The sequence below is a fragment of the Cyanobium sp. ATX 6E8 genome (assembly GCF_024346335.1).
In the GTDB taxonomy this organism is placed as follows: domain Bacteria; phylum Cyanobacteriota; class Cyanobacteriia; order PCC-6307; family Cyanobiaceae; genus Cyanobium_A.
The window spans coordinates 55,503-110,657 of sequence record NZ_JAGQCT010000005.1; the positions used below are offsets into that span (position 1 = coordinate 55,503).

At 67.5% G+C, this 55,155-nt stretch carries 56 protein-coding genes, 1 tRNA gene and 1 riboswitch (2 of these 58 running past the window's edge); of the genes, 38 read left to right on the forward strand and 19 right to left on the reverse strand.

The genetic code is table 11. The features are described from left to right. The 3 genes in view from KBY70_RS06145 to KBY70_RS06155 are tightly spaced (each overlapping or abutting the next) and all read left to right on the forward strand, a layout consistent with a single transcriptional unit that may run on beyond the window. A protein-coding gene (locus KBY70_RS06145; RefSeq protein ID WP_254987813.1) for a glycosyltransferase crosses the window boundary here: on the forward strand, positions 1–559 show its 3' portion. The gene continues 521 nt to the left of window position 1, outside the view; only the last 559 of its 1,080 coding nucleotides appear in the window; the start codon falls outside the window, past its left edge; it ends in the stop codon at positions 557–559. After that, positions 559–1,788: an exo-alpha-sialidase gene (locus KBY70_RS06150; protein WP_254987814.1), complete on the forward strand. Its 1,230-nt coding sequence runs from the start codon at positions 559–561 to the stop codon at positions 1,786–1,788. Before KBY70_RS06145 ends, KBY70_RS06150 begins: the two co-directional genes overlap by 1 nt. Beyond that, the gene (locus KBY70_RS06155; protein WP_254987816.1) at positions 1,788–2,696 is read left to right on the forward strand and encodes a hypothetical protein; all 909 of its coding nucleotides are present in this window, start codon (positions 1,788–1,790) and stop codon (positions 2,694–2,696) included. The genes KBY70_RS06150 and KBY70_RS06155 overlap by 1 nt, the downstream gene beginning before the upstream one ends. Positions 2,697–2,845: 149 nt before the next feature. On the opposite strand, the gene KBY70_RS06160 is transcribed toward KBY70_RS06155, so the two are convergent. Continuing rightward, positions 2,846–3,646, reverse strand: coding sequence for a sulfotransferase (locus KBY70_RS06160; RefSeq protein ID WP_254987817.1), 801 nt, complete (start codon positions 3,644–3,646; stop codon positions 2,846–2,848). Positions 3,647–3,705: 59 nt separating this feature from the next. Between KBY70_RS06160 and KBY70_RS14475 the strand changes: the two genes are divergently transcribed. Genes KBY70_RS14475 through KBY70_RS06190 form a run of 6 tightly spaced genes read left to right on the forward strand, consistent with a single transcriptional unit; the run spans position 3,706 to position 11,310 of the window. After that, complete coding sequence (locus KBY70_RS14475) at positions 3,706–6,207, forward strand: glycosyltransferase (protein WP_254987818.1); 2,502 nt, start codon at positions 3,706–3,708, stop codon at positions 6,205–6,207. After that, positions 6,180–7,418: a hypothetical protein gene (locus tag KBY70_RS06170; RefSeq protein WP_254987885.1), complete on the forward strand. Its 1,239-nt coding sequence runs from the start codon at positions 6,180–6,182 to the stop codon at positions 7,416–7,418. Before KBY70_RS14475 ends, KBY70_RS06170 begins: the two co-directional genes overlap by 28 nt. Next, positions 7,415–8,575, forward strand: a complete 1,161-nt coding sequence (locus KBY70_RS06175) for a glycosyltransferase family 4 protein (RefSeq protein ID WP_254987819.1) — start codon at positions 7,415–7,417, stop codon at positions 8,573–8,575. The genes KBY70_RS06170 and KBY70_RS06175 overlap by 4 nt, the downstream gene beginning before the upstream one ends. Positions 8,576–8,607: 32 nt before the next feature. Then, positions 8,608–9,378: an ABC transporter ATP-binding protein gene (locus KBY70_RS06180; protein WP_254987820.1), complete on the forward strand. Its 771-nt coding sequence runs from the start codon at positions 8,608–8,610 to the stop codon at positions 9,376–9,378. 38 nt (positions 9,379–9,416) lie between these two features. Continuing rightward, positions 9,417–10,193, forward strand: coding sequence for an ABC transporter permease (locus tag KBY70_RS06185; RefSeq protein WP_254987822.1), 777 nt, complete (start codon positions 9,417–9,419; stop codon positions 10,191–10,193). A gap of 13 nt (positions 10,194–10,206) precedes the next feature. Further along, entirely contained in the window at positions 10,207–11,310 is a 1,104-nt protein-coding gene (locus tag KBY70_RS06190) for a glycosyltransferase family 4 protein (RefSeq protein WP_254987823.1), read from the forward strand. On the opposite strand, the gene KBY70_RS06195 is transcribed toward KBY70_RS06190, so the two are convergent. Both KBY70_RS06195 and KBY70_RS06200 read right to left on the reverse strand, forming a co-directional pair. Then, positions 11,271–12,824, reverse strand: a complete 1,554-nt coding sequence (locus KBY70_RS06195; protein WP_254987881.1) for a glycosyltransferase — start codon at positions 12,822–12,824, stop codon at positions 11,271–11,273. The two genes, KBY70_RS06190 and KBY70_RS06195, sit on opposite strands and share 40 nt — an antisense overlap. Before the next feature lie 32 nt (positions 12,825–12,856). Next, positions 12,857–13,885, reverse strand: a complete 1,029-nt coding sequence (locus tag KBY70_RS06200) for a hypothetical protein (protein ID WP_254987824.1) — start codon at positions 13,883–13,885, stop codon at positions 12,857–12,859. A gap of 41 nt (positions 13,886–13,926) precedes the next feature. On the opposite strand from KBY70_RS06200, the gene secA reads away from it, so the two are divergent. Next, positions 13,927–16,713, forward strand: coding sequence for a preprotein translocase subunit SecA (gene secA / locus KBY70_RS06205; RefSeq protein WP_254987825.1), 2,787 nt, complete (start codon positions 13,927–13,929; stop codon positions 16,711–16,713). A gap of 250 nt (positions 16,714–16,963) precedes the next feature. On the opposite strand, the gene KBY70_RS06210 is transcribed toward secA, so the two are convergent. After that, positions 16,964–17,374 (reverse strand): type II toxin-antitoxin system VapC family toxin, encoded by a 411-nt coding sequence (locus KBY70_RS06210; RefSeq protein WP_254987826.1) that lies wholly within the window; start codon positions 17,372–17,374, stop codon positions 16,964–16,966. Next, on the reverse strand, positions 17,371–17,673 hold the full coding sequence (locus KBY70_RS06215) for a hypothetical protein (RefSeq protein WP_254987827.1): 303 nt from the start codon (positions 17,671–17,673) through the stop codon (positions 17,371–17,373). The genes KBY70_RS06210 and KBY70_RS06215 overlap by 4 nt, the downstream gene beginning before the upstream one ends. A 159-nt stretch (positions 17,674–17,832) precedes the next feature. Here KBY70_RS06215 and KBY70_RS06220 point away from each other — a divergent pair, with 159 nt between their 5' ends. Then, a complete protein-coding gene (locus KBY70_RS06220; protein WP_254987828.1) occupies positions 17,833–18,102 on the forward strand; it encodes a type II toxin-antitoxin system VapB family antitoxin in 270 nt (89 codons plus the stop codon). 30 nt (positions 18,103–18,132) lie between these two features. Next, entirely contained in the window at positions 18,133–18,522 is a 390-nt protein-coding gene (locus KBY70_RS06225) for a type II toxin-antitoxin system VapC family toxin (RefSeq protein ID WP_254987829.1), read from the forward strand. A gap of 21 nt (positions 18,523–18,543) precedes the next feature. On the opposite strand, the gene cysE is transcribed toward KBY70_RS06225, so the two are convergent. Further along, positions 18,544–19,302, reverse strand: coding sequence for a serine O-acetyltransferase (gene cysE / locus KBY70_RS06230; protein WP_409996026.1), 759 nt, complete (start codon positions 19,300–19,302; stop codon positions 18,544–18,546). 83 nt (positions 19,303–19,385) lie between these two features. Between cysE and KBY70_RS06235 the strand changes: the two genes are divergently transcribed. Continuing rightward, positions 19,386–19,457: transfer RNA gene (locus tag KBY70_RS06235), tRNA-Gly, on the forward strand. Between the two features lie 24 nt (positions 19,458–19,481). Here KBY70_RS06235 and KBY70_RS06240 read toward each other — a convergent pair. Then, positions 19,482–20,471 carry a GntR family transcriptional regulator gene (locus KBY70_RS06240; RefSeq protein WP_094559217.1) on the reverse strand — a complete coding sequence of 330 codons (990 nt, stop codon included), beginning with the start codon at positions 20,469–20,471 and terminating at the stop codon, positions 19,482–19,484. Between the two features lie 217 nt (positions 20,472–20,688). Here KBY70_RS06240 and KBY70_RS06245 point away from each other — a divergent pair, with 217 nt between their 5' ends. After that, positions 20,689–21,459, forward strand: coding sequence for a dienelactone hydrolase family protein (locus tag KBY70_RS06245; RefSeq protein WP_254987831.1), 771 nt, complete (start codon positions 20,689–20,691; stop codon positions 21,457–21,459). Positions 21,460–21,489: 30 nt separating this feature from the next. Here KBY70_RS06245 and infC read toward each other — a convergent pair whose 3' ends face one another. Both infC and miaA read right to left on the reverse strand, forming a co-directional pair. Next, the gene (gene infC / locus KBY70_RS06250) at positions 21,490–22,086 is read right to left on the reverse strand and encodes a translation initiation factor IF-3 (RefSeq protein WP_094559024.1); all 597 of its coding nucleotides are present in this window, start codon (positions 22,084–22,086) and stop codon (positions 21,490–21,492) included. Positions 22,087–22,121: 35 nt separating this feature from the next. Beyond that, positions 22,122–23,057, reverse strand: a complete 936-nt coding sequence (gene miaA, locus KBY70_RS06255) for a tRNA (adenosine(37)-N6)-dimethylallyltransferase MiaA (RefSeq protein ID WP_254987832.1) — start codon at positions 23,055–23,057, stop codon at positions 22,122–22,124. A gap of 140 nt (positions 23,058–23,197) precedes the next feature. Between miaA and gyrB the strand changes: the two genes are divergently transcribed. Together gyrB and KBY70_RS06265 are read left to right on the forward strand one after the other, a co-directional pair. Continuing rightward, positions 23,198–25,168 (forward strand): DNA topoisomerase (ATP-hydrolyzing) subunit B, encoded by a 1,971-nt coding sequence (gene gyrB / locus KBY70_RS06260; protein ID WP_254987833.1) that lies wholly within the window; start codon positions 23,198–23,200, stop codon positions 25,166–25,168. Between the two features lie 13 nt (positions 25,169–25,181). Then, entirely contained in the window at positions 25,182–25,490 is a 309-nt protein-coding gene (locus KBY70_RS06265; RefSeq protein WP_094559027.1) for an SH3 domain-containing protein, read from the forward strand. On the opposite strand, the gene KBY70_RS06270 is transcribed toward KBY70_RS06265, so the two are convergent. Beyond that, a complete protein-coding gene (locus tag KBY70_RS06270) occupies positions 25,487–25,960 on the reverse strand; it encodes a glutathione peroxidase (RefSeq protein ID WP_254987834.1) in 474 nt (157 codons plus the stop codon). The two genes, KBY70_RS06265 and KBY70_RS06270, sit on opposite strands and share 4 nt — an antisense overlap. A gap of 70 nt (positions 25,961–26,030) precedes the next feature. Here KBY70_RS06270 and mgtE point away from each other — a divergent pair, with 70 nt between their 5' ends. The 6 genes from mgtE (at position 26,031) to KBY70_RS06300 (ending at position 31,523) form a co-directional block, all read left to right on the forward strand. Next, a complete protein-coding gene (mgtE, locus tag KBY70_RS06275) occupies positions 26,031–27,413 on the forward strand; it encodes a magnesium transporter (protein WP_254987835.1) in 1,383 nt (460 codons plus the stop codon). Between the two features lie 90 nt (positions 27,414–27,503). After that, complete coding sequence (locus KBY70_RS06280; RefSeq protein ID WP_315859698.1) at positions 27,504–28,511, forward strand: RpoD/SigA family RNA polymerase sigma factor; 1,008 nt, start codon at positions 27,504–27,506, stop codon at positions 28,509–28,511. Between the two features lie 86 nt (positions 28,512–28,597). Beyond that, complete coding sequence (locus tag KBY70_RS06285; RefSeq protein WP_254987836.1) at positions 28,598–28,963, forward strand: nucleotidyltransferase domain-containing protein; 366 nt, start codon at positions 28,598–28,600, stop codon at positions 28,961–28,963. Then, the gene (locus KBY70_RS06290) at positions 28,956–29,339 is read left to right on the forward strand and encodes a HEPN domain-containing protein (protein ID WP_158217013.1); all 384 of its coding nucleotides are present in this window, start codon (positions 28,956–28,958) and stop codon (positions 29,337–29,339) included. Before KBY70_RS06285 ends, KBY70_RS06290 begins: the two co-directional genes overlap by 8 nt. Next, on the forward strand, positions 29,332–30,426 hold the full coding sequence (mutT, locus tag KBY70_RS06295; RefSeq protein WP_254987837.1) for an 8-oxo-dGTP diphosphatase MutT: 1,095 nt from the start codon (positions 29,332–29,334) through the stop codon (positions 30,424–30,426). The genes KBY70_RS06290 and mutT overlap by 8 nt, the downstream gene beginning before the upstream one ends. A 101-nt stretch (positions 30,427–30,527) precedes the next feature. Next, on the forward strand, positions 30,528–31,523 hold the full coding sequence (locus KBY70_RS06300; RefSeq protein WP_409996027.1) for a carbohydrate kinase family protein: 996 nt from the start codon (positions 30,528–30,530) through the stop codon (positions 31,521–31,523). Between the two features lie 12 nt (positions 31,524–31,535). Here KBY70_RS06300 and tsaE read toward each other — a convergent pair whose 3' ends face one another. Then, positions 31,536–32,024 carry a tRNA (adenosine(37)-N6)-threonylcarbamoyltransferase complex ATPase subunit type 1 TsaE gene (tsaE, locus tag KBY70_RS06305; protein WP_261355997.1) on the reverse strand — a complete coding sequence of 163 codons (489 nt, stop codon included), beginning with the start codon at positions 32,022–32,024 and terminating at the stop codon, positions 31,536–31,538. Between the two features lie 131 nt (positions 32,025–32,155). Here tsaE and ahcY point away from each other — a divergent pair, with 131 nt between their 5' ends. Next, a complete protein-coding gene (gene ahcY, locus KBY70_RS06310; protein WP_254987841.1) occupies positions 32,156–33,583 on the forward strand; it encodes an adenosylhomocysteinase in 1,428 nt (475 codons plus the stop codon). 199 nt (positions 33,584–33,782) lie between these two features. Here the strand turns inward: ahcY and KBY70_RS06315 are convergent, their stop codons facing one another. After that, positions 33,783–34,154, reverse strand: a complete 372-nt coding sequence (locus tag KBY70_RS06315) for a single-stranded DNA-binding protein (RefSeq protein ID WP_254987843.1) — start codon at positions 34,152–34,154, stop codon at positions 33,783–33,785. A 128-nt stretch (positions 34,155–34,282) separates the two neighbouring features. Between KBY70_RS06315 and KBY70_RS06320 the strand changes: the two genes are divergently transcribed. From KBY70_RS06320 to KBY70_RS06350, 7 genes are all read left to right on the forward strand, one after another. Beyond that, entirely contained in the window at positions 34,283–35,329 is a 1,047-nt protein-coding gene (locus KBY70_RS06320) for a rod shape-determining protein (RefSeq protein WP_094559037.1), read from the forward strand. Positions 35,330–35,334: 5 nt separating this feature from the next. Continuing rightward, positions 35,335–36,075: a rod shape-determining protein MreC gene (gene mreC / locus KBY70_RS06325; RefSeq protein ID WP_254987844.1), complete on the forward strand. Its 741-nt coding sequence runs from the start codon at positions 35,335–35,337 to the stop codon at positions 36,073–36,075. Next, positions 36,072–36,584, forward strand: coding sequence for a rod shape-determining protein MreD (locus KBY70_RS06330; protein WP_254987845.1), 513 nt, complete (start codon positions 36,072–36,074; stop codon positions 36,582–36,584). Before mreC ends, KBY70_RS06330 begins: the two co-directional genes overlap by 4 nt. A gap of 4 nt (positions 36,585–36,588) precedes the next feature. Continuing rightward, complete coding sequence (locus KBY70_RS06335; RefSeq protein ID WP_254987846.1) at positions 36,589–37,953, forward strand: ABC transporter substrate-binding protein; 1,365 nt, start codon at positions 36,589–36,591, stop codon at positions 37,951–37,953. Positions 37,954–38,191: 238 nt separating this feature from the next. After that, on the forward strand, positions 38,192–38,959 hold the full coding sequence (gene rpaB, locus KBY70_RS06340; RefSeq protein WP_254987882.1) for a response regulator transcription factor RpaB: 768 nt from the start codon (positions 38,192–38,194) through the stop codon (positions 38,957–38,959). A gap of 90 nt (positions 38,960–39,049) precedes the next feature. Beyond that, positions 39,050–40,558, forward strand: a complete 1,509-nt coding sequence (gene lysS, locus KBY70_RS06345; protein ID WP_254987847.1) for a lysine--tRNA ligase — start codon at positions 39,050–39,052, stop codon at positions 40,556–40,558. Positions 40,559–40,602: 44 nt separating this feature from the next. After that, positions 40,603–40,866, forward strand: a complete 264-nt coding sequence (locus KBY70_RS06350) for a hypothetical protein (RefSeq protein ID WP_094559041.1) — start codon at positions 40,603–40,605, stop codon at positions 40,864–40,866. Between the two features lie 230 nt (positions 40,867–41,096). On the opposite strand, the gene KBY70_RS06355 is transcribed toward KBY70_RS06350, so the two are convergent. From KBY70_RS06355 to egtB, 4 genes are read right to left on the reverse strand one after another with little or no spacing between them, the layout of a single operon-like run. Then, positions 41,097–41,567 (reverse strand): hercynine metabolism protein, encoded by a 471-nt coding sequence (locus KBY70_RS06355; RefSeq protein WP_254987848.1) that lies wholly within the window; start codon positions 41,565–41,567, stop codon positions 41,097–41,099. Then, positions 41,564–41,824, reverse strand: a complete 261-nt coding sequence (locus tag KBY70_RS06360) for a hercynine metabolism small protein (RefSeq protein ID WP_254987849.1) — start codon at positions 41,822–41,824, stop codon at positions 41,564–41,566. Before KBY70_RS06360 ends, KBY70_RS06355 begins: the two co-directional genes overlap by 4 nt. A 17-nt stretch (positions 41,825–41,841) precedes the next feature. Beyond that, complete coding sequence (gene egtD, locus KBY70_RS06365; RefSeq protein ID WP_254987850.1) at positions 41,842–42,813, reverse strand: L-histidine N(alpha)-methyltransferase; 972 nt, start codon at positions 42,811–42,813, stop codon at positions 41,842–41,844. Next, on the reverse strand, positions 42,810–44,033 hold the full coding sequence (egtB, locus tag KBY70_RS06370; protein WP_254987851.1) for an ergothioneine biosynthesis protein EgtB: 1,224 nt from the start codon (positions 44,031–44,033) through the stop codon (positions 42,810–42,812). Before egtB ends, egtD begins: the two co-directional genes overlap by 4 nt. Positions 44,034–44,114: 81 nt before the next feature. Here egtB and KBY70_RS06375 point away from each other — a divergent pair, with 81 nt between their 5' ends. Further along, positions 44,115–45,119 (forward strand): cysteine synthase A, encoded by a 1,005-nt coding sequence (locus KBY70_RS06375; RefSeq protein WP_094559045.1) that lies wholly within the window; start codon positions 44,115–44,117, stop codon positions 45,117–45,119. Then, entirely contained in the window at positions 45,119–47,122 is a 2,004-nt protein-coding gene (locus KBY70_RS14400; protein ID WP_094559046.1) for a serine/threonine protein kinase, read from the forward strand. The genes KBY70_RS06375 and KBY70_RS14400 overlap by 1 nt, the downstream gene beginning before the upstream one ends. 126 nt (positions 47,123–47,248) lie before the next feature. Here the strand turns inward: KBY70_RS14400 and smpB are convergent, their stop codons facing one another. Further along, positions 47,249–47,746: an SsrA-binding protein SmpB gene (gene smpB / locus KBY70_RS06385; protein ID WP_254987852.1), complete on the reverse strand. Its 498-nt coding sequence runs from the start codon at positions 47,744–47,746 to the stop codon at positions 47,249–47,251. Positions 47,747–47,808: 62 nt separating this feature from the next. Here smpB and ruvB point away from each other — a divergent pair, with 62 nt between their 5' ends. From ruvB to thiC, 6 genes are all read left to right on the forward strand, one after another. Beyond that, entirely contained in the window at positions 47,809–48,888 is a 1,080-nt protein-coding gene (ruvB, locus tag KBY70_RS06390; protein WP_254987853.1) for a Holliday junction branch migration DNA helicase RuvB, read from the forward strand. A gap of 30 nt (positions 48,889–48,918) precedes the next feature. After that, on the forward strand, positions 48,919–49,674 hold the full coding sequence (locus tag KBY70_RS06395; protein WP_094559049.1) for a tetratricopeptide repeat protein: 756 nt from the start codon (positions 48,919–48,921) through the stop codon (positions 49,672–49,674). A 45-nt stretch (positions 49,675–49,719) separates the two neighbouring features. After that, the gene (locus KBY70_RS06400; protein WP_254987854.1) at positions 49,720–50,952 is read left to right on the forward strand and encodes an amidohydrolase; all 1,233 of its coding nucleotides are present in this window, start codon (positions 49,720–49,722) and stop codon (positions 50,950–50,952) included. Beyond that, a complete protein-coding gene (locus KBY70_RS06405; protein ID WP_254987855.1) occupies positions 50,949–51,167 on the forward strand; it encodes a DUF3188 domain-containing protein in 219 nt (72 codons plus the stop codon). The genes KBY70_RS06400 and KBY70_RS06405 overlap by 4 nt, the downstream gene beginning before the upstream one ends. Then, a complete protein-coding gene (locus KBY70_RS06410) occupies positions 51,164–51,754 on the forward strand; it encodes a HEAT repeat domain-containing protein (protein WP_254987857.1) in 591 nt (196 codons plus the stop codon). Before KBY70_RS06405 ends, KBY70_RS06410 begins: the two co-directional genes overlap by 4 nt. Positions 51,755–51,892: 138 nt before the next feature. After that, a riboswitch (TPP riboswitch) is annotated at positions 51,893–52,010 on the forward strand. A gap of 62 nt (positions 52,011–52,072) precedes the next feature. After that, positions 52,073–53,473, forward strand: coding sequence for a phosphomethylpyrimidine synthase ThiC (gene thiC, locus KBY70_RS06415; protein ID WP_254987858.1), 1,401 nt, complete (start codon positions 52,073–52,075; stop codon positions 53,471–53,473). 30 nt (positions 53,474–53,503) lie between these two features. On the opposite strand, the gene KBY70_RS06420 is transcribed toward thiC, so the two are convergent. Further along, complete coding sequence (locus tag KBY70_RS06420) at positions 53,504–53,884, reverse strand: clan AA aspartic protease (protein ID WP_254987859.1); 381 nt, start codon at positions 53,882–53,884, stop codon at positions 53,504–53,506. Positions 53,885–54,004: 120 nt separating this feature from the next. After that, on the reverse strand, positions 54,005–55,155 hold the 3' portion of the coding sequence (gene tkt / locus KBY70_RS06425) for a transketolase (RefSeq protein ID WP_254987860.1). It continues 856 nt past the right edge of the window; the window shows 1,151 of its 2,007 coding nt (coding positions 857–2,007); its start codon lies beyond the right edge, outside the window; it ends in the stop codon at positions 54,005–54,007.

Here is a 55,155-nt window from a genome sequence, read left to right on the forward strand (position 1 = left end):
TCGCCCCGGCGGCGGCCCCAAGCGGCGTCAGATCGCCTACATGCCCCGCAAAAACGGCCGTGATGCGGCAGTGGTGGCGGCCCTGCTCCAGGCCCAGCCCTGGTGGCCCGGCTGGCAGCTGGTGCCGATCCACAAGCAGCCCCAGGCCGAGGTCGCCCGCATCCTGCAGGAGAGCCTCGTGTTTCTGGCCTTTGGCCATCCCGAGGGCTTTGGTTTGCCCCTGGCGGAAGCGCTGGCCTGTGGTTGCGCCCTGGTGGGGTATTCGGGCCTCGGCGGCCGCGAGCTGCTGGCCCTTGGTGCCGAGCACGGCGTGGCCTTGGAGGTCGCCTACGGCGATTGGTTTGGCTTTGTGGAGGCCGTGGCGGCCTTCAATCGCTCGCTGCAGAACCATCAGCCCGAGGTGCTGGCCGCCCTGCTGAGCAGCTCCAAGGCGGTGCGCAGCCGCTACAGCCCCTACGCCCTGCAGGCCAGCGTGGCCGCCGCTCTGCCCCAGTGGGAGGCCCGTTTGCGGGATCGGCTTCCTGCTGATCTCATGGGTGGCGTCGCGTTCGCTGGCTGATGTTTTCACCTGCCACCAGTGCCCTGGATCTCGCCACGGAGGCCGCCTGGGGCCGGCTGGTGCGCACGCCGCTCGATCCCGGTGTGTGGGCCCTGCTGGAGCCCGCCGGCCCCCAAAACCACGCCCCCCAGCTCTGCTGGCTGGGGCCGGAGCTCCTGGCCTGTGTGTGGATGGCCGGCGGCCAGGAGGGCACCGCCGGCATGGGGATTTACTTGTCGCTCCTGGCCGCCGGCTCCGGCAGCTGGAGTGAGCCCCAGCTGGTGTCGCAGGATCCCGAGCGCTCCGAGCAGAATCCGCTGCTCTATGTGGCCGGCGGCCGGCTGCACCTGGTGCACACCGCCCAGCGCTCCCGCTCCCTCGATGAGCCCTTCTGGGAGGCGGGCAGCAGCTTTTCGATGCAGTGGACCGCCCAGCTGCGCCACCAGAGCCTGCCCCTGGAGGGCCTTGATCCTGCGGATCCAGCCAGCTGGGGCCCAGATGCCTGGAGCCGCGCCAGCGATTTGATCGATGAGCCCGCCTTCTGCCGTCACCCGCCCCTGCAGCGCCCCGATGGCCGCTGGCTCTTGCCCATCTACCGCAGCCTCGAAACCGGCGGCGCCTTCGGCCACGATTATTCCCAGGTGCTGCTGCTGGAGGCCGATGGCGCGCTCGTCGCAGCTGGCGAGCATCTGTTTGCCGTCCCCGAGAGCACCGGCCGGGTGCATGGTTCGATCGTGCTGGCCGCCGATGGGTTAAGCCTGCTGCAGTTTTTCCGCTCTCGCCTGGCCGACCGCATTTATGTGTCCCGCTCCAGCCTTGAGGGCGAGCAGTGGAGCGAGCCCGAGCCCACCCAGCTGCCCAACAACAACAGCTCAATCCAGGCCGTGCGCTTGGCCAGCGGCCGGCTGGCGATGATCTACAACCGCTTCTGCTTCGAGCCCGATCCAGCCGCACCCCAGGCCTGGGGTGACGCCAACTGGCCCCGCACCCGCTGGCCCCTCGCGATCGCCCTCTCCGGCGACGACGGCCAAGCCTGGCCCTGGATCCGCGACATCGACACCGGTTTTGGCTTCTGCGGCACCGCCAACTGGAGCCTGAACGGTCAGCTCGCCTACCCCACCCTCCTGGAGGGGCAGCCCGGTGAGCTGCACATCGCCTATTCCTGGGCGGGCCGCGCGGCGATTCGCTACCTCTGCCTGGAGGAGGACGAGATTCTCGGGATTGTGCCTGCCGGCCCGGGGGAGGCCTGATGGCTCCCGAAACCCCGGGCTCGGTGCTGTTGCTCAGCCTGGATTCCTGCCGCTACGACACGCTTCTGGCCGCCCACCGCGCCGGCACCATCCCCCACCTCGCCGCCATCGGGCCCCTGCACCGTGCCCTGGCCCCCAGCTACTTCACCTACGGCAGCCATGCCGCCTTCTGGATGGGCTTCACCCCGGGGGTAGTGGGCAGCAGCGAGCCCTGGCTCAACCCCAAGGCGGGCAAATTGTTCCGCATGGCCTTTGCCGGACATGCAGGCCGTGATGGTGAGGAGAGCTTCCGCCTGGACGGCGCCAACCTGATCGAGGGTTTTCGCCGACAGGGCTACCGCACCCTCGGCAGTGGCGCCGTGGAGTGGTTCAACACCGCCAGCGCCACCGGTGCTGTGCTGGCCGAGCCCTTTGAGCGCTTCCACTTCGCCGGCAACACCTGGAGCCTGGAGGCGCAGCTGGCCTGGATCGAGGCGGAGCTGGCCGCAACGCCGGCCGAGCAGCCGGTGTTTCTGTTTCTCAATGTGGGCGAAACCCACGTGCCCTACTGGCATGCGGGCGCCCCCTGGGAGCGTTGGCCCAGCCCCTGCGTGCCCTTCGGCGGGGCCGAGTGCTCCGCTAGCGAGAGTCGGTGCCGCCAGCGGGCCTGCCTGGAATGGGTGGATGGCCAGCTCGGGCCGCTGCTGGCGCGTTTTGCCGGCGGCACGATCCTGGCCTGCGCCGACCACGGCGATTGCTGGGGAGAAGACGGCCTCTGGGAGCACGGCATCAGCCATCCCGCCACCCTCACCGTGCCCCTGCTGCTGCGGGTGCGGGGCCAGCCCGTGGCGGGTCAGTCGGACGGGCGGCGCGACCGCGTGCGGCGGGCCTGGGCCCGCCTGCGGCAACGGTGTTCCCTCGGGTGGTGAGGCCCAACGCTCACGTCCGGGGTGGGGCATTGAAACCCATGCTGTCCTGAATCTGTACAAGCTGTACAGATTCAGGACAGCATGGGAAAGAGAGCTCCCCTCTGATCGCCCGGGCCCGGGAGTGCCAGTCAGGGTCCTCGATCTCGGGGTCAGTCCCAGTGGACGCCGTAGCGCTCGGCCATGGCGGCGATGGTGGGGGTGAGCTGCCGCCGGAGCTGGGCGCGCACCGCTTCAGGCACCGCCGCCGCTTCCCCCCGGCCGGCATTGGCCTGCTCCAGGGGTGCTGGAAGGGCTACCGCCGCCAGCCCCAAGAAGGACTGGATCTGGTGCCAGCAGGCCTCGGTGGCGCCAAACAGATCCTCACTGCGTAGCACCAACAGCTGCTGCGGCGGAAATAGTGCCTCGTAGCGGGCCAGTTGGAGCTCGTAGCGGCTGCGGCTCACGTAGCTGTGTTTCTGGTGGCTGTAGTCGCTGCTCCCCGGTGCCGCCAGTCGGGCAGAGGCGCCCTCCAGCCGTTCCTGTTCGGCCGCCAGGGCTGCCTCCAGCTCCAGCGGCTCGAAGCCATGGCGCCGGGCATGAAAAAACTGGGACAAGGCCCGCTCCACCGGGTTGCGCAGCAGCACGATCAGCCGCGCCCGCGGCACCACGGCGCGGATCCGCTGCGGCGCGCGCGGATGGAACAGGTAGTAGGGGCTGATGTCGCCGCGCAGCTGCCCGGCTCGGGCTGCGGCGTAGTGCGCCGCGTACCACCCCAACGGCTCCTGGTCGTGCAGGGAGAAGTAGTGCACCTCCTTGCAGGACGGCAGAAACACCTGGGGGTGCTGGGCCAGCAAGCGGTGCAGGCTGGTGGTGCCGCCCTTCTGGGTTCCGAGCCCCAGGAAGTGGGGCAGGGGCTGCGGGGAGCGCAGTCCTAGGCGCCGTTTGAGGTTGAGGGGGAGCAGCTGGGCCACGCCAATGGGGGGCAATCAGGAGTTGGGGCCTAGGGTCGGGACCTGCCCGATGTCAGCCGGTGTCAACACCCGCTCCCCTGATTCTGCTGGTGGGCATGCACCGCAGTGGCACCTCGCTGCTGGGCTCGCTGTTGCAGGCGCTGGGGGTGGAGCTTCCCGGGCAACTGATCGGCGCCGATCTGCACAACCCCGAGGGTTACTTCGAATGGCAGGAGCTCGTGGCGCTGCAGGAGCGGTTGCTGATTGATCTGGATCGTTGGTGGCCCTCCGCCAACGGTTGCCTGGCGCTCCCCGAGGGCTGGTTGCAGCATCCCGCCACAGCTGCCGTGCGCGAGCAGCTGTTGGCCCTGCTGCGTCCCCAGCGCCACCGCCACAGCGCCCCCTGGGCCATCAAGGACCCCCGCACCAGCCGCCTGCTGCCCCTCTGGCTGGATGTGGCCGCCGAGCTGGAGATTCCCCTGCGCCTGCTGCTAGCGGTGCGTGATCCCGCCGAGGTGGCCCGCTCGCTGATCCGCCGCGATGGGCCGATCACCGGGATGGATCTGGCCCGTGCCCAGCAGCTCTGGTGGCGCCACAGCTTGGAGCCCCTGCATGCGGCACCAGCGGATCTGCCCTTGGCAGTGGTTGAATTCGATGCCTGGTTTCGCGAGCCTGAGGTTCAGCTTGAGCGGCTGTTGGCAGTGCTGCCGGAGCTGCGGCCCGGCGCTGAACAACGGCGGCAGGCCCTTGCCCTGATCCGCCCCGAACATCGGCGCAGCTTCTCGTCCCCAGTGCCGCTGATGCTCCATCGCCGGGTTCGCCGTCTGCACCGGGCCCTGCTCACCCCAGGTTGTCGCCGTTGGCCGGCCGCCGATCCTCCCCCGGCCTTGGTTGGCGGTGGCGCAGTGGTGCCGACGCCCCAGAATCTCGCCGCCGATCCCATCGCCTGGCCTGGCTGGCTACAGACCTGGTGCCACCACCCCGCACCCCGCTATCCCAGTGTGGCCACCCTCGCGCCCAAGGCGCTGATCAGCCTTTGTGGTGTGCCGCTCACCAGCTGGCAAGCGCACCTGTGGCTTCAACAGCTGCCCATCCCACAGCTGGGTGGTGTCCAGCTGCCCGATCCAAGCCCCGACCCCCACAACCTGCTGCTCGCCTTCCCCGCGGCTGCGGCCGGTGAGGGTGGTTTGGAGCGAATCGCCATCAACCTTGAGGTGCCGCCCCCGGAGCGTGCCCAGCACTGGCTGGACCATTTGCGGCACCAGCAAGTGATCTGGGACCCCTACCTCCCACGGGTGTGCTTGCTGAGGGCCCTAGGGCTGCCGGCCTACTGGCTCGATCCAGCGGCAGCCCCCAACGGCTGGCTACATCAGCCTGCTGCTGCCCACAGGAGCTCGTGGGCAGCCGAGCTTGGCTTTGCCCCGCCCACGGCCACCTCCGCTGCAGCAGCTGCGGTGATTGTGCTGGGGCCTGCTGGCCCTGCTTGGGATCAATCCCTGGCCCAGGAGAGTGCTGACCCCGCGGCTGCCCCTGCCCCAGCCATCGACTACCGGCCAGGCTGGCCCGAGCTGATCGTTACCACCGCCGCCGCGGCCCTCGCCCAGGCCGGCTGGCTGGCGGCCGCTGCGGCCCGCGCCGCAGCCCTGGTGTGGATGGAGCGGGAGCTGGATCCCGCCCTGGCGGTGCTGGCGGCATCGCCGGCCCGGCTGCTGCAGCAGGAGCCGCCGCTCACCCCGGCCGACCTGCGGGCCGAGCTGGCTGGCCAGCCGCTGCAGGCCCTGGCCGAGGAGCGCCCTTCGCCCCCCGCCGAAACCCTGTTCAGCTGGCAGCTGCCGGAGGCCCCCCGGGCCGCCGTGGTGGTGAGCCTGTTCAACTACGCCGATCGCATCAGTGCCGCCCTCAACAGCGCGGCCAGCCAGCGCCAGCGGCAGCTGGAATTGATCGTGGTCGACGATGCCTCCACGGATGGGGGTACCGCGGTGGTGGAGGCCTGGATGCAGGCCCTCTTGGCGGCTGGTGACCATCCCTTTGTGCGGCTGCAGTTGCTGCGCCACAGCCGCAATGCCGGCCTGGCGGCAGCCCGCAACACGGCTTTTGCGGCCGCGCAGGCTCCTTGGTGCTTCGTGCTCGATGCCGACAACGCCCTCTACCCCGATGCCGTGGCGGCCTGCCTGGCTTTGGCTGAGGGCGGCATCGACCGCCTGGCCGTGGTGCATCCGCTGTTGGCCGTGGAGGCCGAGCCGGGCCGGCCGGATGAGCAACGCAGCCTGGTGATCACAGCCGCCTGGCAGCAGCAGCGGCTGCTGCGGGAGAACACGGTGGATGCGATGGCTTTGGTGCGCCGCTCCGCCTGGCAGGCCGTGGGTGGCTACACCCACATCGAGGGCGGCTGGGAGGACTACGACTTCTGGTGCAAGCTGATCGCCGCCGGTTACCACGGGGTGCAGTGCCCGCGGTTGCTGGCGGTGTACCGCAGCCATGGCAGCTCCATGAGCCAAACGGTGACCAACCGCAGCTGGCGGGCCCTGTCCCGCACCCTGCAGCAGCGTCATCCTTGGCTGGAGTTGCCCTTGGCGCGATGAAGGTGCGGGCCACCCTCCATCGCTTGGTGCGCAGCCAGGATCCCCGCCTCAGCCAGCGGCGGCTGCTGGCGGCCACCCTGGCCGCCCTGGTACGCCAGCGGCGTCGCGGCCTGGTGCTGGCGGCGCCAATGCTCGCCAGGTTGCCGGCAACGGGCCGCGCCAAGCTCGACCTCTGGCGGGCCGTGGCGCGGGCCCTGGCCGGCGGGCCGCCATCGCCGCTGCCTCCCCAGGCGCTGCAGGCCACCCAGGCCTACCGCGAGGCCCGGGCGCGGCTGGATCAGGCCCTCTGGTCGCCCTACGGCCGCGGCCGCAACTATGAGCAACTGCTGGCCCGCCTCCGCCAGCGGTCGCCGGATCGGGTGCTGCTGTTCCACCACCACGACTCCAGGGGCCTGCTGCCCCGCAGCTGGATCCAGGCCCTGCTGGCCTGTCAGCGGGCCGGCTGGCAGGTGGTGTGTTCCAGCAGCCGTCTGCAGGTCGAGCGGGCCGCCGAGCTGGAGGGCCAGGGGGTGTGGCTCGCCGAACGCACCAACCTCGGCCTCTGCCTTGGCGCCTACAAGGATCTGAGCTTGCTGTTGCTGCAGGATCCCTCCGTGGTGGCGGGGTTGCGCTCGCTGGTGCTCTGCAACGACAGCACCCTGCCCCTGGCGGCAGATCAGGCTCTGCTCAGCCAATTGGCGGCCTGGGATCAGGCCGGCCAGGCCAGCGAGGCTCCCCTGCTGGCCAGCCTCACCGATTCCGCCGAACGGGGCTCATATCATCTGCAGTCCTATCTGCTCCACGCCAATGCCGCGCTGCTGCAGCACGCCGCCTGGCTGCGCTTCTGGCTGGGTTTTTCACCCTTTGGCAGCAAGGACGAGCTGATTGACACCGGTGAGATCGGCCTGTCCCAGGCCCTGCTGGCCGCCGACGTGGCCCTGCGGCCGGCCTATCCCCTGGTGGCCGGGCTGCTCGACGATCCCGCCATGGGCGAGGAGCTGCAGCGCTACGGCATCGGTTGCCCCCATGAGGCCAATCCCAGCCTGTTTGCCTGGCAGAGCCTGTTGGCGCGCGGTTTCCCGCTGGTAAAGAAGCATGTGCTTTTTAACCCGCGTGACAACCAACCCCAGCCACTCGAGCTCGCCGCCCTCAGCCGCTGGATCTCCCCGGAGCGCCGTGCCCTGCTGGCGGCCGATCTGCAGGAGCTGTTTGTGAGCCGCTACGCCCCGTGACGCTCCAGCTCCTGCGCGAGTGGCCCCCGGGCTACGGCGGCGTGGAGCGGGTGGCCCATGAGCTGGCGGTGCATTGGCAGCAGCAGGGCCAGCCGGCCACCGTGTTCAGCTTGGTGGGGCAGGCGTGGGCTGGGGAGGTTGCCGCGGCTGGGGCGGTTGCCGCAGCAGATCCACTGCCGGTGCCCTATTCGCGCATGCCATTGCCTCGCCTGGCCCTGGGCCGGGTGCTGCTGCCCCTGCCTAGCCGCGCCCTCTGGCGGCTGCTCAGCTCCCCCCAGCCGTTGCATGCCCACCTGCCCTGCCCGGGGGTGCTGCTGCTGGTGCTGCTGGCCCGGCTGCTGCGGCCCCGCCGCCAGCTGAGCGTGCATTGGCATGCCTTTTTGCAGGTGCAGCCCACACCGGCGGGCCTGCTGGTGGGCCTCTACCAGCAGCTGGCCCTGGCGCTGGTGCAGCACCTGCCCCGGGTGATCACAACGTCACCGGTGCTGGCGGCGGAGCTGGAGCGCTGCGGTTGCAGGCCAGCCCGGCTGCAGGTGCTGCCCTGTTGCCTCGATGCCCAACTGGAGGCGGCCGCCTTGGCCCTGCCGCCCCGGCCGGCTGCTGCGGCCATCCCAGCCGCTCCCCTGCAGGTGCTGTTCATCGGCCGACTCGACAGTTACAAGCGGGTCGACTGGTTGATGGATGCCCTGGCCAGCCTGCAAGCTCCTTGGCGCCTTGATGTGGTGGGGGATGGCCCCCGCCGGCCCCAGCTGGAGCGGCTGGCCCAGGCCGGGCCGGTGCGGTTCTGGGGGCGGCTAGATGAGGCCGCCAAGCTAGAGCGTCTAGCCGCAGCCCAGGTGTTGGTGTTGCCCGCTGATCGCTGCAATGAAGCCTTCGGGATCGTGCAGCTTGAGGCTATGGCCGCCGGCATTCCTTCCCTGGCCTTTCGCCTGCCCCGTTCCGGCATGGCCTGGGTCTCCGAGCTGCCCGGGCTGGCCTGGTTGGAAGCCCCCTCTGACTTGGCCGCGGTACTGCAGCGCCTGGCCGCCGAGCCTGCCTGGAGGGCCTCTCTGGGCCGCCAGGCCCGGGACCGCTACCGGCAGCTGTTTGCCCGGCAGGTGTGGCAGCGCCAGTTGATTGGGTTAGCTGGTGGGGGTGCGTCTCCAGGCCGGCGTTAACCTCATCGGGCCATGCTCGCTTGGCTGCCTGCTTGCCCCAGCCCCTTTCATCCCCTGAGCGGCCTCCGGTGCTTGAGCTGCACGGGGTGCGTTTGGACATTCCGGTGCTCACCACCGAAACCCGCAGTCTCAAATCCACCCTGATCCGTTCGGTTACCGGTGGCAAACTGCGGCGTCGCGGCGGTGGTGCCGTCATCACGGCACTCCAGGATGTCTCCTGCACAGTTCGGGAAGGTGAGCGGGTAGCCCTGATCGGCCACAACGGAGCAGGCAAGAGCACCTTCCTGCGGCTGATCTCCGGGATCTATCAGCACACCGCCGGTCACTTTGAGGCGCGGACGCGGGTATTCCCCATGATCCACAAGAGTTTCATCACCAGCCCAGAGCTCAGTGGCCTGCAGGCCATCAAGGCCCACTATCTGCTGGTGAACGGCAACTTGCGTGGATTTGAACCGTTTTGCGCTGATGTGATTGAGTTTTCGGGGTTGGGAGATTTCGTGCACCTGCCGATGAAAACCTATAGCCAGGGCATGGCAGCCCGGTTGCTGTTTGCCGTGCTGACCGCCGGCAGCCACGACTGCCTCGCCATGGATGAGGGCTTTGGTGCCGGCGATAGCAGTTTCTATGACAAGGCTCAGCAGCGCCTGCACGATTTCCTCGCCACCACCGGCACCCTGCTGTTGGCCTCCCACTCCGACGAGTTGCTGCGTCGGTTCTGTCAGCGGGGCCTGGTGTTTGAGGAAGGGCAGATCGTGTTTGACGGGCCGCTCGATGCAGCTCTGGCCTATTACCACCGCAGCTGATGGTCACTTCTTCCCTGTCATCCGCGTCCCCGGCCTCGGTGCGTCGCACTCTCGCGGAAGCCTGGTCGATGCGGCGCGTCTGGTGGTTCACCGCCACGGCCCGCACCCGGGCTCGCTTCGTGCGCACGTTCTTCGGCAGCTTCTGGCTCGGCCTGTCCAATCTCTTCTCCATCGCCGCCCTGGCGTTGGTGTATGGCACCGTGTTCAAAGTCCAAGACTTTGACACCTACGTGGTGTATCTCGGTCTCGGCCTGGTGGTGTGGAACAGCATCAGCTCGGCCATTGCTTCGGCGCCCAACCTGTTTGAGCACAACCATTCCCATGTGCACAACACCAATCTCAATCCAATCTTCTACACCTTGGAGGAGTGGGCCTTCCAGCTGCAAACATTCACCCAATCTTTTTTGCTGGTGGTGTTGGCTTTGAGCTGGTTTCAGCACAACCTGCTGCTCAATCTCCTGCTGCATGGCTGGCTGCCGCTGCTCAATTTGGGCCTGTTCATCTATTGGCTGCCGGTGATCGTTTGCTTGTTGGGTGCGCGCTTCCGGGATGTCTACCAGTTGGTGCCGATCCTGCTGCAACTCGTTTTCTTGTTGTCGCCGATTCTCTACCAGAAGACAAGCCTGGGGTCGATGGCCTGGACGGCCGACCTCAACCCCCTCTATCGCATCCTCAGCCCACTGCGGCACACCTTGATGGTGGGGGAGGTGCAATGGGCGCTGGGTGTGGTGTTGCTGGCTATCAACCTGGTGGGCATTTGGGTGGCGCTCAAGCTGCTCAACCGCGAACGGCCCTCCCTGCCGTTCTTGATCTGACTCGGAGCCTGATGTGGCCCAGCTGATCAACCTGCTCTCCTGGCTGCCTGGCCACTCAGGCTTCGGTAGCTATGTGCAGCGGGTGGTGCCCGGCCTCCCCGGCCTGCGCCTGCAGCTCGACGCCGCTGGCCATGGTGTGCTGGTTGATCCGGAGATCTGGTCGCCGGCCCCCCCTCCCCAGGCGCCTCGTCAGCCGATGGCGCTGCTGCAGCGCTATGGCCTAGTTCAGCACGGTCTGTCCCTTCCCAGCCTGCTGGCCCAGAGAGATTTGGCGGTTGAGCAGCTTGAGGTCATCTATTCACCCTTCTTCGAGGCTCTGCTCGGTTGGCCCCAGGTGCCGCAGTTGATCACTTGCCACGACCTCACGCCCCTGGTGCTTCCCAACAGCCGTAAGGCCTGGTTGCGCTATCGCCTCTGGCAGCCGCGCCATCTCCGCTGCGCCACCAGGGTTCTGGCGATCAGCCGCTACGTGGCCGACCAGTTGCTGGACTTCGGTGTGGCCGCTGACCGTATTGCTGTGGTGCCCAATGGGATTGAGGTTGTGCGTGAGCGCATCAGCGCTCCGGCCAGTGAAGATCTCTTGGTGCTCGCCCGGCACGACGCCAACAAGAACCTGCCGGCGCTGCTGCAGGCTCTGGCCGGTGTGCAGCGGCGGCTGCCCGATTGGCGTGGCTTCGTGCGCATTGTTGGTCGCGGTGGGCGGCAGAGCCTGCTGCTGCGGCGCCTCTGGGGGCAGTTGCCCCGCCCTGAGCAGGTGCATTGGATCCCGTCTTGTGCGCCCCAGGAGCTGGTGCAGCATCTGCGCCAGAGCTTGGCCTTGATCTCATCCAGCGTTGAGGAGGGGTTCGACTACCCCGTGTTGGAAGCGAAGGCGGAAGGATTGCCCACCTTGATCAGTGAGATTCCGGTGCACCGGGAGTTTCACGAGGGGAGCTCGCTGTTCTTTCCCCCACACGATGACGGCTCCGTGCTGGCCACTCATCTGCAGCAGCTGCGCCGGGATCAGCGTGCCTGGCAGCATCTAGCGGAGGCGGGCTATCACTTGGCCCAGCAGATGAGTGTGGCCGCCCAGGTGGCTCAGATCCGGGAGCTGATGGTGGATGTGGCTTCCCCTTGAGGGCCCATGGCCAGCTCGGTGTGGATGACGCGGCTGATCGAGGCCTGGAACGCGGCATCGATGGTTTGCTGCAGCTGCCGGTAGCGGCGGATGCGTTGCTGGCGCAGCTCATCGAGCCACAGGCTTTGCTGCTGGGAGTGCAGGTGGCCGGGGCGTCCCTCCAGGGCCTCCCGCCGTTGGCGCTCCATCCGGCCCACCACCAACCGCATGGCACTGGCCCAGTCGCTGGTTTCCAGCGTGCTGCACAGCAGCACATGCTGTTCGAAATCATTCATCTGCTGGATCTCCCGGTGCGATTCCGAGGGGCTGGCGATCACCGGCAGGCCCAGGCAGGCGGCATCGAGCACGGGGATCCCAAAGCCCTCCACCAGGGAGGGGCTCACCACCGCCAGGGCGTTGAGAAACAGCTGGCGCTTGGTGGCTTCATCCACATAACCCGTGAGCAGCACGTCGGGATGGCTGTTCACCAAGCCCTTCACCTTGGCGCTGTAGCGATCGGCTTTCAGTTTGCCGGTGATGCACAGCTTGATGCCTTGGCGCTCAACCCCCGACTCAATAAACGCATTCAGCACAAACAGCAGGTTTTTGCGGGGCTCCACCGAGGAGTTGAACAGCAGATAGCGGCAGGGTTGGAGCGGTTGCAGCCGCCGCTGCCCTTCGCTGTACAGCGAAAGTTCAGGAGTCCGGGCTTCCCAGTCGCAGGCATCGGCGGGAAACGCCAGTGACGGGGATTGAGTCACCACGCCACTGGCATGCGGTTTGGTGTGAGTTGGTTGCAGGATGACTGTTTCGTATTTGTGGCGGGTGGATTCCGATACAAACAAGCGGCCAGCATCGGCGCAGGCACGCAACCGGCGGGAGAAGCCGATTACGTGATCACTCGTTTGTGCATATTCAAGCGGAATTAGATCGTGGATGCTCTGCACCAGGAATCGAACATTTTGAACGTTTATGTTTAGTGGGCAGGTGGTGATCACCCCGTCAAAGCCCTGGAGATCAAGTTGCAATACATGGCCTGCACGCTGTTGGGCCAAGCGAAACGAGTGCACATAAATATTTCGTGCACAGATCAGGCCATCAACGTGCTTGAGAAAGCCAAGCCGCTCGCTCTGTAGATACGGATTGTCGAAGATTTGCTGAACCGGCAACACTTTGAGGTTGCGTTGATCAAAGCGTCGCTTGGGGAAGAGTGTTCCGGTTAGCTCCTCGGCCAGGGTTCGTAGCTTTTTCAGGGCTTTATATAGTGGGATCCGTCTTAGAAATTCGTGTTGGTTTTGGGTGGCGAAGTCTGCTTGCTTCCCGCTGTTCAGGCTTTCCAGTACGCGCGCTGAGACAATCATGTTTTTGGTGTTGCTGGGCAGCCCACTGGCGCGCACGTCCGCCATGGTGGGATCAAATTGGGTCAGCAGCCACACCTCGGCCCCAGCTCGGCGCAGGGCCCCGAGCACCCCTTTGCTATATACAGCGATGCCGCGGTGTTCGCTTTGCTCCAGATCGATTGCGGTCACAAGCACGCGCAAGCCTTCTAGTCCGCGGGCCTGCATGCTCATTGCTGGCCCTCCGAGCGGACAAATGCCGCTGGACTGCGCTCCAACAGTGCTTTGAGCCGGAGTCGCTCTTCCTGGAGATCTTCGATTGCCCGGGCATCCTGGCGGAGCCTTTGCAGCTCCATCTCCAGGGCCAAGTGGTGTTCATCAAGCTGCGCATGACGCTGCTGAATCAGCCCACGCAGTTGCAGGCTTTCACTCTGCTGCTGGTCTAGCAATCGCCGCAGTTGCTCGGTGCTGGCCTGGGCTAGATAGTTGTGATAGCGCGATCGCAGCCGCAGTAGATCTTCGCTGTTGGCGGCTTGATCTGGGTCATGTTCTCTGGTGCTTTCGGCTTCGTGGATGGCGTGGGCCTCTGCGCAGAGCCACACCTGTTTGCCGAGGTGCTGCTGCACATCGAGGCAGAGCTCCACGTCTTCCCCACAAACGCGATACTGCTCATTGAGGGGCTGGTTTAGGGCATCGGCCCTCCGAATCCATTGCAGCGCTCCGGTCACCGCCGCTACAGGACCCGTGACCGCCACGGTCGGTTGGTCGGCCGGCACTAGCTGATCGAGGATGTGGTAGGCCGAACCTCTGGCATCAAAGTTGATGCCGGCATGGCTGAGCGTCCCTGATTCCGTGCGCAGTACTGCTCCAACCAGTCCAATCTCCGATCGGCTCTCCAAGGTTTCGACCCCAGCATTGACGCATTGGGGATCGAGGATCAAATCATCGTTGGCGATCATCACCAGATCGGCATTGGACTTTTGAATTAGTCCGTTGATGTTGCTGGCAAAGTGATAAGGAATATGTTGGGCAATATGAAAATCGTAGCGACTAGTATTGGTTATGCAGCGCTCTTCTTCAGCCGATCCATTCCAAGAGCACAGGACCTCCGTTTGCAGAGGATCTAGGCTGCAGGCTTGATTCAGAGAATCCAAAAACCTGTTCAACAGCCGTGCTGTGCGGGAAACCACAAGGATCGATAGGCGCATCAAAACTGAAGACATTGGCTTGAGTGTATCAATCCAAGTAGGGGTGGCCATGGCCCTCAGTAGGCTGGCCCCAGCACTGATCGGCCCCTTCCATGCTCAAGCTCCTGCTGGGTGATCCCAATGCCCGCAAGCTGAAGCGCTACCAGCCGATCGTTTCCGATATCAACCTGCTGGAAGAGGAGATCGCCCCCCTCTCCGACGACGAGCTGCGCGGCCTCACCGGCGAATTCCGCCAGAAGCTGGAGCAGGTGGCCGGCAATGCCACCAAGGAGCGGGCCCTGCTCGATGAGCTACTGCCCCAGGCCTTCGCCGTGGTGCGCGAAGCGGGCAAGCGGGTGCTGGGCATGCGCCACTTCGATGTGCAGCTGATCGGCGGCATGGTGCTGCACGACGGCCAGATCGCCGAAATGAAAACTGGCGAGGGCAAAACTCTCGTGGCCACCCTGCCCGCCTACCTCAACGCCCTCACCGGCCGCGGCGTGCATGTGGTGACGGTGAACGACTACCTGGCGCGCCGCGACGCCGAGTGGATGGGCCAGGTGCACCGCTTCCTGGGCCTTTCGGTGGGCCTGATCCAGCAGGAGATGGACCCGGCCACCCGCCGCGCCAACTACGCCTGCGACATCACCTACGCCACCAACAGCGAGCTGGGTTTCGACTACCTGCGCGACAACATGGCGAGTGATATCGCCGAGGTGGTGCAGCGCGCGCCCAACTTCTGCGTGATCGACGAGGTGGACTCGATCCTGGTGGATGAGGCCCGCACGCCGCTGATCATCTCCGGCCAGATCGAGCGCCCTCAGGAGAAATACCGCCGCGCCGCCGAGGTGGCTGACGCTCTGGAGCGCGCCGCCGAGATGGGCAAAGACGGCATCGATCCCGAGGGCGACTACGAAGTTGACGAGAAGCAGCGCAACGTCACCCTCACCGACGAGGGCTATGCCAAGGCCGAGGCGATGCTGGGCGTGAGCGACCTGTTCAACCCCGACGACCCCTGGGCCCACTTCATCACCAACGCCCTCAAGGCCAAGGAGCTGTTCACCAAAGACGTCAACTACATCGTGCGCAGCGGCGATGCGGTGATCGTGGATGAGTTCACCGGCCGGGTGATGCCGGGCCGCCGCTGGAGCGATGGGTTGCACCAGGCGATCGAGGCCAAAGAGCAGCTGGAGATCCAACCTGAAACCCAAACGCTCGCCTCGATCACCTACCAAAACTTCTTCCTGCTCTACCCGCGCCTGGCCGGCATGACCGGCACCGCCAAAACTGAGGAGGTGGAATTCGAGAAAACCTACAAGCTCGAAGTCACGATCGTGCCCACCAACCGGGTGCGCTCCCGGGCCGACTGGACCGATCAGGTGTACAAAACCGAAACCGCCAAATGGCGTGCCGTGGCCCTGGAAACCGCCGAGGTGCACCAGAGCGGCCGGCCGGTGCTGGTGGGCACCACCAGCGTGGAGAAATCGGAGTTGCTCAGTGCTCTACTGGCCGAGCAGGAGATTCCCCACAACCTGCTCAACGCCAAGCCGGAAAACGTGGAGCGGGAGGCCGAGATCGTGGCCCAGGCGGGCCGCGCGGGTGCCGTCACCATCGCCACCAACATGGCCGGCCGCGGCACCGACATCATCCTCGGCGGCAACAGCGATTACATGGCGCGCCTCAAGCTGCGCGAGATCCTGCTGCCCAAGCTGGTGCGGCCCGAAAACGAGCACCGCCCCATTCCCTCGGCCAAGGCCAGCCGCGACGCCCGCGCCCTCGGCAGCCTCTACCCCTGCACCCTCACTGAAGCCACTGAGCAGGCCCTCAGCCAGTTGGCCAAAGCCCTCGTGGCGGCCTGGGGCGACCGCAGCCTCACCCTGCTGGAGCTCGACGATCGCATCGCCCAGGCGGCCGAAAAAGCCCCCACCGACGACCCCCAGATCCAGGCCCTGCGCGACTGCATCGCCCAGGTGAAGGACGAATACGACGCCGTGGTGAAGCAAAACGAGCAGCAGGTGCGCGAGGCCGGTGGTCTGCACGTGATCGGCACCGAGCGCCACGAATCCCGCCGCGTCGACAACCAATTGCGCGGCCGCGCCGGCCGCCAGGGCGACCCCGGCTCCACCCGCTTCTTCCTCTCGCTGGAAGACAACCTGCTGCGCATCTTCGGTGGCGACCGCGTCGCCGGGCTGATGAATGCCTTCCGGGTGGAGGAAGACATGCCGATCGAATCGGGCATGCTCACCCGCTCGCTGGAGGGGGCTCAGAAGAAGGTGGAAACGTACTACTACGACATCCGCAAGCAGGTGTTCGAATACGACGAGGTGATGAACAACCAGCGCAAGGCTGTCTACACCGAGCGCCGTCGCGTGCTCGAGGGCCGCGAGCTCAAGGCCCAGGTAATTGGCTACGGCGAGCGCACGGTGGACGACATCGTGGAGGCCTATGTCAACCCCGAGTTACCCCCCGAGGAGTGGGACCTCACCCGTCTGGTGGACAAAACCAAGGAGTTCATCTACCTGCTGGAAGACCTCACCCCGGATCAGCTCCAAGGGCTGGGGGTGGAGGAGCTCAAGGCCTTCCTGCAGGAGCAGTTGCGCAACGCCTACGACATCAAAGAGGGCCAGATCGAGCAGCAGCGGCCCGGGCTGATGCGCGAAGCCGAGCGCTACTTCATCCTTCAGCAGATCGACACCCTCTGGCGCGAGCACCTGCAGGCGATGGATGCCCTGCGCGAATCGGTGGGTCTGCGCGGCTACGGCCAGAAGGATCCACTGATCGAATACAAAAACGAGGGCTACGATATGTTCCTCGAGATGATGACCCAGATGCGCCGCAACGTGATCTACTCGATGTTCATGTTCCAGCCGGCACCGGCGCCCCAGGGGGCGACGGCCTGAGCTGGGCCCCAAGTGGGTCGCTCGGTTACCAGAGCAGGCGGAAGGGAAACGCCTGCAGGGCTGGATTCAGGCTCACGAGGGTGTGATGCTCCAGCTCGGCCTGCGCTGCCAGCGGCGATTAAAGGGATCGCGTTGGGGCACTCCATAGGCGCCAGGGTGCAGGCCATGGCGAACGTGATCGGCAGCAGCCACTCCGCAGCATTGCTCCACGTGATCGCTTCCGGCCCGCCATCCGGTTGATGCAGCGTTATCAGCTGATGAGCCGCAGCTGCAAAGCACTGACCCGCCGAAAGTCGGTATCCCCCGTGAGCATCACGGCTTCTGATCCAAGCTGCAAGCAAGAGGCCGCTTGCAAGGCATCAGGCGTGCGCAGGCCATGGTTGGCTCGCAAGCGCGTTGCCAGCTGAATGACTGCGGTGTTGAGCTCGACCCACACCAGGTCGGGCTGGGCAAAAAAGGCATCAAAGCGATCCAGGCTCACTTGATCCCCTCTGCGGTAGGGCACAACCCGGCACTCCAGCATGCTGAGTCGACTCAGCGCGATCGGAAGTGTTGGCTCGCGCTCTGCAAGCTGTTGCAGCTCCCGTTGAACGGCTCGTGCCCAGGTCGCTTCACCCTCCAGTAAGTAAATCAGCGCACTGGCATCAAGAAACGCAATCACCAGTCGCGCTCGGTAACCAGCTCACTATCGATGGCAGCTTTGCTGCGCGGACGTTCAGACGGTGGAACCTCCAGCAGCCAGTGCAGGGCAGCAGTGGCGGGCATGGGTGCACGTACTGCCTGCTGCTGCAAGTGCTGGTAGTGCTGCTCGGTGAGCACAACAGCAGCGGCCTTGTTGCGCTTGATGAGATGCACAGGGCCATGCTCCAGGGCCTCTTCGATGGCCGCGATACCTCTCCGTTTCAGCTCGGCTGAGGTGAGCCCATTGGCGATTGCTTCCCCGTTGCCCTGCTTTCCCACGGTTCGCCTCAGGGCTTCTCGGTACTAAAAAGAGTACTGCTTTGGCTGCGGCTTGTCGTCAATTCCGACAAGTTCTCCCGCAAGCTTGCCGCCAGCCGTAACAAGGTCAGCCGGGTCGACCTGGGTAGAATGAGCGGTACTTTCTACCATAGTAGGCCCATGGGCATGAACATCAAGGATCCCGAGGTGCACGCCATGGCCCGGGAGTTGGCGGCCCGGCGCTCCACTACCGTCACAGATGCTGTGCGCCAGGCGCTGCGGGCGGAGTTGGAGCGAGCCGGCCGGGGTCCGGAGGAGCAAGTCATCCGGTTGCGCAAGCAGCGGGTGCAGGAGCTTCTGGATCGGTTTGGAAGGCTCTCCTGGCCCGAAGGGGTCAGCAGTAAGGAGCTGCAGGATGCCCTCTACGACGAGCACGGTTTGCCTGTTTGAGCTCAGCGTTCCCGGTTCGCGATGGCTCTGATGGTTGTTGACACCTCGGCCCTGGTGGCCATTCTCAAGGTTGAGCCTGATGCGGCGGAGCTTCTCCTTTGCCTCAGCCAGGCGTCCAGCGCGGTGATCAGCACGGCCACCCTTCTCGAAGCCCAGATGGTGGTGTGCAGCCACCTGGGGGAAGCCGGCCTGCCGGAGCTTGAGTTGCTTCTGAGCCGCACCGATGTGCAGCCTGTGGCTTTTGAATGCTCACATCTCCATTGGGCCCTCCAGGGCTGGCGCCAATTCGGCAAGGGCCGCCATCGAGCCGGTCTCAACCTGGGCGATTGCTTCAGCTACGGGTTGGCCATGGCCCTGGATATGCCGCTGCTGTTCAAGGGCGACGACTTTGCGCGCACGGATGTGAGAGTTGCGCTCTGAGTTTGCCGGCGGCAGCAACGCTCAGCTGGTGATGCCGGGGTTGTCGCCCAGGAATTCCAGGATCTCGCGGTCTTTGAGGTTTTGGGCGGCGCCTGCGCAGGGTTCGAGCAGAGGGCGGCCGGCGGCCAGCTCCCGCAGGCAGCCCTGGGTGCGGGCCAGCTCCGTTTCCAGGGCGTCGATGCGCTCCATCAGGTTGCGGATCACGCGGGCTTCCGCATCGGGCAGGGCGGAGTGGGCCAGAGGGTCGATACGCACGCCGCTCTGGTGGATCACCCGGCCAGGGATGCCCACCACCGTGCTGTCGGCTGCCACATCGCGCAGCAGCACCGAGCCGGCGCCGATGCGGGTGTTGGCGCCCACGGTGATCGCCCCGAGCACCTTGGCGCCAGCGCCCACCACCACGTTCTCCCGCAGGGTGGGGTGGCGTTTGCCGTGGGCCTTGCCGGTGCCCCCCAGGGTGACGCCCTGATACAGCAGGCAGCGGTCGCCGATCACGGCCGTTTCGCCGATCACCACGCCCATGCCGTGGTCGATGAACACACCATGGCCGATGCGCGCCCCCGGGTGGATCTCGACGCCGGTGAGTAATCGTCCCAGCTGGCTCAGCACCCTCGCCATGAGCGGCAGCAAAGGCAGCCGCTGGCTCCACAGCCAATGGCTGAAACGGTGCAGCGTCAGGGCATGCAGGCCCGGATAGCAGAGCAGGATCTCCAGCGTGCCGCGGGCCGCCGGATCGCGCTGTTTGATGATCGCCAGGTCGGCCTGCAGTGCCTTGAGCATGGAGCCATCCTGCCGGAGCTTGTGGGGTTTGACCGAGGGGCCCCCCGTCATGCATGATCCTCAAGTCGACGCGCTCGACGCCCGCGGATGTAGCTCAGTGGTAGAGCATCTCCTTGCCAAGGAGAGGGTCGAGAGTTCGAATCTCTTCATCCGCTTGAAATGGCCCTTCAGCCTCTAAATCAGGCAGGTAGGAGCCCAATTTCTTTGCGCAGGCCGTCGATTGTGGCGGCCCCCAAGTAGCTCTGGGCGCAGTGCACCACCGGCATCCGCATCAGCTGGGAGCGGTTCTGGCGCAGGCTCTGCTCCACCAGCGGCAGGCTGGGGCGGTCGCAGAGCACGTGGCTGGCGGCCCGCAGGAGGGCCAGCAGGCGGCTGCCGGTGTCGGGGTTGGCGGTCATCACCAGCAGCTCGTTGCCGCGCATGCTGTGCAGGATCACCTCAGCGGCGCGCAGGATGCCCGGGCTGATGCTCACCAGGCCCACGCAGCTGCCCTGACGCAGCTCCTTGAGCAGGTCGAGTTCGTGGCGGAAATCGTTGAGGTCCACCGCCACCGCGCGCACGCCGTGGAGCTTGGCGATCTCCTCCACCGGCTGCAGGAAGTAGCGGCTGGTCACCACCGTGCCGTTGTTGGATTCGGTGAGCACCGCCGCCAGCTCCTCCATCGGCACCACCTCCACCGGCACCTGCAGATTGGGGGTGAGCTCCTCGGCGATCAGGTGGGAGGCGCCGAGGTCTTCCCGGGGGGTGCTGACCAGCACCCGGGCGCCGCAGCGCAGCCGCCAGTCGATCTCGCGGGTGAGCAGATCACGGCTCTGCTGCAGGGTGCAGCCGGCATTCAGCAGCCCATCCACGCTCTCGCGCACCTGGCGGTCAATGTCGGGCAGCGAGCGGCCGCGGGGCCCCGGCGGCGGCTTGATCTCCTTGGGCTTCTGCTGGTCGCGCACGTAGATGCCCGAGCCGGCCATCGCCTCCACGACGCCGTCGGTTTCCAGCTGCCGGTACACCTTGCTGATCGTGTTGCGGTGCAGGCCGGTTTGCATCGCCAGCTGCCGGGTGCTGGGCAATCGGTGCCCCGGCGGGTAGTGACGGGCCGCAATGGCAAAGCAGATCTGGTTGTAGAGCTGCGTGGAGGCCGGAATGTCGCTTTCCTGCTGAATGTGGAATCGCACGCCGGGGTTTGGGCCAATTGGGCTGGTGGCCACCATAAGGAGCATCCGCCGTGGGGACAATCCCCCTGTTGGCATACGCGCGTGTGCCGGTTGGATCCATGTGGCGGTTGCGTTGACATGGGCTGACGTGCTGTGTGGGATCGGCGCTCCGGAAATCAGTACAAGCTGTACAACTCTCTGAACGCGCCGGCAGCAGCCCGTACCCCGCCCCCAGCCCATGTCGAAGTTCCCAGCCCCGTCCACAGCAGATCTCCCCGCGCCGGCAGGCCCCGTGCAGGCTGGCTGGCAACAGTTCTCGCCCCAGCTGCGCGGCTGGTGGGCCCGGCCGCCGGTGGATCGGGCGCCACGGGCGGCGGTGCTGGTGTTGCCGGAGGTGTTTGGGGTGAATGGCTGGGTGCGCAGCGTGGCTGAGCGGCTGGCAGGCCACGGCTACGCGGCATTGGCGCTGCCGATCTTTTCGCGCACCGCCCCCGATCTGGATGTGGGCTACGACGCCGCAGGCCTGGAGGAGGGCCGCCGCCACCGCGACCAGCTCACCGCTGCCCAGTTTCTCGACGACGCCCGCACCGCCATCGCCTGGCTCCAGGTGCAGCCGGGTCTGGAGCAGCGCCCGGTGGGCTGCGTTGGCTTCTGCTTTGGCGGGCACCTCGCCCTATTGGCGGCCACCCTGCCCGAGGTGGCGGCCACCTGCGATTTCTACGGTGCCCGGGTGTCCACCGATCGCCCCGGCGGCGGGCCGCCCACCCTTGCGGTGGTGCCGCAGATCAGCGGCAAACTCCTGTGCTTCTGCGGCGATCACGACCCGCTGATGCCGCCCGAGGAGCTGGCCGCCATCGAGGTCGCCCTCGCTGCCAGCGGCCAACCGCCCCTGATCGTTGCCGCGGGGGCTGGCCATGGCTTCATGTGCGAAGCCCGCGCCGACTTCCACTCCGCGGCGGCGGCCGAGGGGTGGAGCCAGATGCTGGCGCTGTTGGACGAGCGGCTCTAGCGCGCCGGTTCAGCAGCAGCTATTCAGCAGCTATTCCGCAGCGGCGCTCGCTGGGGCCTTGCCATTGCCCTTGGGGGCGGCGGCCTTGCGGGGGCTGAGGAACATGATCATGTTGCGCCCCTCCCGTTTGGGGGGCTGCTGGATCTCGGCATTGTCTTCCAGGTCTTTGGCCATGCGCATCAGCAGCACCTCGGCCAGGGCGGTGTGCTGGATCTCGCGGCCGCGGAAGATCACGGTGCACTTCACCTTGTCGCCGTCTTTGAGGAAGCGCTGTGCCTGGCCGATCCGCACCTGGTAGTCGTGCGAATCGATCTTGTAGCGCATCTTCACCTCTTTGACTTCGGTTTGGTGCGACTTTTTCTTGGCCTCCTTGGCCTTCTTCTCCTGCTCAAACTTGTATTTGCCGTAGTCCATGATCCGGCACACCGGCGGATCGGCCTTCTCGCTCACCAGCACCAAGTCGAGCTCGCGGTCTTTCGCCACCTCCAGCGCCGCTTCTCGGGTGATCACCCCCAGTTGACTGCCGTCGGCATCCACCACCCGCAAATTGGGGTAGCTGATGCGGTCGTTGATGTTGGGCAGCTCCCGCACGGGAGCACGGCGGTCAAAACGGGGACGGGGAGGCATTCAGGGGTGTGAAGGATCGCGAAATCGCTAACGGTTCACCCTAGACCGCGCGCGACCACTTGTAAGGCCTGGCTCAATTGTTCTTCAGGGCTGCGGCCCTCCAGCCAGATGGGCGCGTGCCGCCGCCGGAACCAGGTGCGCTGCCGCTTGGAAAACTGGCGGGTGCGCTGCTCGGTGAGCGCGATGGCGTCGGCTTCGTTGAGCTCACCCGCCAGCTGCTGCCGCGCTTCGGCGTAGCCGATCGTGTCGAGCAGGGGCAGCTCCGCCCCGTAGCGCCTGATCAGGGCTTCGGTTTCGGCCACCAGCCCTGCCGCAAACAGGGCCCGGGTGCGGGCGGCGATGCGGGCCTTGAGATCCCCTGGATTGAGGCCCAGCTCCAGCACCCGCCAGGGCGGCGGCGTCGTCCCCTGCTGGCTGGAGAGGGGCCGCCCGGTGGCATACAGCACCTCCAGGGCCCGCTGGGTGCGCACGGCATCGGCGGCGGCGATGCGGCCGGCGGCGGTGGGGTCGCCCTGGCGCAGGAGCTGGTGGCAAAGGGGCTGGCCGAGGGCCGCCAGTTGGGCCCGCAGCTGGGGCTGGGGCGGCACCGCCGGCGGCTCCATGCCTTGGGTGATCGCCTGCAGGTAGAGGCCGCTGCCGCCCGCCAACAGCGCCACAGGTGGCCCGCTGACGCGTGGGCGGCCCAGCTCGGCATTGAGTTGGGCTTCGGCGATGGCGCGGAATTCCTGCAAGTTGATCGGTTGATCCGGATCGCGCAGATCCAGCAGCTCATGGCGGGCCTGGGCCTGCTGGGCGGCCGTGGGCTTGGCGGTGCCCACATCCATGTGGCGGTAGAGCTGGCGCGAATCCACGTTCAACACCGCCAGATCCAGGGCGCGGGCCAGGCCGATCGCCAGGTCGGTTTTGCCGCTGGCGGTGGGGCCCAGCAACACGATCACCAGTGGCTGGCTGGGCGGCTGAGTGGGGCTCATGGGTCCACCTTGCCAGGGGGTGCCCCGCCGGGTTGGCGGTGGTAAATTGCCTTATGTGACGGGCTTTTGGGTCTGATTCACGCCTTACTTGCCCAGGGATCTCGCTGTCCTGTGCCGAATCCCTGGGGAAACCTTCCTGCATGAGCGCTGAAAGCCAAGCTTCCACCAAAATTCAGGCCGCCTACGGCGCCGAGCAGATCCAGGTTCTGGAAGGCCTGGAGCCAGTGCGCAAGCGCCCGGGCATGTACATCGGCTCCACCGGGCCGCGGGGCCTGCACCACCTGGTGTACGAGGTGGTCGACAACGCGGTGGATGAGGCCCTGGCCGGCCACTGCGACCAGATCCTGGTGGTGCTCAACGACGACGGCTCCTGCGCCGTTACCGACAACGGCCGCGGCATCCCCACCGACATCCACCCCCGCACCGGCAAGAGCGCCCTGGAAACGGTGCTCACCGTGCTGCACGCCGGCGGCAAGTTCGGCTCCGGTGGCTACAAGGTGTCCGGCGGCCTGCACGGCGTCGGCGTGTCAGTGGTCAACGCCCTCTCCGAGTGGGTGGAAGTCACCGTCTACCGCCAAAATCAGGTGCACACCCAGCGCTTCGAGCGTGGGGCGCCGATCGGCATCCTGCAATCCGCTCCCGGCGAGCAGGGTCGCACCGGCACCTCGGTGTGCTTCAAGCCGGATATCGAGATCTTCTCGACTGGCATCGAGTTCGACTACCACACCCTCTCCTCGCGCTTGCGCGAGCTGGCCTACCTCAACGGCGGCGTGCGGATCGTCTTCCGCGACGACCGCGCTGCGGCCCGCAATGCCGCCGGTGAGTGCCACGAAGAGATCTATTTCTACGAAGGCGGGATCCGCGAATACGTTGCCTACATGAATGCGGAGAAGGATCCGCTGCATCCGGAAATCATCTACGTCAACCGCGAAAAGGACGGTGTGCAGGTGGAGGCGGCACTGCAGTGGTGCGTGGATGCCTACTCCGACAGCATCCTGGGCTTTGCCAACAACATCCGCACCGTCGATGGCGGCACCCACATCGAGGGTCTGAAAACGGTGCTCACCCGCACCCTCAACACCTTCGCCAAAAAGCGCGGCAAGCGCAAAGACGCCGACACCAACCTCGCCGGTGAAAACATCCGCGAGGGCCTCACCGCCGTGCTGTCGGTGAAGGTGCCGGATCCGGAATTCGAGGGGCAAACCAAAACCAAGCTCGGCAACACTGAGGTGCGCGGCATCGTGGACACCTTGGTGGGCGAAGCCCTCAGCGAATACCTGGAATTCAACCCCTCGGTGATCGATCTGATCCTCGAGAAGGCGATCCAGGCCTTCAATGCCGCCGAAGCCGCCCGCCGGGCCCGTGAGCTGGTGCGCCGCAAGAGCGTGCTGGAGAGCTCCACCCTGCCCGGCAAGCTGGCCGACTGCAGCTCCCGCGACCCCTCCGAATCGGAGATCTACATCGTGGAGGGCGATTCCGCTGGTGGCTCCGCCAAGCAGGGCCGCGACCGCCGCTTCCAGGCAATCCTGCCGTTGCGCGGCAAAATTCTCAACATCGAGAAAACCGACGACGCCAAGATCTACAAAAACACCGAGATCCAGGCCCTGATCACGGGGCTTGGTTTAGGGATCAAGGGTGAAGACTTCGACGAGAAGAGCCTGCGCTACCACCGGATCGTGATCATGACCGACGCCGACGTCGACGGCGCCCACATCCGCACCCTGATCCTTACCTTCTTCTTCCGCTACCAGAGGGCCCTGGTGGAAGGTGGCTACATCTACATCGCCTGCCCGCCGCTCTACAAGGTGGAGCGCGGCAAAAATCACACCTATTGCTACAACGAAGACGACCTCAAGAAGACCATCGAGGGCTTCGGCGAGAAGGCCAACTACACGATCCAGCGGTTCAAGGGTTTGGGCGAAATGATGCCTCAGCAGCTCTGGGAAACCACCATGGATCCCACCACCCGCATGATGAAGCGTGTGGAGATCGAAGATGCCCTCGAAGCCGACCGCATCTTCACGATCCTGATGGGCGACAAAGTGGCCCCGCGCCGGGAATTCATCGAAACCCACAGCGCCAGCCTCGATTTGGCCCAGCTGGACATTTGATGCTGCTTTCCGCATGAGGCAGTCACCTGCAGCCTGGCGCTGGGCGGCCCTGCTCGGTTTTGCCTTGATCACTCCGGTGGCGCTGCCGGCAGGCGGGGCTGATCGCCGCTCGCCCGAGGTGCGGCGGCGCACCATGGGCGATCCCCTGCTGTCCACGGGGGCGATGGCACTGCGCGTCGCCCCTGAGCAGCAGGCGCCGGCTCTTCAGGGTCTGTCAGCCGATCAGCCGCTGCGGGTTGTGCGCAGCTGGCGGGGTGGATCTGGCCAGCGTTGGTTGCAGGTGCAGGCCGGCGATCGCCGTGGCTGGCTGGCGGCCGGCTAGCCCGCAGCCAAAGCCGCTTCGATGGCGCTCTTCAGCTCAGCCGAATCGGGCTCCACGTTGCTCTTGAAGCGGGCCAGCACCGTGCCGTCTTTGCCGATCAGGAACTTCTCGAAGTTCCAGGCCACGGGGCCGGCCGGCTCAGCCTGGCTGAGGGTTGTGTAGGGCTCCTCGGCCATGGTCACCTTGTCGAGCAGGGTGAAGCTGGCGCCGTAGGTGGTGGAGCAAAACTGCTGGATCTCCGGCAGGCTGCCGGGCTCCTGGGCGCCGAAGTCGTTGCAGGGGAAGCCGAGCACCGCCAGGCCTTGGGGGCCGTAGGTGTCCTGGAGCGCCTGCAGGCCGGCGTACTGGCGGGTGAAGCCGCAGCGGCTGGCCACGTTTACAACCAGCAGCACGTTGCCGGCCCAATCGCCCAGGCTGCGTGCGCCGCCTTGGGCATCGCGCACGGTCACGGTGCTGACAGAGATCGCCATGGGTGCGGGAATCAACAAGTGACCGGACCCTAGCGGCCCATAAACTCGAGATTGAGGCGTCGCGGGGGCCATGAGCGAAGCCAACGGCGTCCAGGTGGCCGAGGTGGTGGCACAGCAGCTGGAAACCCTGCTGGAGGCCGGCAACTACGACGGCGCCAAGCTGCTGCTTGGGCCCGTGCAAGAGGTGGATGCGGCCGAAGCGATCGGCAGTTTGCCGCGCACCCTGCAGGCCCTGGCCTTCCGCTTGCTGCCCAAGGACGAAGCCATCGCGGTGTACGAGTACCTCGATGCCGCGGTGCAACAAACCCTGCTGGAGCGGCTGCGCTCCGGCGAGGTGCTGGAGCTGGTGGAGGAGATGTCGCCTGACGACCGGGTGCGGCTGTTTGACGAGCTGCCCGCCAAGGTGGTGCGGCGCCTGCTGGCCGAACTCAGCCCGGCGGAGCGGCGGGTGACAGCCCAACTTCTTGGCTATGAGGCGGAGACGGCGGGTCGGTTGATGACCACCGAATTCGTCGACCTCAAGGAGTTTCACAGCGCCGCCCAGGCGCTGGAGATCGTGCGCCGCCGCGCCCGCGACACCGAAACCGTCTACTCGCTGTATGTGACCGACGGCTCGCGCCACCTCAGCGGCATCCTGTCGCTGCGGGATCTGGTGGTGGCCGATCCGGAGGCGCGCATCGGTGATGTGATGACCCGCGAGGTGGTGAGCGTGGGCACCGACACCGACCAGGAGGAGGTGGCGCGGGCGATTCAGCGCTACGACTTTCTGGCGATTCCGGTGGTGGACAGGGAGCAGCGGCTGGTGGGGATCGTCACGGTGGACGACGTGATCGACGTGATCGAGCAGGAGGCCACCCGCGACCTCTACGCCGCCGGTGCGGTGCAGGCCGGCGATGAAGACGACTACTTCCAGAGCAGCCTGTTCACAGTCGCCCGCCGCCGCGTGGTGTGGCTGCTGGTGCTGCTGGTGGCCAACAGCGGCACCGCGGCCGTGATCGCCTCAAAGGATGCGGTGCTCCAGCAGGTGGTGGTGCTGGCGGCGTTCATTCCGCTGCTGATCGGCACCGGCGGCAACGTGGGCGCCCAGAGCTCCACGGTGGTGATCCGCGGCCTCAGCACCCAGCGGCTGCAGGCGATCGGGGCGGGCCGAGCGGTGGCGCGGGAAGCCCTGGCCGGGCTGCTGCTCGGGCTGCTGCTGGCGGCGGCGGTGGTGCCCTGGGCCTGGCTGGTGGGCGGCAACGTCACCGTGGCGATCTCGGCTGGCTTCAGCTTGGTGGTGATCAGCACCCTGGCAGCCACGGCCGGTTCGGTGTTGCCACTGCTGTTCGCCCGGCTGGGACTGGATCCGGCGCTGATGTCGGCGCCTTTCATCACCACCGTGGTGGACGTGGCCGGGGTGTTCATCTACCTGCAGACCGCCTCCTGGCTGCTGCAGCGGGCCCCAACTGGCTGAGTTTTTGGGATTTGTGAGAGGAGTTCACACTTCTTCAGGTTAGGCTTTACACATCTTCAAAGCTTTGCCGTCGTGGTTGTCGCTACTGCCATCGCCACCGCCGCCATCCCCGCCTCGCCGGCTCGCTCGTTGCCCCAGGCCGATGGCGATCTGGTGCGCAGCTACCTGCGGGACATTGGCCGGGTGCCGCTGCTGAGTCACGAGCAGGAGATCACGCTGGGGCGCCAGGTGCAGGAGCTGGTGGCGCTGGAGGAGCTGGAGCTGGAGTTGGAGAGCCGGTTGGGCAACAAGCCGAGCCAGGCGGAACTGGCCCAGGCGGCGGGCCTCAGTGCACCGCTGCTGAAAAAGCGGTTGCAGGCGGGCCGGCGGGCCAAGGAGCGGATGGTGGCGGCCAACCTGCGGCTGGTGGTGAGCGTGGCCAAGAAGTACACGCGGCGGAACATGGAGCTGCTGGACCTGATCCAGGAGGGCACGATCGGCCTGGTGCGGGGTGTGGAGAAGTTCGATCCCACCCGGGGCTACAAGTTTTCGACCTATGCGTATTGGTGGATCCGCCAGGGGATCACGCGGGCGATCGCCGAGAAGAGCCGCACGATCCGGCTGCCGATCCACATCACCGAAACCCTCAACAAGCTGAAGAAGGGTCAGCGTGAACTGAGCCAGCTGCTGGGCCGCACCCCCACGGTGACGGAACTGGCGGAAGCGGTGGAGCTCCCCGAAGAGGAGGTGAAGGACCTGCTGTGCCGGGCCCGCCAACCGGTGAGCCTGGAGACGAAGGTGGGCGACGGCGACGACACCGAACTGCTGGACCTGCTGGCGGGTGACGCGGAACTGCCGGAGGACCGGGTGGATGGGGAGTGCCTGAAGGGCGACCTGCGGGCGTTGTTGGAGCAGCTGCCGGAGCTGCAGGGTCGGGTGCTGAAGATGCGCTACGGCATCCCCTGCGCCGACAACCCCGAGGGGGGCGAGCCGATGAGCCTCACCGGCATCGGCCGCATCCTGGGCATCAGCCGCGACCGGGTGCGCAACCTCGAGCGCGACGGCCTGGCCGGCCTGCGCCGCATCAGCGATGCCGTGGAGGCTTACGTCGCCGGTTGATCTAGGCGCGGCGGTTGATTAGTCAGGCTTCACCAGGCTTGTGCATTCACGGCCATCCGGGCGATGCTGAGGGCAGAGGTGCCCCGATGACTCCAGCCACCACGGCCGCGACCGCTCGCGATCCCTCCGCCATCGGTGAGGAGCAGCTGCGCGACATGGCCGCTGAGATTCGTGCCGAAATTCCTGGAGCGGAGGTGCGTCTGTTTGGCTCCCGGGCCCGTGGCGAGGCCAGGCCCGACTCCGATATTGATCTGTTGATCACTGTGCCGGATGCCTGGCTGGCTGAACACGATCGCTGGGCCGTGCTGAATCGCCTGCGTTGGCGACTCAGCAGTGCTGATTGGCCAGTGGATCTGTTGCTGTTTTCCCAGAGTCAGGCGAGGCAACGCCTCCCTCTCACCAGCAGCGTGGTGCGCCAAGCCTATGAAGAGGGCTTGTGCCTGGATGGCTGAGGCCGATGCGCGATCGATGCTCACGCTTGCGCGGCGCGACCTGAAGGCCGCTCAGGCGCTGCAGGATGCCTCCATCAGCGAGGCCAGCTGGGGATTTCAAGTTCAACAAGTGGTGGAAAAGGCGCTCAAGGCCTGGCTCTATCAGCTGGGTGATGCCCCTCCGTTCACTCACGATTTGGTGGTTCTGTTCAAACGGCTGCTGCGAGCTGACGCGGAGGTGGAGACCCATCGGGATCTCGCTCAGTTCACGGATTTCGCGGTGCAGTTTCGCTATGACGCGGACCTCGAGCCCATGGATCTCGATCGCTCCCACTGGCTTCAGCGGGCTGAGGCCTTGGTGGAGCACGTTGAAGGGCTTGTCGGTCGCAGTGCCTGAGGTTGCCGCACTGCGCAAACGGTTGCTGAGCTGGTGGGAGGCGCACGGCCGCCACACCATCCCCTGGAAGCTGCGCGCCGATGGCCATCCGCCGGTGCCGGGCGAGGCGCTGGATCCCTACGGCGTGTGGGTGGCGGAGGTGATGCTGCAGCAAACCCAGCTGCAGGTGGCGCTGCCCTACTGGCGGCGCTGGATGGAGCGCTTCCCCAGCCTGGAGGCCCTGGCGGCCGCTGAGGAGCACGACGTGCTGCTGCTCTGGCAGAGCCTGGGCTACTACGTGCGGGCCCGGCGGCTGCAGCAGGGGGCGCGCTTGTTGCAGGGCCACCCCTGGCCCCGCACGCTCGAGGGCTGGCTGGCCCTGCCGGGCATCGGCCGCAGCACCGCCGGCAGCATCCTCTCTTCGGCGTTTGATCTGCCCTTTGCGATCCTCGACGGCAACGTCAAGCGGGTGCTGGCGCGCTTGATCGCGAGCCCCCGGCCACCGGCGCGGGAGCTCAACGGGCTGTGGCAACTGAGTGAGCTGCTGCTCGACCCGCAGCGGCCCCGAGCGTTCAACCAGGCTCTGATGGACCTGGGCGCCACCGTTTGCACGCCCCGCAACCCCAGCTGCGGCGTGTGTTCATGGCAGGCGCATTGCGCTGCCTACGCTGCCGGCGACTCTGCCGCCTACCCGGTGAAAGAAGCGCCCCGCGAGCTGCCGTTTCAGGTGATCGGCGTGGGGGTGGTGCGCAATGCGGCTGGTGAGGTGCTGATCGACCAGCGGCTCAACGAGGGCCTGCTGGGCGGGCTGTGGGAGTTTCCGGGCGGCAAGCAGGAGCCCGGCGAGGCGATCGCGGCCACCATCGCCCGCGAGCTGCGCGAGGAGTTGGCGATCGAGGTGGCAGTGGGCGAGGAGCTGATCACGGTCGAGCACGCCTACAGCCACAAGAAGCTGCGCTTCGTGGTGCACCTGTGCACCTGGCTGAGCGGCGAGCCCCAGCCGCTGGCGTCCCAGCAGGTGCGCTGGGTGCGGCCCGAGCAGCTGGGCGACTTTCCCTTTCCCGCCGCCAACGCCCGCATCATTGCGGCGCTACTGGAGCGCCTCTAATCGGGAGCGCATCCAAAAAAGAACCACACTTGTGGTCTCTTTTTTAAGCCTGTTTGTCCCGCTTGTTGTCACCCTCGTTGTCTCGATCGGAGTCCCGGCCCATGCCTTTGCCCCAGTCCCCCGCCGCGCCGCTGGTGCTCTGTCTGGGTGAGGCCCTGGTGGACCGGCTGGCGCCCCCCGATGGCGACCGCCTCGGCGGCGCCCCCGCCAATGTGGCCTGCGCCCTGGCCCGACTCGGCACCCCCAGCGCCTTTCTGGGGCGGCTGGGGCGCGATGCCATCGGCGAGGCGTTTCGCGAGCTGTTTGCCGCGCGCGGCGTGAACACCTCGGCCCTGCAATGGGATGCCCAGCGCCCCAGCCGCGTCGTGCTGGTGCGACGCGATGCCAGTGGTGATCGGCAGTTTGGCGGTTTTGCCGGCGCTGTGGGTGGGGCTGGCGAAGGCGGTGGCGAAGGCGCGGCGGGCTTTGCGGATCAGGCGCTCGATGTCAGCGAGTTGTCTGCCGCACTCGGGCCCCTGCTGGCGACGGCGCGCTGGTTGCTGGTGGGCACGATCCCCCTCGCCTCACCCGCCGCGGCGTCAGCCCTTCAGCTCGCCTGCCGTCAGGCCGCGGCGGCCGGCGTGGCCCTCGCCCTCGATGTGAATTGGCGCCCCACCTTCTGGGATCCGGCCGCCGATCCCGCCAGCGGCCCCACCCCCGCCCAGATCTCCGCGATCGTCCCCCTGCTGCAGCAGGCCGCCCTGATCAAGTGCGCGGCCGAGGAAGCCCGTTGGCTGTTTGGCAGCGACGACCCGGCCGTGGTGTGCGCCGCCCTGCCGCAGCACCCGGATGTGGTGGTCACCGACGGTGGGGCGCCGCTGCGGTGGTGCTTTGCGGGCCGCAGCGGCGAGTTGCCCGCCTTTCGGGTGCCGGTGGTCGACACCACTGGTGCTGGTGATGCCTTCACGGCGGGCCTGTTGCACGGGCTGTTGCACAACCAGCCGGAGCCGTTGCTGCGCTTTGCCAGTGCTTGCGGCGCCCTGGTTTGCCAGGGGGCGGGTGCCATCGATCCCCAGCCCAGCGCCGACGCGGTGTGCGCTTTTCTGGCGGCAAACTAAGCCAAGACTTAGCTAAGCAGGCGCGAAGACAGGCTCCCCGCCCGGAGCGACCAGGCCAAGCTGGCGCCCGGCATCGGGGTTGTGGGGGTCGGCCAGGTGCAGCTGGATCCGCCAGCAGTCCGACGGCAGCACGCTGAGCCGCTCGGGCCATTCCACCGCCAGCAGGGCGCCCAGAGCCCGGGCTTCCTCCTCTTCCTGGGCAAACAGTTCATCGGCCGCGGCGGGCAGCTCCAGCCGGTAGAGGTCGAGGTGCACCAGGCCACCACCAACACCATCACCTCTTCGGGGCAGTGGATAGTGCTGGGCCAGGGCGAAGGTGGGGCTGGTGATCGGTTCGGTGATGCCCAGGCCGGCGGCGAGCCCCTGCACCAGGCAGGTTTTGCCGGCGCCCAGATCGCCTTGCAGCAGCAGGGTGCTGCCGGGGCTGAGGCGGGCCGCTAGCTGCCGGCCGAAGGCGTGGGTGGCGGTGGCATCAGCGAGGTGGTGGGTCACGGGGGGCAGCTCACGCGGGCTCAAGACCTGCTTGTAGATTGCCTTTAGAGCGAGCCCGAAGCCTCGGCGTCTCCGCAGAACTTTCCAAACCACGCCCTCCCAGCCGGGAGCGAGCTGTACCCCAAGCGAGAACACAACCCATGGTGGCTACCCCCGCCGCTCCTGCACTGCAGAGCACCAACACCTATGTGATTGCCGATCTCGGCCTGGCCGAGTTCGGCCGCAAGGAGATCGCGATCGCCGAAACCGAGATGCCCGGCCTGATGGCCCTGCGGGCCAAGTACGGCGCGGAGCAACCCCTCAAGGGCGCTCGCATCGCGGGCTCACTGCACATGACGATTCAGACCGCCGTTCTGATCGAAACCCTGGTGGCCCTCGGCGCCGAGGTGCGCTGGGCCAGCTGCAACATCTTCTCCACCCAGGACCACGCCGCCGCCGCGATTGCCGCCGCCAACGTTCCCGTGTTCGCCTACAAGGGCGAAACCCTGGATGAGTACTGGGCCTTCACCCACCGCATCCTCGAGTGGGGCGATGGCGGCACGCCCAACATGATCCTCGACGATGGCGGCGATGCCACCGGCCTGGTGGTGCTGGGCACCAAGGCCGAACGGGATCTCTCCGTTCTCGACCATCCCTCCAACGAAGAGGAAACGGCCCTCTTCAACAGCATCCGCCAGAAGCTGGCGGCCCAGCCTGGCTTCTACTCCCGCATCTACGCCAACATCCAGGGCGTCACCGAGGAGACCACCACCGGCGTGGCTCGCCTCTACCAGATGCAGAAGGCTGGCGAGCTGCCCTTCCCCGCGATCAACGTCAACGACTCGGTCACCAAGAGCAAGTTCGACAACCTCTACGGCTGCCGCGAATCGCTGGTGGACAGCATCAAGCGTGCCACCGACGTGATGGTGGCCGGCAAGGTGGCCCTGGTGCTCGGCTATGGCGATGTGGGCAAGGGTTCGGCCCAGTCGCTGCGCGGCCTCGGCGCCACCGTGATGATCGCCGAGATCGACCCGATCTGCGCCCTGCAGGCCGCCATGGAGGGCTACCGCGTGGTGCGTCTCGACGACGTGGTGGGCGATGTGGACATCTTCGTGACCGCCACCGGCAACTTCAAGGTGATCCGCCACGAGCACCTGATCCAGATGAAGGATCAGGCAATCGTGTGCAACATCGGCCACTTCGACAACGAGATCGATGTCGCCTCGCTCAAGCAGTACACCTGGGACAACATCAAACCCCAGGTGGATCACATCGTGCTGCCCTCCGGCAACAAGATCATCCTGCTGGCCGAGGGCCGCTTGGTGAACCTGGGCTGCGCCACCGGTCACCCCAGCTTCGTGATGAGCAATTCCTTCACCAACCAGGTGCTGGCCCAGATCGAGCTGTTCACCAAAGGCGCGCAGTACGAAAAGCAGGTGTATGTGCTGCCCAAGCACCTCGATGAAATGGTGGCGCGCCTCCACCTCGACAAGATCGGCGCCAAGCTCACCGAGCTCAGCGCTGAGCAGGCCGATTACATCAACGTGCCGGTGGAGGGCCCTTACAAGCTCGAGCACTACCGGTACTGAGGCAGTCCCCCTGAGCTGGTGTGATACGCCCGCCCGCACATGCGTGCGAACGGCGGGCTTTGATCACACCAGCTCAGGCGGATCAGGGGCCATGACTGAAGGGCACCCTGCACCTGAAGACTGATTCGTAGCCCTCGCTGGAGTTCCGGCCGGGGCTTTTGGTTGGCTTGGGGGCCTCAGGTGCCCCCGAGGCGCCTGATCAGAAGGGCACTTCCTCTTCGCTGGGGGCGCCGCCACCCATGACGGCTTCGGCGTCGCGCTTGGAGCCGAGGAGCTCGAGCCGGTCGACCCGGATCACGGGTTTGGTGCGCTCCTCGCCGCTGGCCCGGTCGGTCCAGCGGTCGAGCTTGAAGCTGCCGATGATGCCCACCAGGGCTCCCTTGCGGACGTAGTCAGCCGCCACCTGGGCTTGTTTGCCCCAGATTTCCAGGTTGAACCAGTCGGGTTCGTCGTCGCGACTGCGGCGATTGACGGCGAGGGTGAGGTTGGCCACCACACTCCCCGATTCGAAATAACGGACTTCTGGGTCGCGGCCGGCCCGGCCGACGAGGGTGATGGAATTCACGCCCATGGTGATGTCTCCTGTTGCTGATGGATCAATGATGCGGCACCCGGTTGGGCTGCCACCTTTCATCAGTTCCACCGTTCAAGCCGTCTGTAACACCCTCGTATGATTCGGCTCTTGCAGGCCGGGCGTCCGTGTTTTTTCGTCGTTTCCAGTTTTCGCGGGATATCGGGATCGATCTGGGCACCGCCAACACGCTGATTTTCGTGTCGGGCAAGGGCATCGTGCTGCAGGAGCCCTCCGTGGTGGCGATGGATCTCGAGAGGGGTGTGCCCCTTGCCGTGGGCGATGAGGCCAAGATGATGCTGGGCCGCACCCCCGGCAACATCCGCGCCGTGCGGCCGCTGCGCGATGGGGTGATCGCCGATTTCGACGCGGCAGAGCAGATGATCAAGACCTTCATCCAGAAGGCCAATGAGGGCCGCGGCATCGTCGCCCCGCGGCTGGTGATCGGCATTCCCAGCGGCGTCACTGGCGTCGAGCGCCGCGCCGTGCGCGAGGCCGGTCTGGCCGGGGCCCGCGAAGTGCACCTGATTGATGAGCCCGTGGCGGCGGCCATCGGCGCTGGCCTGCCCGTCACCGAGCCGGTGGGCACCATGATCGTCGACATCGGCGGCGGCACCACGGAAGTGGCGGTGTTGAGCCTGGGGGGCACCGTGATCAGTGAGTCGGTGCGGGTGGCTGGCGATGAGCTCAGCGACGCCATCGGCGTGTATCTGAAGAAGGTGCACAACCTGGTGGTGGGCGAGCGCACCGCTGAGGACATCAAGATCCGCATCGGCTCCGCCTTCCCCGACGACACCCACGACAACACCTCGATGGACGTGCGCGGTCTGCACCTGCTTTCCGGCCTGCCCCGCACCATCAACGTGCGCGCCGGCGACATCCGCGAGGCCATGGCCGAACCCCTCAACGTGATCGTCGAGGCGGTGAAGCGCACCCTCGAGCGCACCCCGCCTGAGCTGGCGGCCGACATCGTTGACCGCGGCATCATGCTGGCCGGCGGCGGTGCCCAGGTGCGCGGCATCACCGACCTGATCAGCCACGAAACCGGCATCCTCACTCACGTGGCCGAGGATCCCCTGCTCTGTGTGGTGAACGGTTGCGGCATGGTGCTGGAGGACTACAAGCGTCTGCAGCGCGTGCTCGACACCCCTGACTTCGCACGTCAGATCGCCTGAGCCCGATGCAGGCCGGCCGCAGGCTTCGCCTCCCCGCCCTGCGGGTGATCCTTCAGGCCTGGCCCTGGGCCCTGCTGCTGCTGGCCCTGGTGGCGGTGCGGCTCAGCAAGGGGGCGGGTGTCAGCGATGTCTACGCCCTGCTCAGCCGGCCCTTCTGGCCCGGCAGCGCCCAGGGTGAGTGGATCCGCAGCGCCCAGAGCCTCAGCGACCAAACCCGGCTGCGCCAGCTGGACGCTGACAACCGCCGGCTGCGGGCGCTGCTGGAGTTGCAGGGGCGGGGCGGCCGGGAGGTGTCGGCACCGGTGATCTCGCGGCAGGCCGGGGGCTGGTGGCAGCAACTGGTGATCGGCCGCGGCGAGCTGCAAGGCCTCCGGCCCGGCCTGCCGGTGACGGCGCCCGGGGGGCTGATCGGCCGGATCGCCAGCGTCACCCCCACCACTGCCACCGTTGCCCTGCTCACCGATCCCGGCAGTCGCGTGGGCGTGTGGGTGGGCCGCACCCAGCGCCATGGCCTCCTCACGGGGATCGGCACCAGCCGGCCCGTGCTGCGCTTTCTGGAGAAAGATCCTGGCGTGCGAGCCGGCGATGTGGTGGCAACGTCGCCGGCCAGCACCCTGGTGCCTCCCCACCTCACCGTGGGGGTGATCCAGTCGGTTGACGACCGCGCCGTGCCAGCCACTGAGGCCGTGGTGCAGCTCAGCGCTCCGGTGGATGCGGTCGATTGGGTGCAGGTGCGGCTGCCGTGAGTCGTCTGGCCCGTCACGGCTGGTGTGTGGCCACGGCCCTGCTGGTGCCGTGGCTGGTGCTGGCCGCCCCGGCGCCGTTGACGCTGGTGGGGGTGCCGCCGGCCTGGCCGGTGCTGTGGCTGCTGCCCTGGGCGCTGGTGGATGGTCCGCTCTCCGGGGCTCTGGCCGGTGTAGGGCTCGGTTTGGTGCTGGACGGGCTCCAGCTCGGCCCGATCACCCAGATTCCAGCTCTTGGGTTGCTCGGCTGGTGGTGGGGCCGGCTGGGTCGCAAGGTCCCGCCGATCGAGCGCAGTTTCAATCTTGGGCTGCTGGCCCTGTTGGGCACGGCCCTGCTGGGGGGCAGCCTGATCCTTCAACGCCTGCTGCTGGGGTCGTGGTTGCCGGCGACGTGGCCGCCGGCCCTGCACACCTGGCTGGCCCAGACCCTGCTCACGGCCCTGCTGGCCCCGTTGCTGTGCTCCCTGCAGCTGCTGTTGTGGCGCCAGCAGGCCCAGGGCGGGCGAAGCTGAGCCGATGGCACGCGAGCAGGGCCGGCGTCGCTTTCTCGAACTCCTCGGCGGGGGTTCGGCCGCGGCCTTGCTGGCGGCCGGGCTGGGCAGTTGCGGCCGATCCGGTGGGGGAGAGGGCTGGCGCGGCGGAGCTTCCGGCGCGCGGGTGCTGAATTTTTGGACCCTTGATCTGGCTCCCAAATTCAACGGCTATCTGCAGGGGCTGATCGCCAGCTGGGAACGCCAGAACCCCGGCCTCCGGGTGCGCTGGACCGACGTGCCCTGGAGCTCGGTGGAGCGCAAGTTGCTGGCGGCGGTGTTCGCTCGCACCGCCCCCGATCTGGTCAACCTCAACCCCCCTTTTGCCGCCAACCTGGCCAGCAAGGGCGGGCTGCGGGATCTCACCACGGTGCTGCCCGCCGGGGCGGCTGACGCCTACCTGCCGGCGATCTGGGACGCGGGGCGTCAAGAGTCGGGGCAGCAGGGTTCGGCGCAGCAGTTCGCTATTCCCTGGTATCTGACGGCCCGGATCACCATGGCCAACCGCCGGCTGCTGGAGCGGGCTGGCTACGGGGCGCCGCCGCGCTCCTGGGAGGAGGTGCCCGCCTTTGCCGAAGCGGTGCGCCGCCGCACCGGCCGCTACGGCCTGTTTGTCACCGTGGTGCCCGACGACTCGGCCGAGCTGCTGGAAACCCTCGTGCAGATGGGGGTGCAGCTGCTCGATCCCGACCACCGCGCCGCGTTCAACAGCCCGGCCGGCCGCCGCGCCTTCGCCTTCTGGAGCGACCTCTACCGCCGCGGGCTGCTGCCGCGGGAGGTGGTGAGCCAGGGCTACCGGCGGGCGATCGAGCTCTACCAGTCGGGCGACCTGGCCCAGGTGGCCACCGGCCCCGATTTCCTGCGCAACCTGCAGACCAATGCCCCCGGCATTGCCGCCGTGACGGCACCCTTTGCGCCCCTCACCGGCGCCGGTGGCGAGGCCAATGTGGCCGTGATGAACCTGGTGGTGCCGAAGCAGAGCCGCCTGGTGGCCGAGGCGGCCCAGTTCGCGCTGTTTCTCACCAACGGCCCCAACCAGTTGGCCTTCGCTGAGCAGGCGCGGGTGCTGCCCTCCAACCGCGAGGCCCTGCAGCAGTTGGAGGTGTCCCTGGGGGTGCCCGGTGGCGCGCAGACGCAGCAAGAGGCGCTGGTGCAGCGGGCCCGGCTGCTTTCCGCCCAGACCCTGCGGCGGGCGCGGGTGCTGGTGCCGGCCAGCCCGGGGGTGAAGCGGCTCCAGGCGATCGTGTACACCCAGCTGCAGCGCGCCATGCTCGGCCAGGTGGGCAGCGATGCTGCTTTGGCCGCGGCAGCCGACGAATGGAACCGCTACGCCAGCGCCCGCTGGGGCTGATATCAGCACTGCCGCAATCTGTCTGTTTCTGCAGAAATCCTTAAAAGTGGTCAGATCGGCTCCGGCATCGGCGATCTGGGGGATGACCGCAGGGCGCTTAGAGAGGTATAGTTGCGATTCTTCATCTGGCTTCCCGCACATGCCCTCGGAGGACAGGCCCAGTTCGGGGGATCGGGCGTTTCGTCCAGCGGCTGCTGAGCCCTTTGCCGCTGAGCCCTTCGCCGGCGCCTCCTCCGACATGTTTGGGACTGGCCCGGTAGAGCCGAAGGCCACCGTGATGGTGGTGGACGATGAGGCGGCGGTGCGCCGGGTGCTGGTGATGCGCCTGCAGCTGGCCGGCTACCGGGTGATCTGTGCCGAGGACGGCGAAGAGGCCCTCAGCCTGTTCCACCAGGAGCAGCCCGATCTCGTCGTGCTCGACGTGATGCTGCCCAAGCTCGATGGCTTTGCGGTGTGCCGGCGCTTGCGGGCCGAATCCTGCGTGCCGATTATTTTCCTCTCGGCCCTCGATGCCATTGCGGAGCGGGTGTCGGGTCTGGATCTCGGTGCCGACGACTACCTGCCCAAGCCTTTCAGCCCCAAGGAGCTCGAGGCCCGCATCGCCACGATCCTGCGCCGGGTGGGCCGGGGTTCGGCCTCCACGGAGCCGCGCGAGGTGCAGAGCGGCAGCGGCGTGTTGCGGGTGGGCGATCTGGTGGTCGACACCAACCGCCGTCAGGTGACCAGCGATGGTGAGCGCATCGGCCTCACCTACACCGAATTCAGCCTGCTGGAGCTGCTGTTCCGCGAGCCGGGCCGGGTGGTGCCGCGGGCTGAGATCCTCGAGCAGCTCTGGGGCTACCCGCCCCGCCGCGCAGCCGACCTGCGGGTGGTGGACGTGTATGTCGCCCGCCTGCGCGGCAAGCTCGAGCCCGATCCGCGCAACCCGGAGCTGATCCTCACCGTGCGCGGCACCGGTTACGCCTCCCAGCGCATGGCCGAGTCGGGCCTGGCGGCTAATGCCTGACGCACAACAGCCTGCCTGAGGCACAACAGCCCGCCTGATCCCGCCGTCGGGCGTTCCTGCAGGATGGGCCGGTTGAGCCCCCTGTCTGCCTTGTCGGAGCTGCGCGAGACCCGTCTGGAGAAAGCCGCAGCCCTGGCGGCCTTGGGCCAGGGACCCTATGCCCTGCGTTTCGAACCCACGCACCGCACCGCCGCGTTGCAGCAGGCCCACGCCGACCTGGCCAACGGCGAGGAGCGCGATGTGTCGGTGGCCGTGGCCGGCCGGGTGATGACCCGTCGGGTGATGGGCAAGCTCGCCTTCTTCACCCTGGCCGATGAGACCGGCCCGATCCAGCTGTTTATTGAGAAGGCCACCCTGGCGGCCTCCATGCCGGAGGATCCCGAAGCCTTCTCCCACCTCACCGCGCTGGTGGATGCGGGCGACCTGATCGGTGTGCAGGGCAGCCTGCGCCGCACCGATCGTGGTGAGCTGTCGGTGAAGGTGAAGGGCTGGACCATGCTCACCAAATCGCTGCAGCCCCTACCCGACAAGTGGCACGGCCTGGCGGATGTGGAGAAGCGCTACCGCCAGCGCTACCTGGATCTGATCGTGTCCCCCGACACCCGCGAAACCTTCCGGCGCCGAGCCCTGGCGGTGAGCGCCATGCGCCGCTGGCTCGATGAGCGCGACTTCCTGGAGATCGAAACGCCGGTGCTGCAGAGCGTGCCGGGCGGTGCCGATGCCCGGCCATTTGAAACCCACCACAACGCCCTCGATCTGCCCCTCACCCTGCGCATCGCCACCGAGCTGCACCTCAAGCGGCTGGTGGTGGGCGGCTTCGAGCGGGTGTACGAGCTGGGCCGGATCTTTCGCAACGAGGGGATCAGCACCCGCCACAACCCCGAGTTCACCTCGGTGGAGATCTACCAGGCCTACGCCGACTACACCGACATGATGGCGCTCACGGAGCAGCTGATTGCCCACGTGTGCCAGCAGGTGTGTGGCACCACCCAGATCAGCTACCAGGGCGCCGAGATTGATCTCACCGCCCCCTGGCGTCGGGCCACGATGCACGAGCTGGTGCAGCACGCCACGGGCCTGGATTTCACCAGCTTTGGCAGCCGCGAGGAGGCTGCTGCGGCGATGGCGGCCCAGGGGCTCGAGGTGCCGGCCCTGGCGGATTCGGTGGGCCGGCTGCTGGTGGAGGCCTTTGAGCAGCGGGTGGAGGCCGACTTGATCCAGCCCACCTTCGTGCTCGATTACCCCGTGGAAAATTCGCCCCTGGCCCGGGCCCACCGCAGCAAGCCGGGGATGGTGGAGCGCTTCGAGCTGTTCATCGTCGGCCGGGAAACCGCCAATGCCTTCAGCGAGCTGATCGACCCAGTGGATCAGCGTCAGCGCCTGGAGGCCCAGCAGGCCCGCAAGGCCGCTGGCGACGACGAAGCCCAGCAGGTGGATGAAGACTTCCTCCAGGCCCTGGAGGTGGGCATGCCCCCCACGGGCGGCCTGGGCATCGGCATCGACCGGCTGGTGATGCTGCTCACCGACAGCCCCTCGATCCGCGATGTGATCGCCTTCCCGCTGTTGCGTCCCGAGGCGCGGCCGAGCGCAATGGGATAATGACTTCAGTAGGCAATATCCCCCATTAGGGGGCCAGCGATTCCATGAGTGGCGAGCGCGTCGGTTTTCGCTTCAAACACGCGGATGCTGTGGTGAAGCGCAACCCCCAGGGCCGCTCGCGCCGGGGCTGGGTGATGGAGCCGGTGGAGCAGACCACCAGCCGCGGCACCAAGATGCCCGCCTACCGGATCCGCTGGCGCGACAGTGAACGTCCCGAGATCGTGCTGCAGCACATGCTGATCGCCGATCCCGACCCCACGCCGCCGCCCGATGGCGTCAGCCTGGTGCCTCCGGCTCCCAAGGCCTGAACGAAAGCCGATAGATCGCCAGCCCCAGGCGCTCCTTGAGGGCCACGGCGCTGAGATAGAGCGCTTCGGCGTCGGGCAACAGACTCTTGAGCGTGTTGCCGGCCCTGGTGAGATCTGCTGGGATTTTGAGCTCTCTTGGATTCTGTACAGCCTGTACAGAGTTCAGGAGAGCGCGATCGGGGGTGGCCTCGACGGTGTCCTCGATCGCGGAGTTCTTGGTCGCGGTGTTCTCAGGCCTGACGCCGTCGCAACTGCTCTAAGGCCTGCTCGGCTTCAAAGGCGGCCCAGTCCTGCTCGAGGCTGGAGGCCCGTGGCGGGCGCGGCCGGCTCTCCAGTTCGCCCAGGTCGCGCTCCACCGCTGCGAAGCTCACCCCCAGCTCGCTCAGGTGTTGCCAGCGCTGGCGGCCCTGCTCCATCAGGCCTTGCTGGTGGGCCTCGGCGCGCTCGGCTAGGGCGGTGGCATCGGCGGCCCGGGCCTTGACCACCCGCTCCTGCCAACGCCGGATCTCGTTGGCCAGTTGCAGCAGGGCTTGGCGCTCCTGCTCCGCCTGCCGTTGCAACTGACGTCGCTGCCCCACCAGCTTGGCCTGGCGATCGCGCGCCTCCTGCTCTTCCAGCAGGGCTTCCTGGGCCGGGTTGGCCCGCAAAAAGCTCTCCAGCTGCTGCTCCAGCCGCGCCTCCAGTTCGTCGAGCCAGCTCACGGGGTGGCCTGGGGATCTGGTTCGGCGGCCGGGCTGCCGGCGGGGCTGGTGATCAACGGCGCTTCGATCTCCTGCTGCAGCGGCGTGATCGCCGCCTCGCGCGAGCGCAGCAGCAGTTGGGTGAGCCGGGCGATCGCCCCCTCGCCCAGGTCGTGGTTGCTGATGCGGTCGAAGGCGTCCCGATACAGCTCCTCGAGCTCGGCGATCAGACCTTCGCGCACCTGGCGCATGGTGGCCCGTTGCTCTTCACGACCCATGGCGCTCTTGCCTCTGGCTAGGAGTCTGCCGTTACCAGCAGGTGCAGCGATAGGTCGCCGGCCGGATCGCTCCAGCGGCCGGCGCCCCGCCAGCCGGCACTCGCGGCGAGGGTGAGGAAGGCCTCCGGCGCGTACTTGACGCTGTACTCGGTGATCAGCGGCTCGCCCGCGGCGAAGCTCCAGGCCTCCCCCGCCAGCTGCACGGTCTGCGCCTGGCGGCTCACCAGGGCCATGGCGATGCGGCTGTGTTCGGGCTGCCACCAGGCGGTGTAGGCGAAGGCCTCGGGGTTGAAGCTGCCCGCCAGGTCGCGGTTAAGCCGCACCAGCAGGTTGCGGGCAAAGGCGGCCGACACGCCGGCGGCATCGTTGTAGGCGGCCTCCAGCCTTGCCACTGCCTTGAGCTGGTCGATGCCGATCAGCAGCCGGGCACCTGGCCCCAGCAGCTGCCGCAGCTGCACCAGCAGCACCCTCGCCTCCTCGGGGCTGAAGTTGCCGATTGAGCTGCCGGGGTAGAAGCCCAGCCGCCGCTGTCCGTTGAGCAGGGGGTGCTCCGGCAGCCGGTGCAGCTGGCTGTAGTCACAGCAGATGCCGAGCACCGGCACCGCCGGGTGCCGGGCTTGCAGCTCCCGGCAGGCCGGCCCTAGATGGTCGGCGCTGATGTCGAGGGCGACGTAGGCCGGCGGCCGCAGCGCTTCCAGCAGGGGCCCCACTTTGCGGGCATTGCCGGCGCCGAATTCCACCAGCACCCCCGCCCCCAGGGCCGCTGCCAGCTCCGGGGCCCGCTCCTCCAGCAGGGCCGTTTCGGTGCGGGTGAGGCCGTATTCCGGCTGCTCGCAGATCGCCTCAAACAGCCGCGAGCCCTCGGCGTCGTAGAGCAACCAAGCCGGCAGCTGGCGGGGCCGCTGCGCCATGCCCTCGCGCACCAGCCGCCGCATGTCGGCCGGTTCCGGGTGGAGGTCGATCAGGTCGTGGTGGCTCTGCACCGTCATGGCAGCTCTTGGGCCAGGCGCAGGCCAGCGGCCATCCAGCGGCTCGCCGGTGGATAGAAGTTGCGGTAGGTGGGCCGCGCGTGGCCGGCGGGGGTGAGGAAGCAACTGCCGCGCAGCACCATCTGGGAACTCATGAACTTGCCGTTGTATTCCCCCACCGCCCCGGCGGCCGGCGCGAAGCCCGGATAGGGCCGGTAGGGGCTGGCGGTCCATTGCCACAGCACCCCGAAGGCTTGCTCCAGCTGGGGCGCCAGCAACTCCCATTCCGCCTCGCTGGGCAGCCGGGCGCCGGCCCAGCGGGCGTAGGCGTCGGCTTCAAACCAGCTCAGGTGTCGCACCGGCAGCTCGGCCCGCCGCGGCTGCCGCCCCGCCAGCGAAAACTCCTCGCCGTCGCGCCAATAGCGCGGCCCCTGCCAGCCCCGCGCCTGCACCTCCGCCCAGCCCTCGCTCATCCATAGCTCCGGTCGCCGGTAGCCGCCATCGGCGATGAAGGCCTCAAAGTCGCCGTTGCTCACCAGGCGGGAGCTGAGCGCAAAGGGTTCGAGCCACTGGCGGTGCCGGGGCGCTTCGTTGTCGAAATGGAAGGAGCCTGCCGGGCTCTCGGGGCCGCCGGCTCCCTCCGGATGGCCGATCTCCACCAGCCCACCCCCGTGCTGCAGCCAGACGGGCGCCTGGGCCTCCGCCCCATCTGGCACTGCGCGGCGGTAGGCGTCTTCCGGCTGGGGTGCGTAGGCCGGCTCGAGCGGGTTGCGCGAGAAGCCATCGAGCAGGTCCATCAGCAGCAGCTCCTGGTGCTGCTGCTCGTGCTGCAGACCCAGCTCCACCAGCTCCAGCCGGGGATCGCCGGGCTCCAGCTGCGCCAGCAGGGCCAGCACGGCCCCATCCACCCGCTGCCGCCAGGCCAGCACCTCCGCCAGCGCCGGCCGGCTGAGCAAGCCCCGCTGGGGCCGGGGGTGGCGGGCGCCGACGGCGTCGTAATAGCTGTTGAACAGAAAATTCCAGGCCGCTGGCGCCGGTGTGTAGCCCAAGGCCACCCCAGCGTCTTGTTGGGGGCGCAGCAGAAATTGCTCAAAAAACCAGGTGGTGTGGCCCAGGTGCCACTTGGGCGGGCTGGCGTCTGCCATCCCTTGCAGGCACAGGTCTTCTGGCTCCAGGGGCGCCACCAGGGCGAGGCTGTGCTGGCGCACCTGTGTGTACTGCGCCCCCAGCTCCTGCCCCATTCCGCCGCCGCCTATCCCGGCTGAATTCAGGCCCGACCCTAGAGGCCTTGCCTACGATCCCGCCACGCACAGCACGCGGGTATGGCCGGCATCACTTCAGGGTTCGTGGGCGCCGTTGGCAACACGCCCCTGATTCGGCTCCATGCCCTCAGCGAAGCCACCGGCTGCCAGATTCTCGGCAAGGCCGAGTTCATGAACCCCGGCGGCTCGGTCAAGGACCGCGCGGCCCTCGGCATCCTGCTGGAGGCTGAGGAGCAGGGGCTGCTGCAGCCCGGCGGCACCGTGGTGGAGGGCACCGCCGGCAACACCGGCATCGGCCTCACCCACCTCTGCAATGCCCGTGGTTACAAGGCGCTGATCGTGATTCCCGACACCCAGTCGGCCGAGAAGATCGGCCTGCTGCGCAGCCTCGGCGCTGAGGTGCGCACGGTGCCGGCGGTGCCCTACCGCGACCCCAACAACTACGTGAGGCTCTCGGGCCGCATTGCCGCCGAAACGCCCGGCGCCGTGTGGGCCAACCAGTTCGACAACCTGGCCAACCGCCGCGCCCACTACCACTCCACCGGCCCGGAGATCTGGCAGCAAACCGAGGGCCAGGTGGATGCCTGGGTGGCGGCCACCGGCACCGGCGGCACCTACGCCGGCGTGGCGCTCTACCTCAAGGAGCAGAACCCAGCGGTGCACTGCGTGCTGGCCGATCCCCATGGCAGTGCCTTGCACGCCTGGGTCACCCGGGGTGAGCTCAGCAGCGAGGGCAGTTCGATCACCGAGGGGATTGGCAACAGCCGCGTCACCGCCAACCTGGAGGGCGCCCCCATCGATGACGCCGTGCGCATCGACGACCAAACCGCCCTCGAGACGATCTACCGGCTGCTGTGGCAGGAGGGCCTGTTCCTGGGGGGCTCGGTGGGCATCAACGTGGCCGCGGCGGTGGAAACCGCCCGGCGCCTTGGCCCGGGCCACACGATCGTCACGGTGCTGTGCGACAGCGGCGATCGCTACCGCTCACGCCTCTACGACGCTGCGTGGCTGGCCGCCAAGGGGCTGCACCAGCCCCAGCGGGCTCTCGCCGCAGGAGCAGCCTGATGGCAGCGCAGGTGGGCCAGCTGATCGGCGATCGCTACCGGCTTGAGCAGTGCCTCAGTGCCGCCTCCCCGGGCGAGGCTCCCCAGGGGGAGCTATGGCGCGCCAGCGACCAGCTGGCGTCCGAGGCGCCCATGGCCCTGCGGCTGCTGGGACCCGGCATCGATCCGGAGCGGGCCCGCCAGCGCTGGGGCCGGCTGCAGGGGGTGCTCCATCCCCAGGTGCCGCGGCTGGGGGCGGTGATCCCGGCGGCCGAGGGGTTGTGGCTGGTGCGCGAATGGCAGGCCGGCCGCACCTACCAGCAACTGCTGGCGGCTCGCGCCGAGCGCCAGCTGGTGTTTGGTGCCGGCGAGGTGCTGTTGCTGCTGCGTCAGCTGCTGCCGGTGCTGGCGGTGTTGCACAGCCAGGAGCTGGTGCACGGCGATCTCAGCCCCGCCAACCTGCTGCGCCGCGACAGCGATGGCCTGCCGGTGCTGCTGGATTTCGGCCTGGTGGCCGGCACCCCGGCCGCCACACCGGGCTATGCACCGCCGGAGCGGGCCCGCGCGGCTGAGCTCGAGCCCTGGATGGATCTCCATGCCCTGGGGGCGGTGGCCCTGGTGCTGCTGAGCGGCGACGAGCCGGCCCGGCTGCTCGATCCGGTCACCCTCGCCTGGCGCTGGCCGGCCAGCCTCAGCGCCGAGCCGGCCCTTCAGGCCCAGATCGCTCGCCTGCTGGAGCGCGAGAGCGGCGAGCGCTTTGCCTCGGCCTCCCAGGCCCTGGCGGCGTTCCAGACCCTGCCCATGCCCGAGAGCACCGGCCCAGTGGCCCGCGCCGATCGCACCGTGGCTCTGGTGCCCCCGCCCGTGGCTGCCCCCCCGCCCCAGGCCCCCGAGCCACCGCCAGCCCCGGAGCCGCCACCTCCTCCCCCTGAGCCGGAGCTGCCACCGCTCACCCCTCCCTCACCGCCCGCAGCCCTGCGCACGCGTTTGGAGGAGCGGGAGGAGGCCGCCGAGGGCGGCATTTGGCCGGTGGTGATCGCCCTGGTGCTCTCGGCCGTGGTGGGCACCGCCCTGGGCTGGTGGTGGCTGAGCCGCGGCCGCTTGGCCCTGCCCACCCCCGACGCGGCCCTGCAGCTGCCCAGCAGCCTGCCGCCCGCTGAGGTGGATCAGCGCCAGCAGCTGCTCAACCGGCTGCGGGCGATGCAGGTGGATCGGGGTTGGTTTTTGAAGTTGGTGGACGCCAGCCTGCTGGCCCAGTTTCCGGAGCGGGGCGGCCGCCTGCCCAGCGACTCCCTCGAAGATGCGCCCTTACGCAAGGTGTGGAACGAACTCGCCGAGGAGTGGCTGGCCCGGGTGGAGCAGCTGCCCCTTGAGATCCGCCGTCGCCTGGGCAGTTACACCAATGCCGACTGGGAGCGGCGCCAGCAGGCCCTGGTGAGCCAGGGGCTCAGCCCCGCGGTGCTGCGCCAGCTGGTGTCGGGCAGTGCCCAGAGCCTGCTGCCGGGCCGCCCCGGCGCCGACATTCCTGCTGAACCCTTCCGTCAGCTTTGGTTTGCTGCGGCCGAGCAGAGCCTGGCCAATGTTCAGATCGAGGCGATTCAGGCCCAGCCCCAGGAAACCCGGGTGCTCTCGGCCCAGGTAGAGGCCGGTGGGGCGCGGCTGTTCCCGGTGCGGCTGCCGCCCGGCTACCGGCTGGTGCTGGGGGTAAACGGCTCGCCCCTGATGCAGATGAGCGTGTTCGGCCCCGATGGCGACCTGCTGGAGGCCAAGGGCCCCCTGCGGGTGGTGAGCCTGGGGGTGCAGAAGCGCTCGCCGGTGCAGCTGCTGGTCACCAACGAGGGCGTCGCGCCGGCCCTGATCACCTTGTCGCTGCGGGCGGATCCGCCGGCACCGGTGGCCGCCCCTGAGCCCTCAGCGCCGGCGCCGGCGGACCAGTTGGAGACGCCGCAGGTCCCGACCACCGTGCCGGTGCCCGCACAGCCTGTCGCTGCTCCGCCACCGCCGGTGCCACCGGCAGTGAATTGAGCCCAGCCGGGGTGGTTGCTGGGTTGCGCGTCTCCCGAGTTCCGTCTCCAGGATTCTGTACAGCCTGTACAGAATCCTGGAGAGGTATCCGCATCCGCACTCAGGCTGCGCCCCCGGCCCGTGAATTCAGAGCCGGGCGATGGCGACCTTGGCGTCCTTGATGTCCTGCTTGCGCCGTTCCTCGTGGCGCTTGTCGTGCAGCTTGCGGCCCTTGGCCAGGCCGATGGTCAGCTTGATCCAGGAGCCCTTGAGATGCAGGTTGAGCGGGATCAGGGTGAGGCCCTTCTGCTCGAGCCCCACCCGCAGTTTGTCGATTTCGCGGCGGTGGGCCAGCAGTTTGCGCACCCGCAGGGGCTCGTGGTTGAAGTAGGCCCCGGCATGGCTGTGGGGCGAGATGTGCACGTTGTGCAGCTGCAGCTCCCCCTTGCGGATCAGGCAGAAGCCGTCGCGCAGGTTGCACTGGCCGGCCCGGATCGACTTCACCTCCGTGCCGAACAGCTCAATGCCGCACTCCAGCGTTTCGAGGATCTCGTACTGGTGGCGAGCAAAGCGGTTGTCGGCCAGCAGCTTGTTGGCGGCATCGCGCTGGGCCTTGGCGCTCTTCTTGCCCCCGCCCTTGGCCATCGCTGCTCCGCAACCGTCCCTTCGATCTCCCGACCCTAGGGAGCCCCCGGTACCCTCGCTTCATGGCGATTGTTTCCTCGGGATCCCCGGCGCCCCGCGGCCGCCCCAGCCACGAGCCCAGGCGCCCGGACGCGCCGCCGCGCCTGGTGGATCCCACCCCCGTGCCGGAGGAGGTGGCGCCCGCCCGGGAAGACGGCCTGCGGCCCCGGCGCCTGGCCGACTACATCGGTCAGAGCGAGCTCAAGCAGGTGCTGGCCATCGCCGTGGAGGCCACCCGCGCCCGCCAGGAGGCGCTCGACCACGTGCTGCTCTACGGCCCGCCGGGTCTGGGCAAAACCACCATGGCGCTGGTGCTGGCCGAGGAGCTGGGGGTGCGCTGCCGCATCACCAGTGCGCCGGCCCTGGAGCGCCCCCGCGACATCGTCGGCCTGCTGGTCAACCTCCAGCCCCACGAGCTGCTGTTCATCGACGAGATTCACCGGCTCAATCGGGTGGCTGAGGAGATCCTCTATCCGGCTATGGAGGACTTCCGCCTCGACCTCACCGTGGGCAAGGGCACCACGGCCCGCACCCGCAGCCTGGAGCTGCCGCCCTTCACCCTGGTGGGGGCCACCACCAGGGCCGGCTCCCTGAGTTCGCCGCTGCGGGATCGCTTCGGCCTGATCCAGCGGCTGGAGTTTTACGGCCTGGACGATCTGCAGGCGATCGTGGAGCGGGCCGCGGGCCTGCTGCAGATCGCGCTCGAGGCCGACGCCGCACTGGAGGTGGCTCGCCGTTGCCGCGGCACCCCCCGTATCGCCAACCGCCTGCTGCGGCGGGTGCGCGATGTGGCCTCGGTGCGGGGTCATGGCCGCATTGGCGCTTCGCTGGTGGCCGAGGCCCTCAGCCTGCACCGCGTTGACGACCGCGGCCTCGATGCCAGCGACCGGCGCCTGCTCACCTTGATGCTGGAGGGCTACGGCGGCGGCCCGGTGGGCCTCGACACCCTCGCGGCGGGCCTGGGGGAAGATTCCGCCACCCTGGAAGCGGTGGTGGAGCCCTACCTGCTGCAGCTGGGTTTTCTGCAGCGCACCCCCCGGGGCCGGATCGTCACCCCGGCGGGCCGCCGCCACCTGGGCTGGCCCGCTGGAGCGGCGGCATGAGCGGGCCCCTTTCATGAGCAGCTCTCTGTGATGTCCACCCTGCTGGCCCTGCTGCTGGGGGTGCAGTTGCTGCTGCCCCAGCTGTTTGATCAGGCCCTCAGTGCCAGCCGCGAGGGGCGTTTCAGCGAGGCCCTACCGCTCTGGAATCAGGTGCTGGAGGTGGCGCCGAATGATGCAGCGGCCTGGAGCAACCGCGGCAATGTGCAGCTGGCCCTCGGCGACCCCCGGGCCGCCATCGCCGATCAAACCAAGGCGATGGCCCTCGATGGCGACAGTCCCGACCCCCATCTCAACCGCGGCACCGCCGAGGAGGCCCTGGGCGAGTGGGCCGCCGCCGAGGCCGACTACCGCTGGATCCTGGAGCGGGCCCCGAGCGATGCGGGCGAACCGCGGGCTTCGGCCCTCTACAACCTCGGCAATGTGCAGGGTTCGCTGGGCGACTGGGAGGCAGCGCGCCGCTGCTTTGAGGCGGCGTCCCTGGCCCGGCCCGGTTTTGCCATGGCCCGCTCCAGTGCCGCCCTGGCCGCCTTCCAGCTGGGGGACAGGGCTGAGGCGGAGCGGGAGCTGCGCAACCTGATCCGCCGCTACCCCTTGTTTGCCGACGCCCGTGCTGCGCTCACGGCCCTGCTCTGGCAGAAGGGGGCCAGTGGCGAGGCCGAGAGCAACTGGGCCGCCGCTTCGGGTCTCGATCCGCGCTACCGGCAGCAAGAATGGTTGCGATCGACGCGGCGCTGGCCCCCCGAGCCGGTGGAAGCGCTGGCGCAATTCCTGGCCCTTGTTTCCTGAATGACGGCCTCCTGAATGACGGCCTGCTCGATGACTGCCTCCTGAATGACGGCTCCACCCTGCACCCTGACTTGGCAAGCGCTTGGGCTCGAGGAAGCTCTGGCTGGGGTGTTGCCGGAGCTGATCCAGCTGCGGCGCCACATTCACCGCCATCCCGAGCTCAGCGGCCACGAGCAGCAGACCGCCGCCTTGGTGGCCGGTGAACTGCGCCGCTGGGGCTGGCAGGTGCGCGAGGGCGTTGGACGCACCGGGGTGGTGGCCGAGCTGGGGCCCAGACAGCTGGCCGATGGCCGGCCCGCGCCCCTGGTGGCCCTGCGGGTGGACATGGATGCCCTGCCGGTGGAGGAGCGCACCGGCCTCGACTACGCCTCCACCCAGCAGGGGCTGATGCATGCCTGCGGCCACGACCTGCACACCGCCGTAGGGCTGGGGGTGGCCTGCTTGCTTGGAGGGCTGGCCGAGCGCCATCCCGAGCGGCTCACGGCCCGGGTGCGGCTGCTGTTTCAACCCGCCGAGGAAACGGCCCAGGGGGCAGCCTGGATGAAGGCCGACGGCGCCATGGAGGGCGTGGACGCTTTGTTTGGCGTGCACGTGTTTCCCAGCCTGCCGGCGGGCACGATCGGGGTGCGCAGCGGCAGCCTGACGGCGGCGGCGGGGGAGCTGGAGGTGGAGGTGCTGGGCGAGGGCGGCCACGGCGCCCGGCCCCACCAGAGCACCGATGCCATCTGGATCGCGGCGCGGGTGGTGAGCGGCCTGCAGGAGGCGATCAGCCGCCGCCTCGATGCCCTGCACCCGGTGGTGGTGAGCTTCGGCCGCATCGAGGGCGGCAAGGCCTTCAATGTGATCGCCGACCATGTGCGCCTGCTGGGCACCGTGCGCTGCCTCGACACCGACGTGCACGCCCAGCTGCCGGGTTGGATTGAAGACACCGTGCACGCCCTCTGCCGGGGCCACGGCGGCGAAGCGCGGGTGCGTTATCGGGTGATCTCGCCGCCGGTGCACAACGATCCGGCCCTCACCGAACTGGTGGCTGATGCGGCGGTGGAGCTGCTGGGCCGGCCCCAGGTGCAATGGCTGGAGCAGCCCTCCCTCGGCGCTGAGGATTTTGCCCAGCTGCTCGAGGGCACCCGCGGCACGATGTTTCGGCTCGGGGTGGCGGGGCCTGATGGGTGCACGCCCTTGCACAGCAGCACCTTTGCCCCGGATGAGGCGTCGATGCCGGTGGGCATCCGGGTGCTCACCTGGAGCCTGCTGCGCTGGATGGAGCGGCGGCCATGAGGCGCCGGCCCTGGTTGCGGGGGTTGCTGGCCCTCTCCTCGCCCCTGTTGATCCTGTTGGCTTTGTTGGTGCTGCTGCAGCGCCGCGGCGTTGATCGCTTGCCAGCCTTGCCGGCGCTGCTGATTGGCACGGGCCTGCTCGTGACCAGTGCCCTGGGCCAGCGGCGGCGGCGGCGGGAGTTGTTGGCGGCCCTGCGCCACGATGGAGAGGTATGACCCTTCCATCCCCCGATCTGTCCGCCCTGCGGGACGCCATCGTGTCCGGCGATCCCAGCCGGGCCATGCCGGCCCTGGTGGGCCTGCGGGAGGTGCCGGTTGAGCAAGCCGTGCCCCTGCTGCTGCTGGGCCTGGAGCAGGGCATGTTCATGGTGCGCTCGCTGAGCTGCGCCGGCCTGGGCGTGAAGCAGAGCGAGGTGGGCTGGCAGGCGCTGGTGAACGCCATGCAGCACGACGAGGACGCCAACGTGCGCGCCGAAGCCGCCAATTCTTTGGTGAGCCATTCGCTGGAGCGTTCCTGGCCCCTGCTGCGGGATGTGTTTGCCGCCGATCAGCAGTGGCTGGTGCGCTGCAGCATCCTCTCGGCCCTGGCCGAGCAGCCAGCCATTGATCCAGCCTGGCTGCTGGAGCTGGCGGCGATGGCCATCACCGACGCCGATGGCACCGTGCGGGTGGGCGGGGCCGAGATCCTCGGCCGCCTGGTGCGCGACCACGGAGATGCCGAAGCCCGCGCCCTGCTGCAACAGCTTCAGGGCGATTCCGACCACCGGGTGGTGGCCGCGGCGCTCAACGGGTTGCAGGGCTAAGGCCTTAGTCGGTGAGGCTGTTTCGGGTGTGTCCAGATTCTGTACAAGCTGTACAAAATCCGGACAGCTCTGAATCCCGACGACCCTGACCCGCGTCTCCTTTAGAGACCCCAGCCTTTTGCGGGCTTGCTAGGTTTTACCTGTCACTAGGGGTGCCCCGCTGCCGGCCCAATCAGCCGCGCAGCTTCGGGCTGAGATCACACCCTCCGAACCTGATCCGGGTCATGCCGGCGCAGGGAAGTGGAAACGAACTCGGCATCGGCACAGGACCCCCCTCACCGCTCTTTTGCGGTCACCTGTTCTTCGCCACCGCCCATCATGCGCAGCGCCTGGATTGAGAAGCGTCGCGGCACCGCGAACTATTCCCAGATGCATTACGCCCGCCAGGGCGTAGTGACGGAAGAGATGGCCTATGTGGCCAAGCGGGAGAACCTGCCCGAATCGCTGGTGATGGAGGAGGTGGCGCGGGGCCGGATGATCATCCCGGCCAACATCAACCACACCAACCTGGAGCCGATGGCGATCGGCATCGCCAGCCGCTGCAAGGTGAACGCCAACATCGGCGCTTCCCCCAACGCGTCCGATCTTGAGGAGGAGGTGGCCAAACTGCGCCTGGCGGTGAAATACGGCGCCGACACGGTGATGGATCTCTCCACCGGCGGCGTCAACCTCGATGAGGTGCGCACGGCAATCATCAACGCCTCGCCAGTGCCCATCGGCACGGTGCCCGTATATCAGGCCCTCGAGAGCGTGCACGGCTCAATCGAGAAGCTCGACGCCGACGATTTCCTGCACATCATCGAGAAGCACTGCCAGCAGGGCGTTGACTACCAAACGATCCATGCCGGCCTGCTGATTGAGCACCTGCCCTTGGTGAAGGGTCGCCTCACCGGCATCGTCAGCCGTGGCGGCGGGATCCTGGCCCAGTGGATGCTGTATCACCACAAACAGAACCCCCTGTTCACCCATTTCGATGACATCATCGAAATCTTCAAGCGCTACGACTGCAGCTTCTCCCTGGGCGATTCGCTGCGGCCGGGTTGCCAGCACGACGCCTCCGACGCCGCCCAGCTGGCGGAGCTGAAAACCCTGGGCCAGCTCACCCGCCGCGCCTGGGAGCACGACATCCAGGTGATGGTGGAGGGTCCGGGCCACGTGCCGATGGATCAGATTGAGTTCAACGTCAAAAAGCAGATGGAGGAGTGCAGCGAGGCGCCCTTCTATGTGCTGGGCCCGCTGGTGACCGACATCGCCCCCGGCTACGACCACATCACCAGCGCCATCGGCGCCGCGATGGCCGGCTGGTATGGCACGGCGATGCTCTGCTATGTGACCCCGAAGGAGCACCTCGGCCTGCCCAACGCCGAAGACGTGCGCGAGGGCCTGATCGCCTACAAGATCGCCGCCCACGCCGCCGACATCGCCCGCCACCGCCCGGGGGCCCGCGACCGCGACGACGAACTCAGCCGCGCTCGCTACGCCTTCGACTGGAACAAGCAGTTCGATCTCTCGCTGGATCCCGAGCGGGCCCGTGAGTATCACGACGAAACCCTGCCGGCCGACATCTACAAACAGGCCGAGTTCTGCTCGATGTGCGGCCCCAAGCACTGCCCGATGCAGACCAAGATCACCGACGCGGATCTGGAAGGGCTGGAGCAGGTGCTGGCGGAGCAGAAAGCCAAAGCCGCGCAGCCAACAGGTGAGCCAGCGCCGGTTTGATCCGCTTCGGCACAGTCATGCAGCCTGGCCTTACTTCGCCAGGCTTAGCGGGATATTGGGGCTTTCAGGGTTCACATCCAGGCTCTGCAGCTGGGGCCGCAGTACTAGGTCCATGTCCTCCATGGGGATGGCGCCCAACAGCACTTCATTGCCTAGCACCATGGCACCGGTGAAACAACGGCGGTTGCGGAAGCGCACCTCTACCGGACCCACATAGGGCACCGTGCGGCGATGGCCGTCGGCCAACACCACCTCGCGGCGCTCCAACTCGCCCAGGCTGAGCTGGAGCGCTAGATGTTCGGGGATGCATAGATGCACCGCTCCACTGTCTGCCAGCGCTGAAACTTCGAGGGCAGCCAGCTCCGGCTTGGTGGGGTTGCTGATGGAAACGGTGCCGCGGATCAGTCCCATGGGTTCAGCTTAGGGTCCATTCCCATTGACACTGGCTTCTCCCGAGAGAGGCCAAAAAAAGCCCCACCTTGCGGCGGGGCTTGAAACGGATGCGCAGCAGGAGCAGGCCAGCCTGGCGGATCAGCCCAGGGCCTTGGCCTTGGCCACCACGTTGTCGACGGTGAAGCCGAACTTCTCCAGGCACACCGGGCCGGGGGCGGAGGCGCCAAAGCGGTCGATCGAGACGGTGTCACCGTCGAAGCCCACGTACTTGTGCCAGCCGAAGGAGCTGGAGGCTTCCACCACCAGGCGCTTGCGGCAGGCGGCGGGCAGCACGCTCTCGCGGTAGGCGGCGTCCTGCTCTTCAAACAGGTCGACGCAGGGCATCGACACCACGCGGACGTTCTTGCCTTCGGCGCGCAGCTGGGCGGCGGCCTTGGTGCAGAGCTCCAGCTCAGTGCCGGTGCCGATCAGGATCAGATCGGGGCTGCCGTTGCTGTCTTCCAGGATGTAGCCGCCCTTGGCCACATGGGCTGCTGCCGAACCGGGTTGGTTGGCCATCGCCTGGCGGCTGAGGGCCAGCACCGTGGGGCGCTTGCGGTTGGTCACGGCCACCTGGTAGGCGCCCATGGTTTCGTTGCCGTCGCCGGGGCGCATCACCAGAAGATTGGGGATGGCGCGCAGGTTGGCGAGGGTTTCCACCGGCTGGTGGGTGGGGCCGTCTTCGCCCAGGCCGATCGAGTCGTGCGTCAGCACATAGATCACACCCAGCTCGCTCAGGGCCGAGAGGCGCATGGCACCGATCATGTAGCCAGCGAACACCAGGAAGGTGCCGCCGTAGGGGATCAGGCCGCTGCCGTGGTAAGCGATGCCGTTCATGATCGCCGCCATGGCGTGCTCGCGCACACCGAAGTGCAGGTAGCGGTTGGCCTCACCACCTTTCTGGAAGCTGGCCTCGCCCTTGATGTCGGTGAGGTTGGAGTGGGTGAGATCGGCGGAGCCGCCGATCAGCTCGGGCAGGTTGGGGCCGAAGGCGTTCAGCGCGTTGTAGGAGTGCTGGCGGGTGGCGAGGCCCTTGTCCTCGGGGCTGAAGCTGGGCAGGGAAGCATCCCAGCCCTGGGGCAGTTCACCGCGCAGCTGGCGCTCAAATTCAGCCGCTTCGGCGGGGTATTGGCTGCGGTAGGAGGCCAGGGTGGCGTTCCAGGCGGCTTCGAGGGCTTCACCGCGGCTGATGGCCTGGCGCCAGTGGTCGTAAGCGTCTTGCGGCACCTCAAATGCGCCGTAGCTCCAGT

What these genes read in the sequence shown, in the direction of transcription:
- KBY70_RS06150 (WP_254987814.1), top strand. Translation starts at nt 559, where the DNA reads ATGTTTTCACCTGCCACCAGTGCCCTGGATCTCGCCACGGAGGCCGCC.
- KBY70_RS06155 (WP_254987816.1), top strand. Translation starts at nt 1,788, where the DNA reads ATGGCTCCCGAAACCCCGGGCTCGGTGCTGTTGCTCAGCCTGGATTCC.
- KBY70_RS06200 (WP_254987824.1), bottom strand. Translation starts at nt 13,885, where the DNA reads ATGGCCACCCCTACTTGGATTGATACACTCAAGCCAATGTCTTCAGTT.
- secA (WP_254987825.1), top strand. Translation starts at nt 13,927, where the DNA reads ATGCTCAAGCTCCTGCTGGGTGATCCCAATGCCCGCAAGCTGAAGCGC.
- KBY70_RS06220 (WP_254987828.1), top strand. Translation starts at nt 17,833, where the DNA reads ATGGGCATGAACATCAAGGATCCCGAGGTGCACGCCATGGCCCGGGAG.
- KBY70_RS06225 (WP_254987829.1), top strand. Translation starts at nt 18,133, where the DNA reads ATGGTTGTTGACACCTCGGCCCTGGTGGCCATTCTCAAGGTTGAGCCT.
- cysE (WP_409996026.1), bottom strand. Translation starts at nt 19,302, where the DNA reads ATGCTCAAGGCACTGCAGGCCGACCTGGCGATCATCAAACAGCGCGAT.
- KBY70_RS06245 (WP_254987831.1), top strand. Translation starts at nt 20,689, where the DNA reads ATGTCGAAGTTCCCAGCCCCGTCCACAGCAGATCTCCCCGCGCCGGCA.
- infC (WP_094559024.1), bottom strand. Translation starts at nt 22,086, where the DNA reads ATGCCTCCCCGTCCCCGTTTTGACCGCCGTGCTCCCGTGCGGGAGCTG.
- miaA (WP_254987832.1), bottom strand. Translation starts at nt 23,057, where the DNA reads ATGAGCCCCACTCAGCCGCCCAGCCAGCCACTGGTGATCGTGTTGCTG.
- gyrB (WP_254987833.1), top strand. Translation starts at nt 23,198, where the DNA reads ATGAGCGCTGAAAGCCAAGCTTCCACCAAAATTCAGGCCGCCTACGGC.
- KBY70_RS06265 (WP_094559027.1), top strand. Translation starts at nt 25,182, where the DNA reads ATGAGGCAGTCACCTGCAGCCTGGCGCTGGGCGGCCCTGCTCGGTTTT.
- KBY70_RS06270 (WP_254987834.1), bottom strand. Translation starts at nt 25,960, where the DNA reads ATGGCGATCTCTGTCAGCACCGTGACCGTGCGCGATGCCCAAGGCGGC.
- mgtE (WP_254987835.1), top strand. Translation starts at nt 26,031, where the DNA reads ATGAGCGAAGCCAACGGCGTCCAGGTGGCCGAGGTGGTGGCACAGCAG.
- KBY70_RS06285 (WP_254987836.1), top strand. Translation starts at nt 28,598, where the DNA reads ATGACTCCAGCCACCACGGCCGCGACCGCTCGCGATCCCTCCGCCATC.
- KBY70_RS06290 (WP_158217013.1), top strand. Translation starts at nt 28,956, where the DNA reads ATGGCTGAGGCCGATGCGCGATCGATGCTCACGCTTGCGCGGCGCGAC.
- KBY70_RS06300 (WP_409996027.1), top strand. Translation starts at nt 30,528, where the DNA reads ATGCCTTTGCCCCAGTCCCCCGCCGCGCCGCTGGTGCTCTGTCTGGGT.
- ahcY (WP_254987841.1), top strand. Translation starts at nt 32,156, where the DNA reads ATGGTGGCTACCCCCGCCGCTCCTGCACTGCAGAGCACCAACACCTAT.
- KBY70_RS06315 (WP_254987843.1), bottom strand. Translation starts at nt 34,154, where the DNA reads ATGGGCGTGAATTCCATCACCCTCGTCGGCCGGGCCGGCCGCGACCCA.
- mreC (WP_254987844.1), top strand. Translation starts at nt 35,335, where the DNA reads ATGCAGGCCGGCCGCAGGCTTCGCCTCCCCGCCCTGCGGGTGATCCTT.
- KBY70_RS06335 (WP_254987846.1), top strand. Translation starts at nt 36,589, where the DNA reads ATGGCACGCGAGCAGGGCCGGCGTCGCTTTCTCGAACTCCTCGGCGGG.
- rpaB (WP_254987882.1), top strand. Translation starts at nt 38,192, where the DNA reads ATGTTTGGGACTGGCCCGGTAGAGCCGAAGGCCACCGTGATGGTGGTG.
- KBY70_RS06350 (WP_094559041.1), top strand. Translation starts at nt 40,603, where the DNA reads ATGAGTGGCGAGCGCGTCGGTTTTCGCTTCAAACACGCGGATGCTGTG.
- KBY70_RS06360 (WP_254987849.1), bottom strand. Translation starts at nt 41,824, where the DNA reads ATGGGTCGTGAAGAGCAACGGGCCACCATGCGCCAGGTGCGCGAAGGT.
- egtD (WP_254987850.1), bottom strand. Translation starts at nt 42,813, where the DNA reads ATGACGGTGCAGAGCCACCACGACCTGATCGACCTCCACCCGGAACCG.
- egtB (WP_254987851.1), bottom strand. Translation starts at nt 44,033, where the DNA reads ATGGGGCAGGAGCTGGGGGCGCAGTACACACAGGTGCGCCAGCACAGC.
- KBY70_RS06375 (WP_094559045.1), top strand. Translation starts at nt 44,115, where the DNA reads ATGGCCGGCATCACTTCAGGGTTCGTGGGCGCCGTTGGCAACACGCCC.
- KBY70_RS14400 (WP_094559046.1), top strand. Translation starts at nt 45,119, where the DNA reads ATGGCAGCGCAGGTGGGCCAGCTGATCGGCGATCGCTACCGGCTTGAG.
- smpB (WP_254987852.1), bottom strand. Translation starts at nt 47,746, where the DNA reads ATGGCCAAGGGCGGGGGCAAGAAGAGCGCCAAGGCCCAGCGCGATGCC.
- ruvB (WP_254987853.1), top strand. Translation starts at nt 47,809, where the DNA reads ATGGCGATTGTTTCCTCGGGATCCCCGGCGCCCCGCGGCCGCCCCAGC.
- KBY70_RS06395 (WP_094559049.1), top strand. Translation starts at nt 48,919, where the DNA reads ATGTCCACCCTGCTGGCCCTGCTGCTGGGGGTGCAGTTGCTGCTGCCC.
- KBY70_RS06400 (WP_254987854.1), top strand. Translation starts at nt 49,720, where the DNA reads ATGACGGCTCCACCCTGCACCCTGACTTGGCAAGCGCTTGGGCTCGAG.
- KBY70_RS06405 (WP_254987855.1), top strand. Translation starts at nt 50,949, where the DNA reads ATGAGGCGCCGGCCCTGGTTGCGGGGGTTGCTGGCCCTCTCCTCGCCC.
- KBY70_RS06410 (WP_254987857.1), top strand. Translation starts at nt 51,164, where the DNA reads ATGACCCTTCCATCCCCCGATCTGTCCGCCCTGCGGGACGCCATCGTG.
- thiC (WP_254987858.1), top strand. Translation starts at nt 52,073, where the DNA reads ATGCGCAGCGCCTGGATTGAGAAGCGTCGCGGCACCGCGAACTATTCC.
- KBY70_RS06420 (WP_254987859.1), bottom strand. Translation starts at nt 53,884, where the DNA reads ATGGGACTGATCCGCGGCACCGTTTCCATCAGCAACCCCACCAAGCCG.